The following is a 57,671-nucleotide window of genomic DNA, read 5'->3' as shown; positions in this document are numbered from 1 at the left end:
TGGCCGACGCCGCGAACCCGGTGAAGTCACGGATGACGTTGTCAATCATCCGGGTGCATGGGGCAATGGTCGCAATGCCCAGGGCGCCAAAGGTATTCACACCGATGATCTCGAAGCCGCGAACCTCGACCTTGCGGGCTTGAATCAAGAAGCCAATCGTCGAGCTCGTCAGGTTCATGTCGACGGTTACTGCGCCCTTGGCCCGCAGCGTGAGTTGCTCTGTGTTCACAACCACCCCGCCGGCATAGGTTCCCTCACAGACCAGGACCTTGTCCCCCGGCAAGGCAAGGTTCACGCCATCCTGGATGGTCTGGGCATCGGGGTTCTTGCAGTCCATCCCGTCATCGTCGACGACAATGGTCCTGCCTTCTTGACTGTGTGCGCTGGCAGGAGATGCACCCCACGGGGTCCCGAGAGCCAGAATCAGCCCCATGGGTACGAATCGCAACTTCATGTGTTCCCCCTCTTGGCGTGAAGCCATTCACCATCTGTGGCACGGATGTGGCTGTTGATTACAGCGGCCGAAGAATGGGACGGCCCTCCAGTCCGTGCCATCGCCCGTCGAGCCCGGCCGGTGTCGCCAGATTGGCGCGCCCCTGCCACAAAGGCTCACCTCGGTGGGCCGCCAAGGGCGCGCGTCGTTCGACTTCGGCGTGTTCGCCTGCGTGAGGTCTCGAGCCCCCCTCAATGCCGAGGCCAGCGCACGAAGGGGAACACCGCCGGCCCAGGAGTGGCACCAGCGAGACATGCCTGCCCAAATGATGTGGAACCCGCCCAGCCCGCGCTTACGGCTCAGCCATACAGCTCGCTCAGCGGTCCCGGCGCGATGCGCGTGCTGCCCTCCTGCCCGAAGGTGTTGAAGTCCGCGTCTCCGAACGCGTGGCCGAGCGTGTTGAAGAGGTTCGAGACCTGCCGGTTCCGGGCCGCGTCGTACTTTGGGTACACGACCGTGCGTCCGTCGGTCTTCAGGCCCAGCGCGTTGCCGCCCACCACGAGCTTCGGCCACTCACGCGAGGTCGAGTGGTGCTGCTCGCCGTTGTCGGACATGAAGACGATCGCGGTGTGATCCAACATCGAGCCGCTCGCGCCGACCTCGGGCGTGGCGGCCAGCGTCCTCGCCAGGTTCGCCACCAGTTGCACGTGACGGCGGGTGATCTCGGCGACGCGATCCCAGTTCTGCCCTGCATCCAGGCCGTGCTGCAGGCTGTGTCGCGGGATGTCGGTCACGTCCGGGCCGTAGGCCACGTCGAAGCCCGAGGTACCCGTCGCCAGCACCACCGTGTTCGTCAGCCCGCCCAGGAGGGACGCCGTGGCGATCTGGAACTGCGCCTCGAACCACTTCAGCGAGTCGGGCGGTGAGCCCGCGCCGGTGATGAGCGGGTTGTCCTTCGGCGCCAGTGGCAGGTAGGGCCGCACGCGGTCCGCCATGCCTTCGAGCTGATCCTCCCGCGAGCGCAGCGACTCGAGGGAGGAGACGTAGCGCTCCAGTTTCAGCCGCTCGTTGGAGTTGCCGCTGAACTCCGCCAGTGCCTTCCGCGAGTCGGCCAGCGCGAAGTCGAAGAGCATCTTGCGATCGCGCCCGTTCGTCGAGCCGCCGAGCAGCGAGCCGAAGGTGCTGTCGAACGCGAGGGACGGGTTGACGATGATGCCCGCGGGCTTGCGGGGTCCGAGCGCGCAGGTCTCGTACACGATCGACACGCGCGCGGAGCTGGTGCCCAGGCGCAGCACGTCGAACGGTGCACCCCGGCGCAGGCGAGGTGCGATCACCGCGTCGAAGGTCGCGCCCGCGCCGTTCACCGCGCAACTCAGCCCGCCCGTCCCGCTGGAGTGCCCGCCGCCCGCGATGAGGTTCGAGAGCCCCAGCAGCACGGCGGAGCGGTTCACCAGGTCGATGTTGCCGGAAGACGCCGCCAGCGGCCCGAGACTGATCGCGCTGGCGAGATTGTCGCCCTCGCGCACCATCGGCGTGTCCTTGTACGCGTCCCAGAAGATGCGGTCGGAGGTGTTGGCGCGCCCCCCCAGCGCCGCGCGGGTGCCCGTGCTCAGGAGCGCGCGGGGGTAGACGCCATTGCACTCGAGGACCAGCACCAGGCGCGCCGGCAACGCTGACGACTGGGCGTAGACGTCGTGGAAGTAGGGCGCGAAGAGGCCGGCGGCCATGCCCTTCAGGACGGTTCGTCGCGAGAACATGGCAGTCACTCTCCAGCCTGCGGCACACGCCGCGTCTTCCAGGTGTCGCTGGTCATCAGCGTGGTCAGCATCTTGGAGAACGAGCCGTTGTTCTGATCATAGGCCTGCTCCATCTGCGTCAGCGTACAGGCGTCGCTCGGGTTCTCCGGGCGGCCCATGAAGTAGCGGAAGGCCTGTCGCAGGAAGCAGCGTTTCACGTGCCGCGAGGTCGCCAGGCGCTCGCTCAACTCCACCGCGTCGCGCACCGGGCCGTCCAGCGCGGGGTCCGGCATCGACGTGAGCGTCGAGCTTCCGTCCGGCGTGGTCCAGCCTCCGCTGGTCGAGTGATCCCGCGCGCGCAGGAAGCCCGCGTGGTTGTAGATCTCGAAGGGCAGGCCGAGCGGCTCCATCAGGCGGTGACAGCCCTGACACTGCGCTCCGGCGGTCGCCTCCTGCAGGCGGCGGCGCGCGTTCTTGTCGGGAGCGTGAGCGCCGACCTGGGCCGCCACCTGCACGCTGCTGAGCGGCGGGACGAAGCCGCACAGGAGGTTCTCGCGCACCCACTTGCCGCGGTGGACGATGGACGGATCGTCCTCGAAGTTGCCGCCGTGCGCGGCCAGCCACACCGGGTGGGTCAGCACGCCCGCGCGCTCGGTGGCAGGCAGCGTCTTCCAGCGGCCCGCGACGGTCGCCGGGAGGATCTCGCTGACGTTGTAGGGGTGGGAGAGTCCCTTGTGCGAGTCGTACGCCGCGTGCTGCATGGAGGGCACGTAGAAGGTGCGCGTGGTGAGCAGGTTCGCCAGCACGTCTTTATCCTCGACGACCACCCGCGCGATCAGATCGTCGAACTGCTGGATGAAGGTCGGCTCCAGCGGATGGAAGTTGGTGAGCAGGTTCTCGTACGAGATCGCGCTGATGTCGCCGAGCCCCTCGAGCTCGAAGCGCGAGGTCGCCGCCGGGGACTCCTTGAACACCGCGGCCACGTGCCCGTAGCCGAGCCACTCGCGGAAGAAGCCCGCGACGCCGTCACCCAGCCAGTACTGCCCGCGCTTGGAGCGCTGCTCCTCGTTGTAGTCCTGCACCAGATCGAAGCGCGGTGTCCCGTTCTGGTGGGCGTCGACGCCGCCCAGGTACTTCTCGATCAGGGCGGTGGTCGTCGCATCCTGCTTGAGCCAGCCATCCTTCGCGGCGGTCGCCACGTCCGCCAGATGCCCCTCGAGGGGCGCGGAGTAGTACGGCCACACGAAGCTCGGCGTCGCCGAGGGTGCGCGTCCCGCCAGCGCGTAGGCCAGCTGTGAGCCCAGCTCGAGGCTGGTCAGCTCCACGCGACCGTCGGCCGGCTCGCCGCCCATCTCGCGGCGGAACATGGCGCCGGTCATCATCCACGCGGCGTTGGAGATCCGCGTGATGGAGTCCGCGCGGTTTCGCGGGGAGTAGCTCGGCTCCTGCGCAATGACCTCGGTCGCGAAGGTGGTGAGGCGGGTGAGCTCATCCTCGGTGGGCGGGCGGAAGAAGACGCCGAACTCGAGCATCTGGCCGAGGTGGAAGCGCTTGCAGGAGTCGCTCGGGTTCGCGTCGTCGAACATGCACCTGAAGCGGCTGTTGGTGTAAACACGCTCCATCCGGTTGCCGTCCGGGTAGTTCATCGTCCACGGCGAGGCGGCCGCGCCGACCACCGGCAGGAAGAGCTCCACCGTGGCCTCGTCCAGCGTCTCGTCCGTGGCCCAGGAGCTGTACTGCTCGATGGCGCTGGGATCGAGCGGGTTGTCGTAGAAGCTGAACCCGGTCCAGCTGCGCTCGACCGAGCCACCGACGTTGCGGGTGAACTCGCGCCGGTTCATGCGGCGGATGCGCGTCGGCGCATCCGAGCGCACGCCTTCGGTGCAGCTGAAGAGCGCAGACTGATCGAGCAGGTTGGGCTCGGGCACCACGGTCACGGGCGGGCCGCCCGTGCCACCGCAGAGGGGCATTCCCTCCCCGATCCAGGTCTCGAGCGCGGCGAGGTCGGCTGCGCTCGCGCGCTCATGCGGGGCCGGCGGCATCGGAGACGCGTCGTCGCGCATGCGGATGAGCGCGCGCTGGGCGTTGTTGAGCCTCCCATCCATTGCCGAGCTCACCCGCATGTCGTGCAGGGTGCGCAGCGGCATCGTCGCCCCCTGGGTCGGCATCGCGCCGTGGCAGCTGGCGCAGCGCTCCGTGAGCACCGACTGCACCACGCACGCGGCGCCCCGGTTCTCCCCGGGCTCCCCGGGCCCCCCGGGTTCCCCTGGGTTGTTAGGGCCTCCGGGGTCGGTGTTGGGCTCGACAGAGCCCTTACACGCAACGAGGCTCAACAGTCCGGCCAGCAGAAGGACGCGGTTCATCCGGTCAGATTGGCACGGACGGCAGGGGGGATAGCAAGCAGTCCCTGCAAAACGGGCTTGGACCTGCCTGGGCACCCTGTGGTGCCGCCGGTGGTGGCTCGCAGGTGAAGGTGCCCGGGTTCAGTGGACAGGTGGATCAAGCTGCCAGGCGCGTCACGCCCAACGAGAGGAAGCTCGGCGCCCCCCTCCTCACCCATGCCCAGGCGCGCAAGGCCAGCATCACCACCGCTAGCAAGGTGAGACCAGGGGGCTACCGGGGCGTCAGTGCCCGCCTGTGGCTCACGGAACGGTGACCGTCACAGCGTTGCTGCGTTGGCTGTTGCCCGCGCGGTCATACGCGATGGCGACAATGACGTGCGTGCCGGACTTGCCCGTCGTGTCCCACGTCCGGGTGAAGGGCGCGGTGGTCGAATAGGGTGTCTGGATGACACCGTCGATCTCGAAGGCGACGTAGTAGAGCGATTGGCTGTCACTCGCATTGGCAGACAACGTGACGACGCCACTGACGACGTCTCCGTTGGCCGGTGCGGTCAGGACGGACGTGGGCGGCGCGTTGTCGACGATCAGCGAACGGGTGTGCATCGCGACATTGCCTGCCCTGTCAGTCGCGCGCAGGGTCAGGCTGTAGGGGCGATTGGCCAGCACCCGCGTGTCCCACGCGAAGGTGTACCCAAAGCTGGTGGGGCTCGTTAGCGAGCCCTTGAGGTACCCCTCCTGGAAGAACTCGGCCAGGACCACGCCTGAGAGGGACTGGTCCGTCACGGTCCAGCCCACGGTGATGTTGCCGCGCACATAGTTCAGGGTCTGCGGGTTGTACTGGGGCGTGCCCGAAAGAATGATGGGAGCGAAGTTGTCCACCATGACGCTCACCGGGTCGGAGATGCCCATGTTGCCGTCCGCGTCGAAGGCCTGGGCTGTCAGCGCCCGGGTGCCGGAGGGGGACGTCGTCGTGTCCCAGTCCACGATGAAAGGGGGCTGGGTGTCGGAGGCGATGAGGGTGGACCCTGAGAAGAAGTCCACGCGCGTGACGCCGACGTCATCGTAGGCGCTCGCCGTCAGGGTGATGGTGCCGCGCACGGCACTGCCCGGGCTCGGCGAGAGGAGCGTCACGGTAGGGGCTGCGCTATCGGTGCACAGCAAGTTTCCGAAGTCCTTCGCGAGGCGCCGCGCGTCGGTGGATTTCGAGCGCGCTGAGTCGAGGACCGATTCCGTCGTGCGCACCTGGAGCCGGCCTGGGGCGGCGGTGAATCGGTCGGTGACGGCCTGGAGGGTGGTGTTGAATCCCTCCGTACCCGGCGTCTGCGTGGCGAGTGCATGCCATTGCCGGGCCCAGTGGAGCGCGTCCGAGGGCTTGGAGGCCGGCAGGTCGTACACGAGGGTGGCGGTGAGGGGCAGCGGCTTGCCGTCCGCATCGATTGCGTCGAAGACCAGGTGGCCCTCGCCAGCGCTGTGCCGGTCCGAATTGTGGGTGTCCACGTGGTTGACGATGGCCTTCAGCCGCAGCGGCGCCTTCGTCATGTCCAGGGTGCCATCCGCGAGTCTTGGCCACGCTTCGAGGAGCTGGGGCACGAGCGCGCGGGCGACCGCGTCCTGTTCCGCACACCGCTGGAGCACGTCGCGGACGAACTCGGAGGGAGCGACGTCGCCGCTCATCTCCGCCAGTCGTCGGCCGAAGCTCCACGCGCCGTCCGCGGCCCCGCGCACCTTGGGCATCGCTCCGGACCAGGCCGTCCGCACCGGGTCATTCAGCACGGTCGCATCCTGGATGAGCAGCTCCCGCTCCGGTTTGATGGAGGAGAGGCAATCCAGAGGCGCGCTTGTCTGGAGGAGCTCGGCCTGGGAGCTCTCCGACGCGTCCGGGACATCACCACAACCGATGGATGCCAGGGCCGCCGTGCCAATCAGTGCGGAAAGGCCACGGGCCCCTTTCGAAACGATGCGCATGTGGATTCTCCCTTGAGGAGGCTGTGCTCGCATGGAATTGAGAGCGGCAGCGCGCAACGATATATCAAACAATCGGCTGGGGCGCGCCAGGGGAGGGGAGTGGATGTCGCGATCGGGCCCTGGTGAGGGTCCGTCCTATTGGTGCCTGTCATTGTAGGGTGTATTTCTTCAGGGGAAGCCGGCCGCGAGGACTGTCTCTGGCGTGACACGCCGCGGGGCGTGATAGAGAACGGGCATGGATGCGACGGTCGCGCTGTGCCCCCTTCATCCCGAGCAGCCCGCGGAGGGGACGTGCAGTCGCTGCGGCACCTTCTTGTGTGAAGGCTGCCGCAGGTGGCAGGTGGGGCGCATGCTCTGCCTTCACTGCCACACCGTCGCTCTGGGAGAGAAGCCCTCCAAACGCGCCACGCTGGCGCTCATCTTCGCCACGGTGGGGTTCATCGGGTTCGTTCCGGGGCTCGTGGGACTCGTGCTGGGCTACCAGGAGCTGGCGGCCATCCGGCGCGGCACCGCCCCCGGCGCAGGGGAAGGCTGGGCCGTCCTCGCGCGCAACGTCGGCTGGTTCCACATGGCCATGCTGGTCATCATCGGCTTCGGGGTGGCCTTGAGGAACTGAGCGGGCAGCCTGGCTTCGTCACGGCGCTGCCCAATGTCGCTCGTGGCTTTGCAATGGTGTCCACCGGACAGCTAGTTTCGCGCCCCTGACCCGGTCCGGGTCGAATGAGGGGTTCACGTGGGGTCGAAGAAGCTGGCGCTGGAGGCGGGGGGGCCGCCTCGCTTGGAGTTGTCATGGGGATGGGGATGGAAGCGGTTCACCGTCACCCTGGATGGAAAGGTCGTGGGAACGCTGGACGGCGGGGCGTCCGAGCTCAGGCGAGGGGGGTTCTTCAAACTCCCCGACGGAAGCACGCTGAACGTCCTGCTCCAGAGTGGCTTTTTCCGCACGGGCCTGGCGGTGGTGCGCGACGGGGAGGCTGTTCCCGGGTCGGACACGGACCCGGCGCAGCAGGTCAAGCGCGCGGCGAACCTGCTCTATTTCCTGGCGGGCCTGAACACCTTGATCGGTGTCGTCGCCATGGTGGGCCAGAGTGACATCCTGGAGGCGGCGGGGATGGGGCTGGGCTCCATCCTCTTCAGCTTGCCAATCGCGGTTTTGGGCTTCTTCACTCATCGCGGCACGCGCGTGGCACCCATTCTCGCAGGCATCCTGTTCACCGCCGACGGACTCTTCTCGGTCGTGAACTCGCTTACGGAGGGAGGGCGCTTCCCCATCTTCGCTCTCATCGTCCGAGCCTACATCGTCACCGCGCTCTTCACCGCGGCGAAGGCCGCGGGCGAATTGCGACGTCGCGAACAAGAGAACGCGGACGTGTCGCTCCAGCCCTGATTCCAGGAACGACGACGCCCCTCGGCGCTTCGCCAAGGAGCGTCGGGTGTACCGCGAAAGCGACGACTCCCGGCCTACCGCTCGGCCGCCTCCGCCGCGCTCCGCTCTTCCTTGCAGAACGCCAGTCGCTGCTTGATGACGTCGAGCGGCACCGCCATCTCCAGCTTGAAGGACGTGCCATCCGGCTGGACACGTGCGAAGTCGAGCAACTGTGCCAGGTCCTTCTCGCCTTCGGCCTGTGCCTTGATGCGCGCCATGCTCAGCGCGGCGCCCAGCGTCTTGCCCAGGTCCGTGACTTCGTCGCCATTCGCGCCGCGGACCTCGGCGACCATCGCCACATCGCCGCTCGCGTCCACGTGGAGCTCCACGTTTTGGGCCACCCTTCGGATGCGGTCCGCCAGCTCCGCCTGCTCCTTGGGCAACAGCCGCGCGAGCTGGTCCACGGACAGCACGCCGTACATCTCCCCGTAGGTGCTGCCCTCGGAGATGGCGGGGGGCTCGTCCGGGCCGCGGCCCTCCACCCGGTCCACCACCGCCTTCACCTCGTCCGGCGACTTGCCAATCACCAGCAGCTCGTTGTTCCACGTCGCCACCGCGGCCTCGCTCCGGCCACGCGCCGTGGTCCCATCCGGCCGCGTCACCGTCATGTCGCCCGGCTCGTACACCCGGGCGCCTTCGCCGTAGTCCATGGACACGCGCTCACCCAGCAGCTCCTTGAACTTCGCGTTGCCGAAGTTGCCTGACAGCATCATCCCTTCATCGGTGATGACCAGGCGGTCCAGGTCCTGGAGCGGATCCACGCCACTGAGGTTCCGCAGCTCCTGCAGCCGCTTGCCACCGTCCCGCATCAGGCAGTCCAGCAGCAGCTCACCAATGGGCGAGTGCCGCAGCGCATTCGCCTCGATGACCACCGCTGTCTTTCCCTCGCCGCGGGGCAGGGCGGCCAGCACGGGGTCCCTGGGGCGCGCGCGCTCCGGCGTGCCCGCGTCCACCTGCACGGGCAGGACATGCGTCCGGCGCCGTTCCGCGCGCTCCCGCTCGGGGGCCCGCATCCGCCGGGGAATTCCACCTTCGGCGTCTCCATGGCGGGCTCTTCACCCTGCCCGGTGAGCATCAACACCGCGGCCACCACGAACAGCATCGCCGCCACGACGAGCCACACCCGGCGGCGTCCACGGTTGTCCATGTCAGTAATCCTTTCCCTCGAAGCGCCAGAACCCCACCGCCAAGGCTCCGAATCCAAACACCAGCACACCGAGCAACAGCAAGCCCAGCGAGCGCACCTCCAGCGGCGTGGACGCGGCGATGTCGCCCGCGGCCACGGCCAGCGCGGACAGCCGCGGCAACACCAGCGTCACCGCCCGGAAGGCTTCGCGTCCAAATCCTTCCTCGAAGAAGGGCGTCATCTGCTGCCGGTAGCCCGCGATGATTCCTCCCACCAGGAAGACGAAGCCGGAGGCCGCGCACAGCGCCGCGCTGCGCACCAGCGTCGCCGCCGTCAGCATCACCGCGTACACCGCCGCGAAGCCCACGCACGCCAGCAATCCCGCGATGAGCGGCCCCGCCGTCCAGTACCCCGCCTTCACGCCGAAGATGAGCACCAGCCCCGTCGTCCCATACAGCGTCCCGCCCAGCGCCAGCACCATCACGCCCAGGAACGTCCCCGCCAGCAGGTGCCAGCGCTGGATGGGCAGCGCCAGGAGGTGCTCGATGCGCCCCGGTGACATCAGCGACGGCGCGAAGTCCGAGCACGCGACGATGCCGAACAGGATGCCGCCGTAGAACACCAGGAACGCCGCGGCCTGGTACACGGGCCGCAGGGCCACGTCGACGGAGCGGATGCTCGAGCGAAGCTCCTCGCCGAACAGCCGAGACGCCGCGAGCGCTCCGTCCACCACTTCGATGCGCAAGCTCAGCGCCACCGTGGTCAGCACCAGGGTGATGCCCACCATGAACGCCAGGATGAACTTGCGCGACATCGCCTCACGGAGCACGTAGCCCGCGATTCCCAGGACGGGCTTCACGCCGCGGCCTCCACTGTTCCCATCAGCACCGACTCCAGGTCCGTTCCGTCACGCCGCAGCTCCACCATCAATGCCCCCGCCGCGCGCGCCCGGTCCAATGCCCGGTTGAGCGCCGCCGGGTCCTCCGCCTCGACGACGTAGTGTCCCTCCGCGGCGCCTCGGACGAAGCCTGCTGTCACCAGGGCCTCCGTGTTGGCGCCCGGGGCGAAGCGCACCAGCCACCGCACGCCGCCGCGCGCCAGTCCTCCAGCCGGCCCTCGCGCACCACGCGGCCTCCCGCGAGGATGGCGACGCGGTCACAGACCCGCTCGGTCTCCGCCAGCAGGTGGGAGTTGAGGAACAGCGTCGTGCCTCGCTGCACCTCGTCCTGGAGGATGCGCCGCACCTCCATCCGCCCCATGGGGTCGATTCCGTCCGTGGGCTCGTCCAGCACCAGCAGGGAAGGGGTGCCCACCAGCGCCGCGGCCGGCCCAGCCGCTGACGCATGCCCTTGGAGTACCCGCCAATGCGCCGGCCCACCGCGTCCGACAGGCCCACGCGCTCCAGGAGGCGCAGGTTCACCGCCGGGTCCACGGGGAGGCCCTTCAGCCGCGTCACCGTCGCCAGGAAGGCGGGCGCCGTCCAGGTGCCGGGAAGGTGCAGGCGCTCGGGCAGGTAGCCGATGCGGGTGCGGATGCGCGGATCCTCGGGCGAGCCCCCCAGCACCCGGATGGACCCCTCCGTGGGCTGGACGATGCCGAGGATGCTCTTGATGAAGGTCGTCTTGCCCGCACCGTTGGGGCCGATGAGGCCGAAGGCGCTTCCTACCGGCACCGTCAGGTCCATGCCTCGGAGGGCCTCGTTGCCTCCCTTCCGGAAGGCCCGGTGGTACGTCTTCCTCAATCCCCTCACTTCGATGGCGGGTTCCTGGCTCGTCACGGTCGGGACTGTAGACGACTGGGCGGTCCATCCATTGCGTCAGGTTGCCGGACGGTCGTCCGGACGGGCGGAACGGTCTCCTGGCCGCGCCCTGCGGCGCTCCGTTCGCGCCTGTGGGAAGGCCACTTCGCACGCCTGCGGTGCCTGCCGCGCCGCGGTAGCTCGTTGTTCCGGGGACTTGGCGGCTTGCAGATTCTTTGGAGCTCCACGGTCCGGCCCATGCATCGCCCGGCGGCACACTCAAGCCACGAGGAGCATCGGACATGACGTACGAGGACCGCATCGAACAGCAGCTGCTGGATGCCCGCCGCGAGCTGGAGCAGGCCGACAAGGACCGGCGACCGGGACGGAGGCGGCACGCGTGCGCTACGCCCGCGCCCTGCACGAAGCGGACATCGCCGAGCGCCGCGCCCTGCGGCACGCACGGGAGGCTCGGAACCATCAGAAGAGCTGGAGGCTCGTCGCAGGCTGAGCAGGCGGGCTGGGGGCCCAAAACGATGAAGGCGCGGCGCCGCCGGTTTATACCGGCGACCGCCATGGCCTACCCCATCCACCGACCCCGCCGCCTGCGCCGCAACGCCGTCCTGCGTGACATGGTGCGCGAGACGCGCCTCGACCCGGGCGACTTCATCTACCCCCTCTTCGTCGTGGAAGGCCGGGACGTGCGCCGTCCCATCGTCTCCATGCCGGGGATCTTCAACCTGTCGCTGGAGCACGTCGTCGCCGAGGCCAGGCATGCCCGGAAGCTGGGCGTGCCGGCCGTCCTCCTGTTCGGCATCCCCAACCACAAGGACGCCCGCGGCACCCAGGCCTACGCCGACGACGGCATCGTCCAGCGCGCCATCCAGGAGATCAAGGCGGCGGAGCCGGACCTCCAGGTCATCGTCGACGTCTGCCTGTGCGAGTTCACCGACCACGGCCACTGCGGTGTGCTGGAAGGCGGCCACGTCGTCAATGACGCCACGCTGCCGCTGCTGGCGAAGATGTCCGTGAGCTGCGCCAAGGCGGGCGCGGACATCATCGCTCCGTCGGACATGATGGATGGCCGCGTGGCCGCCATCCGCGCCGCCCTGGACGAGACGGGCTTCGGCGAGCTGCCCATCATGGCGTACTCGGCCAAGTTCGCGTCCGGCTACTACGGGCCGTTCCGCGAGGCCGCCCAGAACACGCCCACCTCCGGTGACCGCCGGGGCTACCAGATGGACCCCGGCAACTTCCGCGAGGCCCTCAAGGAAGTGGCCCTGGACGTGGAGGAGGGCGCGGACATGATCATGGTCAAGCCCGCGCTGGCCTACCTGGACGTCATCCGCGCCGTGCGCGAGCGCTGGGAGCTGCCCGTCGTCTCCTACAACGTCTCCGGCGAGTACTCGATGCTCAAGGCCGCCGGGCAGAACGGGTGGATCGACTACGAGCGGGTGATGCTGGAGACGCTCACGTCCATGAAGCGCGCCGGCTCCGACCTCATCATCACCTACCACGCCCTGGAGGCGGCGAAGCTCCTGTAGGCAACAGCCGGGCGGACCCGCGGCGGGTTGAGTCTTGATCCGCCGCGCGCGTTGCGTCCAAATGTGCGTCGCACGATGCCAACCAAAAAGCGGCCTGGACGAAAGTCCCAGAAGCCCCCGCCCCAACGCCGGCCCACCGCGAAGAAGCGGTCCGGCGCCGGTCGCGCGGCCCGTGTCACCCCCTCAGCACCCTTGCAGTACAAAGTGGTCGAGCTGTCCACGGTGGACGAGGGCTCCCTGGAGCGCACCCTCAACGAGTGGGCGGCCCAGGGCTGGAACCTCGACGGCATCCAGTTCGCGATGCGCGAGTCCTCCAAGCGCCCGGCCATGGCCTTCGTCCTCTTCACGCGCCAGGGCAGCCCCGCCAGGCATGATGAAGACGCGGCGCGCGGGCGGCTGATGCGGATGTCGGAGACGGGCAGCCCCACCGCGGCGCTCGCGGCTGAGTACACGCGCGAGCACGTCGAGTGGGCCGCGCCCATGATTTCTCCTTTGAGCGCCCACGAACGGCTGGCGCGTCTGGCGGGGCTGGATGAGCCCGAGCCGCGCGAGGAAGGACTCACGCTGGAGCCGGAGGAGTGAGCACCCCGCGAAGCCGCGTGTTCATGGCGGCAAGCCGGCAAGGCGGTGGCCGCGCCTTGCGGTTGGTGTCCGGAGACGCGCAACCCGATTCGCCCTATCCCAAGGCCTCGCTCTGGCTGCGCGGCGGCGCGCGGGCGGTGGACGTGTCGGTGGCGTGGGGCCTGTACGTCGTGGGAGGGGCGGCGGGCGCGGTGGTGGCGCTGCTGTTCCTGCTGCTGGCGGACGGGATGCTCCAGGGCCAGAGCGTGGGCAAGCGCATCTTCGGCGTGAAGGTGATGCATCTGCCCACGCGCTCGGCGGCGCGGCACCGCGACAGCACCCTGCGCAACGCGCCGCTGGCGCTCATCGTGCTGTTGGGAATGATGCCCGCGCCGCATGGGACGGTGGCCGCGGCCGCGGGGCTCATCGTCATCGGCAGCGTGGAAGCGTGGTTCGTGCTGAGGGATCCGCTGGGCTGGCGGCTGGGCGACACCTGGGCGCAGACGCAGGTGGTCGACGGGAAGGTCGTCGCGGGCGTAACCGTTGCAGCTCGCACGCCGGTCGCGCATGAGCGCGCCTCCGGCAGGCTCATGTCCGCGGCGAAGGTGCGCCGTGGACGCTCGTCGTTCAGGAAGCGAAGGGGGTACCCATGCGCATCGCGCTGACCCACAACCTCAGGCTGTCTGATTTGGAAGAAGAGGCGGAGTTCGACACGCAGGAGACGGTCAACGCGCTCGCGGCGGCCATCGAGCGCATCGGCCACCGGCTGGAGCGCTTCGAGGTGAGCGGCCCGGCCTCGCGCACCGTGGCGCGGCTGGAGGCCTACAGCCCGGACCTCATCTTCAACACCGCCGAGGGCCGCCGCGGCCGCTTCCGCGAGGCCTTCTATCCGGCCCTCTTCGACGAGCTGGGCTTCCCGTACACGGGCTCGGACGCGTACGCGCTGGCGGTGACGCTCGACAAGCAGCTCACCAAGCTGGTGCTGTCCAAGCAGGGCATCCGCACGCCCGGCTGGCAGTACGTGGAGAAGCTCAGCGAGCTGTCCGCGGAGAACCTGCGCTTCCCCGTCATCGTGAAGCCCAACTTCGAGGGCTCGTCCAAGGGCATCAGCCAGGACTCCATCGCGGAGACGCTGGACGAGGTCCGCGTCAAGGTGGCCGCCGCGCTGGAGAAGTACCCGTCCGGCGTGCTGGTGGAGGAGTACATCTCCGGCCGCGACCTCGCCGTGCCGTTCCTGGAGTCGGTGGACAATGACTACGACGGCGTGCTCTCCCCGGTGGAGTACGTCATCGACCCGGCCGTCACGCAGGGCCGCAAGTACGCCATCTACGACTACGCGCTGAAGACGTCGCGGGAGGGCACGGTCAGCGTGCGCGCCCCGGCGCAGATTCCGCCTCGCACGGCGGAGGACGTCCGGCGGATGGCGCAGAAGGTGTACCGGGCGCTCGACTGCCGTGACCTGGGCCGCATCGACGTGCGCCTCAGTGACGCGGGCGTGCCGTACTTCCTGGAGATCAACGCGCTCCCCAGCCTGGAGCCGGGCGCGGGCATCTACGCGGCGGCGGAGCTGGACGGCCTGCACCTGGATGGGGTCATCAACTCCATCATCACCAGCGCGGCGAAGCGGTACAAAATCAAGGACTCGTCGCGTCGCCAGGGCAAGCCGGCGCGCAAGAGCGGTCCGCTGCGCGTGGGCTTCAGCTTCAACGTGAAGCGCGTGAAGCCCACGGCCACGGCGGAGACGGTGGAGGACAGCGAGGCCGAGTACGACTCGCCGAACACGCTCCAGGCCATCCGCGAGGCGATTGCGTCGTGGGGCCACGAGGTCATCGACCTGGAGGCCACGGCCGAGCTTCCCTCGGTGCTGTCGAGCACGCCGCTGGACGTGGTGTTCAACATCGCGGAGGGCTTCAAGGGCCGCAACCGGGAGAGCCAGGTCCCGGCGCTGCTGGAGCTGCTGGACATCCCGTACACGGGCTCGGACCCGGCCACGCTGTCCATCGCCCTGGACAAGGGCCTGGCGAAGAAGATTGTCCGGCAGGCAGGCATCCTCACGCCCAACTTCCAGCTCATGGCGACGGGCAAGGAGCGCCTCAACAAGGAGTTCACCAGCTTCCCGCTCATCGTGAAGCCGGTGGCGGAGGGCAGCTCCAAGGGCGTCGTCACCAAGAGCGTCTGCCACAGCGAGGCGGAGCTGCGCGAGGTGGTGCGCGAGATTGCCGGCAAGTACCAGCAGCCCGCGCTCATCGAGGAGTACATCCGCGGCCGGGAGTTCACCGTGGGCCTGCTGGGCGAGCGGCGTCCCCGCGTCCTGCCGCCCATGGAGATCGTCTTCCTGGACCGGGAGGAGAAGAACCCCGTCTACAGCTTCCAGCACAAGCTGGATTGGACGGACCGCATCCGCTACGACGCGCCGGCGAAGCTGGAGCCCGCGCTGCTGGAGCGGCTGCGCACGGCGGCGCGCAACTCGTTCATGGCGCTGGGATGCCGCGACGTCGCGCGCATCGACTTCCGCATGGATGACAAGGGGCGCATCTACTTCATCGAGTGCAACCCGCTGCCGGGCCTGACGCCGGGCTGGAGCGACCTGGTGCTCATCGCCCAGGGCGCCGGCATGGACTACCGGGGGCTCATTGGCGAAATCATGGCCCCCGCCATCCGCCGCTACAAGGAGCGCGAGGCGCGCCGCGCCGCCAGCGAGCACCCTGCTTCGGTGTTGCGCAAGAGCGTGCCCCTGGAGGAGGGGACTCCCGCCGCCGCGCACCCCGTGGCCGCGACGGCCCCCGCACCGGCGAACCCAGCGCCGGAGCCGTCGCCGCGCGTGGACGCGAAGGCCTGAGTCCCACGCGACGTCCCGACCGCCCCGTCCCGTGCCTCCTCTTCGAGGGGGCGGGCGGGGCCGGCTGGAGTGGTTGACTGTGGGGAGTCGTCGGTTAGTGTCCCCCCTCTATGGTGCACATCCCCGAGGAGACTGGGCCACGCGTCCGGGCCCGTGAGCTGGGCCTGCCGCTGGGGCGCTTCAAGCCCGGCAAGTTCAACGCCATCACCGACGTGGAGGGGGTGCTCGTCGGGCACAGCACGTTGATACGTGGCGAGGGCCCGCTTCGTCCCGGGCACGGTCCGGTGCGCACGGGGGTCACCGCCATCCTCCCCAACGAGGGGAACATCTTCATGGAGCGCATGACGGGGGGCGGCTTCGTGCTCAACGGCGCGGGCGAGGTCGCCGGCATGACGCAGCTCATGGAGTGGGGCCTCATCGAGACGCCCATCCTCCTCACCAACACCATGGCGGTGGGCGCGGTGTCGGACGGCGTGGCGCGTTACCTGGTGGACCGCTACCCCGGCATCGGTGACGAGCACGATGTCATCATCCCCGTGGTGGGGGAGTGTGACGATTCCTGGCTCAACGACATTTCCGGGCGCCACGTGCGCGAGGAGCATGTCTTCGAGGCCATCAACAACGCGTCCACCGGCCCCGTGGCCGAGGGGAACGTGGGCGGCGGCACCGGCATGGTGACGTGCGACTTCAAGGGCGGCATCGGCACGTCGTCCCGCAAGCTGCCGGAGGTGCTGGGCGGCTACACGCTGGGTGTGCTGGTGATGTCCAACTTCGGGAAGATGCACAACCTGCGGGTGGGCGGCCTGCCCGTGGGCGAGGTGCTGGCGGAGAAGTTCAAGGGCACGCCCAAGCGCGGCCAGACGTACGGCTCCATCATCGCGGTGGTGGCCACGGACGCGCCGTTGCTGAGCCATCAAATCAACCGCCTCTGCAAGCGCGTGGCGCTGGGCATTGGCCGCGTGGGCAGCTACGCGGCGCACGGCTCAGGGGAGATTGTCGTCGGCTTCTCCACGGCGAACATCATCCCCCGGCGCACGCAGAAGATGGTCTACAAGCTGAAGCTCCTCCTGGATCAGCGCCTGGACCCCCTCTACGAGGCGGTCATGGAGGCCACCGAGGAGGCCATCCTCAACGCCATGTGCATGGCCACGTCCATGACGGGCGCCAACGGAAACCACTGCCCGGCGCTCCCCCTGGACGAGGTCCGGCGCTTCCTGGACGCGTACAAGCCGATTTTCGCGTCTGTGAAGAAGCGCCCCCAGCAGTCGAGCGCCCCGGCGGCCAAGGAGCGGCCCAGCAACGAGGACCGGGAGGGGGACGTGAAGGTGTCCACCGCCCGGCCGACCCAGGTCCGGAGCGCCGAGGGAATCCCGTTTCCCACCCGTCCGGCACCGGACGACACCGGCGAGCCGGGGGGGCCCGAGGGTTCCTCTTCCGGGAGCCCGCCGGGTTCTGATAGTTAAGCCCCTCTTTTCACGTCTCCGTACGGAGCACAGGAGTCAAAGATGGCCCGCAGCAAGAGCAAGCACCGTCGCGTGCAGATGAAGATCAAGCAGGCCTGGAAGAAGCGGGCCAAGAAGAACAAGGCCGAGGCCAAGGCCGCCGCCGAGTCGAAGAAGAAGTAATCGTTCCGACCGCGCTCGTGCGGCCCGTGGCTCAGTCCCGGGTCGCCGAGAACGGACTGCTGACGTTGCAGCGCTGTCCCCCCGTGTCGGACGCGCGCGCGTAGCTGCCCGTGAGGACGCCGTTGATGGACGCCGTCCCGCCATCCGCCAGCGGCGCCAGGTAGGTGCCGGTGAGCGTCAGGGTGTCTGTCCGGTTCGCCGAGGGCACTCCCGTTCCCGTCATCACGAAGGTCCCCTGGGAGGTGATGGTGCCCCGGACGGGGACGCCCGCCAGCCGGCTGGTGAGGTTTTCGCCCGAGCGGGCGATGTCCAGGACTTCACCCGTGGGAACCTCCACCCCCAGGAGCGCGCACTCCGGAGGCACGCCCCCGCTCGTGTCGAATTGCAGCCGGTAGCGGCCTTCGACCGCGGGGCATTCCGTGCAGCGGGGGGCTTCTCCGCCACAGCCCGCGGTGGTGAGCAGGAGCAACCCGGCGAAGAAGGGGGCGAAACGTCCAGAAGTCATGACTTGGTTCTCCTTGAGACGGAAGCCGGACTTCCCGGTGGGACGGCCGGTTCCTACGTTGGGCAAGGGCGGCGTTCGGTGGGCTCGCAGGGCGGGGTGGGGTGGGGCGGTGGCTGACTCGAGGCGGTGGTCCAATTTCGTATTCGCCGGGCTCTTTGCCCTGGCGCTGATTCTCTTCTCCAGGATTCTGCTGCCGTTCCTGATGCCGGTGTTGCTGGGCGGCTTCCTGGTGGTGCTGTTCATGCCGGTGCAGGACTCCCTGTGCCAGAAGCTGGGGGGCCGCAAGTCTCTCAGCGCCGGGGTGTCCACCGTCACTGTGTTCGTCCTCATCCTGGCGCCGCTGGCGCTGGTCGGGTGGATGGTGGCGCGCGAGGTGTTCCAGCTCGTGGGCCAGGTGCAGGTCCTGTTGGAGCAGCAACACCTGCGTCACCCGTTCCTCGCCAGCCTGCCGCTGGGCTTGGAGCGCTATCTCCGGCTGGACGTGGACAGCGCGGAGACGGAGCGGGCGCTCCTGGCCGCGATGACGGGCGGCGCGTCGTTGCTGCGCGACGTGGCGGCGGCGGGCACAGACCTGGTCATCAACCTGTTCCTGATGTCCGTGGCCATGTACTACTTCTTCCTCGACGGGCGCCGGCTGGTGGCCGAGGTCATGCGGCTCATCCCGCTGGACAGGCGCTACTTCGAGGCCTTCGCGCGCGAGTTCACCGACGTTGCCTACGCCATCATCTATGGCAACACCGTCACCGCGCTCATCCAGGGCGCCGTGGGCTTCGTCGGGCTGCTCATCGCGGGGGTGCCGCATGCCGGCGTGTGGGGCGCGGCCATGGTGCTGGTGGCGCTGGTGCCCGTGGGCGGCACGGCCCTGGTGTGGGGGCCCATTGGGGTGGTGCTCATCGCCGCCAACCAGGTGAGCGAGGGCGTGTTCCTCCTGGCCTGGGGCGCCTTCCTGGTGGGCAGCATCGACAACGTCATCCGGCCCCGGCTCTGTGGCTCGCGCATGGCGCTGCACCCGCTGCTCGTCTTCCTATCCATGTTCGGCGGGCTGGCCGTGTTCGGGATGATGGGCCTGCTGGTGGGGCCGCTCATCGCCTCCATCTTCATGGCCATGGTGCGCATCTACCGCCGGGACTTCCTGGGCATCGGCCGCGCCGAGCACCTGTCGGCCCATGACGAGAACACGTCGGCGCCTCCCATGTCCGAGCCCGCCTCCTCCCGCATGTCTCCCACGGCGTCGGCGATGGGACCCGCCGCGACGCTCAACGCCTGAGCGGCGAGAGAACCGCCGAGCCTGGACTTCCCCGACGGGGTGGGTGAACCTCCCTGGGGAATGACGACCGCCCGACACTCGATGGTTCGCTGGGGGCTGTGCTGTGCCCTGGTGGTGGCGCTGGCCTCGCCGCAGGCCCTGGCCGCCGAGGCGAAGCGGAAGGACTCGGGACCGGCGAAGCCGAGCGTCGTGGTGCTGGAGGCGGAGGGAGATGCGCGGCAGCGGCAGGCCCCTTTCCTGGAGGTGGCGCTGGATACGGGCTCTGGCGGCACGGTGGGAGACGCGCCGGCGCACCCGCCCCTGGCGCGGCTGACGTTGGGGGGCACGACGACGTGGCGCAACGCCTGCGCGCGGCCCGGCGTGAAGTCCTGTGGCGAATATGACCGGCTCCCGGCGAACGAGCGCCTGGGGGACACGGTGAGCTATGCGTCGTCGGTGCCGTACCTGGGCATCGCCGCCGAGCTGGAGCTGCTGCCGCTGGCGAACAGCGAATCCCTGCTGCGCGGCCTGGGCCTGTCGCTGGGTTACCGGCGTGGGTATTCCTCCACCAACGTGACGCTGGAGAGTGACGCCGGCCGGTCGACCACGCGCGAGGCGGTGGCCACCGACTCGGTGCTCACCGCGCAGGCGCTGTACCGCTACTTCTTCGGCATGGGGGAGGCGAACGCGCCGCTGGGCCATGCGGGGCTGCGCGCGGGCCTCCTCACCCGCGCCTTCGACGTGGACGCGTCCTCCAACAGCCCGCTCACCGGGACGCACCGCTTGTTCCCCGCCGTGGGGTTGGAGGTGTCGGTGCCGCTGCTGCGCTGGGTCCGGCTGGAGGGCGCGGGGCAGTTCTTCCTGAGCCCGAAGCCGGGCAAGGGCCTGGGCGCCGGCAGCGCGGCGCTGGACGCGGAGGTCAGCGACTACGGCACGTCGGTGTCCAGCTTCGGCTGGGAGGCGGAGCTGGGCGTCGGGGGCGACATCTGGGGGCCCTTCGGTTACTCGGTCCGCTTCCGCCTGTCCCGCTTCCAGGACACGTTCTCCGGCGCCGGCACGAAGCTGGGCTGGGATGAGGGCGGCGTGGCGGCTGAGACGTACTCCAGCCTCCACTGGGGCATCACCGCGTCCTACTGAGGCGCGTTGCCGGCTCCCACTCCGGCGCGGCGGAGGCGTAGGGTGCGGACATGTCCGAGCACGTGTCCCCCCAGGAGCTGCGCAGGAAGTGGAAGCTGGCGAACGCGGAGCCGCTGGAGGGCGGTCACCGGCTCGAGGCGTACCGCACGCTGGCGCAGAGCTGTCCCGCGTTCGTTCCCAATCTCCTGTCGTTGAGCCGCACGTTGCTGGCCGGCCGGCACGACGCGGCGGACCCGGAGGCCGCGGTGCCCGAGGCCGAGCAGGTGCTCCGCTCCGCGTCGGACGTCTCCGCGGGGGCCCCGGAGCCCCTGCTGGCGCTGGGACACTTCCTCGTCTCGGTGCGACAGGCGCCGGATGAGGCGGAGCGCGCCTTCTCCTCCGCGGCCAGCGCCGCGATGGCCTTGCTGGAGGAAGCGTGGGCGGGGTGGATTCACGCGCTGGGCGCGCAGGGACAACTGGAGGCGGCGCTGGAGGTGGAGGAACGGGCGCGGAGCCTCTTTCCCAGCTCCAAGGCGATTTCTCAGGCGGTGGCGTTCGCGCGAGCGCAGTCGGGTATGCGCTGACACGGGGCCCGCCACGTCAGGGCACGCGCTCCTGCGAACTCCGGCCGCCGGCCCGCACGGCTTGACGGTGCTGGGCAATCCGGTTGCGGGCCCACTCCGGGGCCAGCTCCAGCTCCTCCGGGAAGAAGAGGTCTTCGCCCAGCCCTTCGACGAGCACCTGGATGAGCGGGTCATCGGGGTACTGCGTGGCCGGGTCGTCGAACACCAGCCCCACGACGATTCCCGTCTGGCCCAGGAAGCGCTGGCTGATGGTGCCGTCCTCGGAGTGCGGCACGACCTTCACCTTCGCGCCAATGCGCACCGGTGCGCCGTCCACGTCATGACAGATGATGAGTGAGGGGTCCTGGATCATGGCGCGTAGGAACGGGGCTTGAGCGACTTCGAGATGACCACCAGCACGACGGTGATGACGACCCATGCGGGCAGGTGATGGGAGAGGACGTGCCGCCAGTCCTGCTCACAGGCGAGCTCTCCGAGCAGCGCGCCCGTCGAACCTACCGACAGGCCCGCCACCACGGCGCGCAGCGGCTGGAAGAAGGCCCCGCGCAGCGCGAACAGCGCCACCACCAGCGGCACCACGCCAATGGCCAGGTGACTGACGGTGCAGACCCAGCCCGGGAGTGATGGGTGACTGTGCGGCGTGCCCCGGGCGAGCACCAGGGCCGCCGCGCTGACCACCGCCAGCCCCACGCCCAGCCGGCGCATCCAGCGGCCCTTGGGAGACAGCGCGCCCCAGGCGCACACCGCGCTGGTTCCCACCAGCATGGCCAACAGGGGCGCGCGTGCCAGGAGCAGGGGGCCAGTGACCGCGCCCACCGCGAGCATCACCCCGGCCGCCAGCAGGCCCAGTCCCGCCGATGCCGCCATCAACCAGACGGCCTGCGTGCGCCAGCGCCGCACCGGACGGCGAAGCGCCAGTTCGCCTCGGGCCGCGGCGAGCACGCGCTCCAGCGCGGCGTTGTCCTTCGCGGGCGTCTGGGTGAGCAACTGGTCCAGGTCCATCGGTGGCTTCATCGCGCCACCTCCAGCTCCAGCTCGCCCAGCAGTTCGCGCAGCTTCTCGTAGCCCCGGTGCGCCCGCAGCCGCGCGGCGCCAGGGCTGATACCCCGCAGCGCGCCAATCTCCTCGAAGGACCAGCCCTCCACCTTGCTGAGCACCACGGCTTCACGGTGGTCCGGGTGGAGTTGTTGCAAGGCGTCCAGCAGGTGCCTGCGCAGCGACGGGTCGCTGTCATCCGGCGCCGGGGATGGGGGCGTCGCGGTGTCCTCCTGGGATGCATAGGCGTCTACGTGCCGCTGATGCCTCAGCGCGTCGCGCGCGGCGTTCGCGGCAATGGTCATCAGCCAGGGGGTGAAGCGGGTGCCGGGCTCGTAGCGGCCCCGCGAGCGGATGACGGACAAGAAGGTGGCCTGCAGCAAATCTTCCGCGAGCGCGCCATTGCGCACCATCCGGGCCAGGAAGCCTTGGACCCGCGGCGCGTGCCGCGCGAAGAGGTCCTCGAAGGCGTCCTGTGCTCCGTCGCGAAACCGTTCCATGAGTGCTTCGTCCGTTTGGCTCCGCATCACCCGACTCCTCTACGGGCCACCCGCGAAAGTGTTTCCGGCGGTCGCGATTCTCAAGGTTCGGTGGGGAAAGCTCTGGAAAGTCACGGGGTTGCGAACGCCAGCAACATCCCGTCCTGCCCTGGAGGGCGAGGCCGTTAGTGTTGGGCGCGGAGGCACCTCGGACGCGTGGACCATTGGAGCATCGAAGGCATGGGGGCGGGGTTGGTGGCAAGCCTGCTGGCGGGCACGGCGACGGGACTGGGCGCGCTGCCCGTGCTCGTCACCTCGGAGCTCAGCCGGAAGGCCCAGGACCGGATGTTGGGCTTCAGCGCGGGCGTGATGCTGGCGGCCACGTCCTTCTCGCTGGTCATCCCCTCGATGGAGTTGGTGAAAGGGCAGGGCCATGACGGGCCTTCGGCGGCACTGCGCGTGGCGGCGGGGGTGTTGCTGGGTGGGCTGTTCCTGCGCGTGTGGCACGACCTGATGCCGCACGAACACGCGCTCAAGGGCCACGAGGGCCATGGCGGCACGAAGTGGAACAGCGCGCTGCTGTTCGTGCTGGCCATGACGCTGCACAACTTCCCGGAAGGCCTGGCGGTGGGCGTGTCCTTCGCCGCGCCGCAGCCGGAGCTGGGTCTGTCGGTGGCGCTGGGAATCGGCGCGCAGAACATTCCCGAAGGCCTGGTGGTGGCGCTGGCGCTGCGGGCCACGGGGGCGTCCGCGTCGCGCGCCGCGTTCCTGGCGCTGCTCACCGGCCTGGTGGAGCCGGTCGGAGCGCTGTTCGGCCTCCTGGCCCTGTCACTCAGCTCCGCGCTGCTGCCGTGGGGGCTGGCCTTCGCGGGCGGGGCGATGCTCTATGTCATCAGCCACGAGATGATCCCGGAGAGCCACCGCGGCGGCTTCGAGCGCGAGGCCACCACCGGCCTCATGTGGGGCTTCGTGCTCGCGCTGGTGCTGGACATGTCGCTGGGCTGACGCGGCCCGAGGGGACTACGCGGGCAGCAGCACCAGTCGGGCAATCTCCGGGGGCGCGCCCACGCGCATGGGGGGACCCACGAAGCCACAACCCCGGCTGACGTAGATGAGCGAGTCGCCCGTGCGGCTCAGGCCCGCGTTGCGGTCTCCCCAGATGAGGTCGCCCATCAGGTTGCCCGGGAACATCTGTCCGCCGTGCGTGTGCCCTGAGACTTGGAGCCCCACGCCGCGCCGGGCCACCTCGTCGAAGTTGGATGGCTGGTGCGCCAGCAGCACGGAGGCGCGGTCGGGCCGCACGTCGCGCAGCGCCGCGTCCAGGTCATAGCCGCGCTCGCCCATGCGGTGCGCGCTCCAGTCGTCCACACCCGCCAGTTGGAAGGAGGCCGCGCCGTCGCCAATGGACACGGAGCGGTTGCGCAGCGTGTGGATGCCCAGCCCCTCCAGGAAGGCGACCCACGAATCGGCGCCCGAGTAATAGTCGTGGTTGCCGGTCACGAACCAGGTGCCGTACCGCGCGCTCAGCTTCCCCAGGCTGGCGGCGAAGCCCCCCAGCGCATTCACGGAGCCGTCCACCAGGTCCCCGGTGATGGCGATGACGTCCGGCTTGAGTGCGTTGGTGCGGGACACCAGCTCATCCATGAAGCGGCGCTGAATCACCCCGCCGATGTGGATGTCGGTGAGCTGCACCAGCGTGAGGCCTTCCAGCTCGCGCGGCAGGTGGGGCAGCCGCACGGGGATGTCTCGCACATCGGGTGGGTGGTACGCGCGCCAGCCGCCGTAGGAACTCATCGCCACGCCCGCGAGCCCCGCGCCCACCGCGAGCCCCTGACCCAGCAGCGCCCGGCGCTCCGGCGACGCGGGCGCGGTGGGGGCCGTCGTCTCCGTGCGTGCCTTGCGGCGCTCACCCCACGCGGCCAGGGCCCGTACCAGGTCCACCGCCAGGGTGAACATGAGCAGGTAGAGGACCAGGCCAATCCACAGGAGGAAGACGATGCCCAGGCGCCGGGCGCCCTCGGAGGGCAGCACGGAGCCAATGGCCCGCGCGCTCAGGGCTCCGACGAAGCCCACGGCGAACAGACCCTGGGCGGTGCGCCGCAGCCACTTGCGCTTCGTCACGTCACGGACGAGCCGGCGGTAGAGATAGACATGGCCCACCGTCAGGACGGCGAGCACGGGAACGAAGAAGAGGAGCAGGCTGACCCAGCGTGGCATCGGGAATCCTGCATAACGAATGCGTTCTCGCCGCGCTCCAGGATTCCAGGGGGGCAGGCGGGAAGGCGGCATGGGCACACCCCTGGCCCCTTTCCCACGCCGCCGCGCCGGGGCAGGCTTCGCCATCCCGCGAGGCCGATACCCGGTTCACGCACCCCTTCGAGGTCGTCATGCTCCGCTCCCTGCTGGTTCCCATGCTCCTGGCTGTCTCGCTGCTCGGCTGTGGCGACGACGAAAGCGTCAACCCCGACTCGGGAGACCCGACCAAGGTGACGTACGCGGAGTCGCTCAATGTGGACCTGGCCGAGATGACCCGCCTGGAAAGCGGGCTCTACATCCAGGACACCTTCGTCGTGGAGGATGGCGCGCAGGCCCAGGCGGGCAATCGCGTGCAGGTGCGCTACACGGGCTACCTGCCGGACGGCCGCAGCTTCGACGCCACCGGCAATGGGCCCGCCATCGGCTTCACCCTGGGCACGGGTCAGGTCATCGCGGGCTGGGATGAAGGCATCGCCGGCATGCGCGTGGGGGGCCGTCGCCGCCTCATCATCCCGTCGTCCCTGGGTTATGGCGCCACCGGCTCGGGCAGCCGGATTCCGCCGTACACGGTCCTCATCTTCGACACCGAGCTCGTGTCCGTCCGCTGACGGAGGCGAGGAACTCCGCTCGTCGACGTGCTATAGGATTTCCTTGTCTTCCGGGAAGTCCGGGTCGGTGTGGACCGGCCTGGAGGTTCGTGGTGACCCGGAATGGGGGAGGCGAGCGATGTCGCGGTCCGAGGCGGAGATGAGTTTGGAGGGCCCCCGAGCAGCAGTCCCGGGGGAGGGAGCGTTCCACGGGCTGCTCACGCAGCCGTCGTCCGAGGTGGCGGCGCAGCTCTACGAGGAACTGGGGAGCTCCCAACGCGAGCGGCTCCAGAAGGAGGCCGCGCAGGCCGCGGTGGCGGAGCGCCAGCGTCTGGCGGAAGTCCTGCGCCAGGCCCGCGACTTCTCGGGCGCGGCGCGCCTGCTGGATGGCTGCGGCGCCGCGGCCCTGGTGGCGGAGCTGTACGTCCAGGGCGGGCGTTACGTGGACGCGGCGGAGGCGTACCTGCGCGCGGGTGAGGTGGAGCGCGCCGCGGCCGCTTTCGAGCGGGGCGGCGCCATGGAGCGCGCGCTGGAGGCCTACCGCGGCCTGGGCGCGCGTGAGGCCATGGCGCACTGCCTGGTGCGTCTGGGGCGTCCGTACGAGGCGGCGCAGCTCTACCGCGAGCTGGGCCAGCCGCACGCGGAGGTGGAAGCGCTCGCGAGCGTTCCCTCCGGTGACCCGCGTCACCTGGAGTCCGTGCTGCGCATGTGCAAGCTGCTGGATGGCGAGGGCTTCACTCGGCGTGCGCTGGCGCTCCTGGCCGACACGGTGCGCGGCACGGAGTCGGCGCGGGGAGACCCGGCGCTGGCGGCGGAGAAGGCCCGGCTGCTGCGCCGCCTGGGCATGGACGCGGAGGCCGAGGCCGTCATCGCGCGTCTGCCCTCGAACGCGGCGGCGCCGGAGTCCAATGGCTACCACTACCTGAAGGCCATCCCCATCTTCGGAGAGCTGTCGCTCGAGGACATGAAGGACCTGTACCGCGTGGCGCGGCAGGTGCTCATCCCGGCGGGCGCGGTGCTGCTGGAGAAGGGCTCGCCGGGCAGCGGCCTCTTCGTGCTCCTGGAGGGCGAGGTGGACGTGTTCAGCGGGCCGGAGACGGACGCGCGCCGGCTCAACACGCTGGGGCCTGGCGCCTACCTGGGAGAAATCTCCCTGGTGCAGGATGCCCCGGTGTCCGCCCAGGTCCGCGCGCGCACGGCGGTCCGCGCCCTGCGCGTCACCCGCGCGGGTTTCCAGCACTACCTGGACACGCATGACGCGGCGGCGCTGCGCATCTTCCGCCTCTTCACGCACAACCTCGCGGCGCGCGTGCGGGCGCTCAGCACCTGACGGCACGCATGTCTGTCATTCCGGGCTCGCGTATTCGCACCCGCGCCCGGATTGACAACACGGCGTCTGTGCTTTAATTCAAACGCATCATGAGGCCCGTCTTCTTCAACGCCCTGCTGTGTGCGCGCACGTTCGCGCCGGCGGCGGACGTGTGCCTCGCCCCCCGTCACGAGGTTCTGCTCGACATTTGAGTTGGCGGACCGGTGTCTCCGGCGCGCGGGTTGGCTGGTTCCCGTGTGCCGTGAGCCCCGGCTCCGCCCTCTCTCTTGCCGCGTCCTCGTGTGCCCTCACGCGTCCCTGATCGGGCCTGACGTGCCCCTCCGGCGAGTCGCGCGTGCGTGCCGCTGAGGCGTTCGCGGCGTCATCCCTTCATCTCAACCAGCGCCTCAATTCAACCCGCGGGCCTCGCTGCTCGACGGGAACGGGAGTCCTTCATGTCTCGCCACACACGCATCGAGCGGTACCGCAACATCGGCATCATGGCGCACATCGACGCGGGGAAGACGACGCTCACCGAGCGCGTCCTCTTCTTCACCGGTCGCATCCACTCCGTGGGAGAGGTGCACGACGGAGCCACGGAGATGGACTGGCTGCCGCAGGAGCGGCAGCGCGGCATCACCATCACCTCCGCGGCCACCACCGCGTTCTGGCAACCCCGGCAGGGGATGGGCGCGGGTGTGCCCCACCGCATCAACGTCCTGGACACCCCAGGGCACGTGGACTTCACCATCGAAGTGGAGCGCTCGCTGCGCGTGCTGGACGGCGCGGTCGCCGTCTTCGACGCGAGCCAGGGCGTGGAGCCCCAGTCGGAGGCGGTGTGGCGGCAGGCGGACCGGTACAACGTGCCGCGCATCGCCTTCATCAACAAGATGGACAAGGTGGGCGCGGACTTCGCCATGAGCGTCGCGTCCATCCAGGCGCGGCTGGGCGCGCGGCCGGTGGCCGTGCAGTGGCCCCTGGGCGAGGGCTCGGCGTTCCGCGGGCTGGTGGACCTGGTGCGCATGCGGGCCGTGATGTTCGACGGGGAGGACGGAAGCTTCGTCGACGGACAGGCCGTGCCGGAGGCGGTGCGCGCGGAGGTGGAGGCGCAGCGACTGCGGCTCATCGAGGCATGCGCGGACGAGGACGCCACCGTGCTGGAGAAGTTCGTGGACGGGCGGTTGGAGGACATCACCGCGGAGGACCTGGAGCGCGCGCTGCGCTCGGGCACGCTCGCGCGGACGCTGGTGCCGGTGCTGTGCGGGTCGGCCTTCAAGAAGAAGGGAGTGCAGATGTTGCTGGACGCCATCGTCAACTACCTTCCCGCGCCGTCGGACATGCCCGCCGTGCAGGGCTTTGTTCCGGGCAAGGAGGCGCGTGTGTCCCGGCCCGTATCCGATTCGGGGCCGCCTTGCGCCCTGGCCTTCAAGCTCATGAGCGACAAGGCCGTGGGCGGCATCGTGTTCCTCCGCGTCTATTCGGGCACGCTGCGCGCGGGCACCGTCCTGCTCAACCCCGCCACCGGGCGGCGTGAGCGGGTGGGGCGCTTGATGTTCATGCATGCCAACCGCCGCGAAGAAGTGGCGGAGGTCCATGCGGGAGACATCTGCGCGGCGCTGGGCCTGAAGGGCGTGCGCACGGGCGACACGTTGTGCGACCCGGCGGAGCCCGTGGTGCTGGAGTCGCTGGGCGTCATGGAGCCCGTGGTGCAGCTCGCCGTGGAGGCGCGCTCGCCCGCGGAGTTGACGAAGCTGGAGGACGGCCTTCACCGGCTGGCGGCGGAGGACCCGTCACTGCGTGTGGGCGTGGACCCGGAGAGCGGCCGGTGCTGCTGTCCGGCATGGGTGAGCTGCACCTGGAGGTGGTGGTGGACCGCTTGAGGACAGAGCACGGCGTGGAGGCCCGCGTGGGCCAGCCCAAGGTGGCCTGGCGCGACACGCTCCGGCGCCAGGTGCGTCAGGAGTACCGCCACGTCCGCCAGTCGGGCGGGCCCGGACAGTACGCGTACGTGGTGCTGGACGTGGGGCCGGCGCCGCGTGGCGCGGGGCTCGTCTTCACGGACGACACGCGCGGGGGCACCATTCCCAAGGAACTGGTGCCCGCCATCGAGAAGGGCGTGGCCGGGGCCATGGCCCGAGGCGTGCGGGACGGCGTGCCGCTGGTGGACGTGGAGGTGCGGCTCTTGGATGGGGACACGCACGTGCGTGACTCCACGCCCCAGGCCTTCGCCGTGGCCGGCTCCCTGGCGCTCCAGGCGGCGGCGCACAGGGCGGGCGTGCAGCAGTTGGAGCCGGTGATGGAGGTGGAGGTCACCACGCCCGAGGAGTACCTCGGCGAGGTGTTGGGGGACCGGCGGCGCGGCGGGGGCGGGTGCTGGGCATGGAGGCGCGCGGCGTGGTGCGGCTCATCTCCGCGCGGGTGCCCATGGCCAGCCTCTTCGGCTACGTCACCGGGCTGCGAGGCCGCACCCAGGGCCGGGCCCAGGCCAGCATGCGTCTGGGCGCGTACGAGCCGGTGCCAGAGGCACTCCAGGCCTCTTCCGCGGCGGAGGCCCGCGCCTGAGGTGAAGGGCGGCCCCGGGAGCCAGGAGTGGCTCCCGGGGCCTGTAGGGCATTCCGGGTCTTTCGACTTGGAAGGATCTGGACCCTGTACAAATGTCCATCAGGGGCCACAAAACCGGAAAGCAAGCCGTTGATTTCACGGGACTTCCGGGACGGGAAAGTGCAGGGTCCCGCGCCGATTCTCCGGAATGGGTAGGGGAGACCCCCTGTTCCCATCCGTTCCCAAAGCGGTTCGGCCGGCCGGGCCCGACCGCGCACCGCCAGCGCCCCGGACATGCGTCCGACTGGGCGCGCTGCGCGGGCTTCCTCCCCTGGGGAGGAGGCGGGCTCTCTTCAACGTCAGGAACCCATGACTTTCGACGAACTTCAGCTTCACGACACCCTCCTGCGCGCCGTCAAGGCGGAGGGTTACACCACCCCCACGCCCATCCAGCAGAAGGCCATCCCCCACGCGCTGGCGGGGCGGGATGTGCTCGGCGTGGCCCAGACGGGCACGGGCAAGACGGCGGCCTTCGCGCTGCCCATCCTCCAGCGGCTGTCCGCCAAGGCGCCCGCGGGCGGGGCGCGCCCGGTGCGCTGCCTGGTCCTGACGCCCACGCGCGAGCTGGCGGGGCAGGTGGGCGACAGCTTCGGGACCTACGGCAAGGGGCTTCCCCTGCGTCACGCCGTCATCTTCGGTGGCGTGGGCCAGAATCCGCAGGTCCAGACGCTGCGCAGTGGCGTGGATGTGCTGGTGGCCACGCCGGGCCGCCTGCTGGACCTGATGGAGCAGGGCTTCGTGTCGCTGCGCTCGCTCGAGGTGTTCGTGCTCGACGAGGCGGACCGCATGCTCGACATGGGCTTCATCCACGACGTGCGGCGCGTCATCAAGGCGCTGCCGCCCAAGCGGCAGACGCTGTTCTTCAGCGCCACGCTGCCCCCGGACATCGTGGACCTGGCGCGCAGCATCCTCACGGACCCCATCCGCGTGGAGGTGACGCCGGCGTCCAGCACCGCGGAGACGGTGAGCCAGCAGGTGTACTTCGTGGAGCGCGAGCAGAAGCGCGGGCTGCTGACACACCTGCTGAAGGAAGGCGACATCCGCCGCGCGCTCGTCTTCACCCGCACCAAGCACGGCGCGAACCGGGTGGCGAAGCAGCTGGAGGGCGCGGGCGTCAGCTCGGCGGCCATCCACGGCAACAAGAGCCAGAACGCCCGTGAGCGCGCGCTCGACGAGTTCCGCTCCGGGACGCTCCGCGTGCTCGTGGCGACGGACATCGCCGCGCGCGGCATCGACATCGACGGGCTGAGCTACGTCGTCAACTACGACCTGCCCAACGTGCCGGAGCAGTACGTGCACCGCATTGGCCGCACCGGCCGCGCGGGGGCCAGTGGCACCGCTGTGTCGTTCTGCGACGCCGAGGAGCGCGCGTACCTGCGCGACATCGAGCGCACCATCCGCCGCAACGTGCCCGTGGTGGAGGACCATCCGTACCGCTCGGGCCAGCCCGCGCCGCGTCCCGTGAGTCATGCGTCCGGCGCCGCGCCGGAGGCTCGTCCTTCGGGCAACGGTGGGCGGCCTCAGGGCACGCCGCGTCCCGCGGGCAACGGTGGGGGCGGCGGGCACTCCGCGGGGCTTCGCGCCGCCGCCGGGGGGCCGTGGTGGCGCTGGCGGCGGAGGCCGTGGGCAGGGCCGTCCCGAAGGTGGCCGCTCGGCGCAGGGCTCCGGTGGCAACTCCAGCCGGGGTGGCCAGGGCGGTTCCAGGGGTTCGGGTGGCGGCCGTCCCGCGGTGGCGCAGGCTCCGGCGAAGGCCCCCGAGGCCTCCCCGCTTCCTCCGCGTCGCCCGTCGCCCAAGTGGTTCTGAGCGGCTGAGGCCAGGCGGCGGCTCCGGCCCGCCGTGAAGTCCAGGAAGGGAGCTCGCGCCAACGGGGCGGGCTCCCTTTCGCGTGTCAGTGGAGGACCATCAGCGCCATGGAGCCAAAGGCGAGCGCCATGGCCAGGATGCCCCAGCGGAACCACTTCTGCGTGAGCTGCAGGTAGTCGTCGAACGAGGCCCCGGTGTCGCCGAGCGCCTCGGCCATGGCCAGCTGCCGCGCCTGGATGGGGCGCAGCGTCTGGCTCCAGACGATGCCGCACAGCATGAAGCAGACCTGTCCCGCGGCGAGCGCCGGGTTTGTCCACAGGGGGATGTCCTGGAGGTGCGCGCGCAGCATGCCGGTGGCGGCGAGCGCGAAGACGCTGGGCACCAGCAGGTACTTGTCGGTGAACTGCACCAGTCGCAGGGCATAGACAATCACCCGGGGCTCGCGCGTCCTGTCCGCGAGCAACCGCCACACGGCCGTCACGACGATGTCGCCCAGGAACACCACGACGGCGATGAGGTGCAGGAGCTTCAGGACGTTGTGGACGTTCATGGGGCGGGTGTCGGACGTGGGATGAGCGCGAGCAGGTGCTGGGCGAGCACCGCCGCGTGCGGGTCGCGGAGCAGCGACAGGTGGGTGCCAGGGACGGGGTAGGCCGAGCAGGCCTGCTGCGTCAACTGGCGCCAGCCGAGCGTGCCGTCTTGCACGAGCGCGTCGAGCGCCGCCGTGCTGGGGCCACTGCGGTCCTCCGCGCGGAACACCGCCAGGGGCACCGGTTGTCCACGGCGGGGCCGGTAGTTCAGGGCGTCGTGGGCCCGCGCCACGTTGAGGATGCCCTGCACGTGGACGGGCTGCGCGCCTTCGGGGAGGACCGCCGCGGCCTGGAGCCGTGCGACGAAGAACTGGAGCCGCTCGGCTTCACCCATGGCGCGCACTTCGGGCAGGGCGAGGTCGATCTTCACGTTGAAGAACGCCTCCATGATGCCGGCGAGGTGGAGCATCCACTGCGCCGTGTCCCAGCCCTCGCCCTGCGGCCGGGTGACGTCGGGGAAGGGCGCCAGGGTATCCAGCATGGCGACGACGCCCACCTCGCGTCCGCGGGCCTTGAGCTCCTGGGCCAGCTCGTAGGCGATGTGTCCGCCCATGGAGTGTCCACCGACCGAGTAGGGACCTTCGGGCTGCAGGGCCAGGATGGCGTCCGCGTACCACGTGGCAATGGCCTCCACCGTCTCGTGTGGTGGCACGTCGCCATCCAGGCCCTGGGGCTGGAGGCCGAACACGGCGACGCCTTCCAGATGCCTGGCGAGGGACAACAGGTAGAACGGCGTCGAGCCTCCACCGGGCACCAGGTAGAGCACCGGCGTCCGGTTCGCGTTCGTCGCGCCGGCCATGAGTGCGTGGGCCTCGGGGGTGAGCGGCACCAGCGGAGAGACGGCCGCGTTCTCGGTCCGGAGGACCGCCGTGAGCTGCGCGGGCGTCGGGTTCCTGAACAGGGACACCAGCGGAAGCGGGCGGCCCAGACGCTTCTCCACCGCGAGCTTCATCTTGAGCGCCAGCAGTGAGTGGCCGCCCAGGTCGAAGAAGCTGTCGTGGATGCCCACGGCGCGCACCCCGAGCACCTCCTCGAAGAGCCGGACCAGCTCCAGCTCCAGGGCATCACGCGGCAGGCCCTCCAGGGCGGTGACGCGCGCGTCGGCGAGCTCCATCGCGCTCAGCGCCCGCGTGTCCACCTTTCCGTTGGGTGCGAGCGGCAGCGCGTCCAGGAGGACGAACTGCCCAGGCACCATGTTCGCCGTGAGCTGCTGCTCGACGAAGCTCCGGAGCTCGGTGGGCTCGGGGCGCTGCGCGGACGCATGGGGCACCACGAAGGCCACCAGCCGGGAGTCTCCACCCGTGCCGCGCACCAGCGCGACGGCTTCACGCACCGCCGGGTGCCGGGCAATCGCGGCTTCGACCTCGCCCAGCTCGATGCGATGCCCGCGCAGCTTCACCTGCCGGTCGGCGCGGCCCACGAACAGGAACGTGCCATCCGCCAGCCGGCGGACCACGTCACCCGTCTTGTACATGCGCAGCGTCGGGCCTCCGGGGAAGGCGTGTTCGATGAAGCGCGACTGCGTCAGCTCCGGGCGGTTGAGGTAGCCGCGCGCCAGGCCGGGCCCCGCGAGATAGAGCTCTCCGGGGACACCCTCCGGGACAGGGCGAAGCCTGCCATCCAGGATGAGCGCTTCCATTCGATGGATGGGCAGGCCAATGGGCTCGGTCGGGCCGTGCGCGCCCACCTGTCCGGGCAGGCACCGGTGCGCCAGCGAATCGATGGTCGCCTCGGTCGGTCCGTAGAGGTTCCACACCTCCGCCTTCGAACGGCTGAAGAGCGTGGCGACGGTCGCGGAGGGCAGGGGCTCTCCACCCACGCACACGCGCCGGAGCGCCGGGAGGTTCGCGAAGCCGGGCTCCTCCACCAGCGCCGTCAGCAGCGAGGGCACCAGTTGGAGCACGGAGACGTCGCGCTCGCGCAGCACACGGGCCAGGTGCTCCGTATCGGCGCCAAGGCCGTGCGGCGCCAGCACCAGCCGGGCACCCACCATCAGCGGGGCGAACAGCTCCCAGACCGAGGCGTCGAAGCTGAGCGACGTGCGCTGGAGCACCCGGTCTTCGAGACCCAGCGGCATGGCGTCGGCCATCCACGCCATGTGATTGGCCAGGGCGGAATGCTCAATCAGCACGCCCTTGGGCTGCCCCGTCGAGCCGGAGGTGAACAGGCAGTACGCCAGCGCGCCGCTCCGCGGCTCGAACGACTCCAGGGTGTCATCCCCGAGCACCACCACGTCGGCCCCCGGGAACCGCGAGGTGAGGTGCGCTTGCGTGATGACCACCCGCGCGCCGCTGTCCTCGAGCATGAACGTCAGCCGCTCGCGGGGGTAGGCCGGGTCGAGCGGGACGTAGGCCGCGCCCGTCTTGAGGATGCCGAGCAGCCCCGCCATCATCCCCACGGAGCGTTCCACGGCGAGGGCCACCAGCGCTCCCGGTGTGACGCCGCGCTGGACCAGCGCCTGGGCAACGGCCTTCGCGCGAGCCTCCAGGGCCGCGTAGGTGAGGGTGCCGTCCTCGGCCTCGACGGCGATGGCCGTCGGCGTCTTCGCCGCCTGGGCCGCGATGACCTCATGCACGGCGGGAAGGGACGGTGTCGCCTCCGGTGCGCGAGGCGTGAGCCGGGCACGCTCCTCGGCGCCCATCAGGTCGACATCCACGACCTTCGACCGCGGTTCGGCGGCCAGCCGAGTGATGAAGCCCGTCAACTGGCGCACCATCGCCTGGATGCGCCATGCATCGAAGAGGTCGCGGTCGTATTCCAGCACGCCTTCGAACCCCTGGGCCGTCTCGGACAGCGTCAGGGTGAGGTCGAACTTGGCGGCGCCACTGGGGATGGCCACCGGGGTGACCTCCAGGCCCGGCAGCGCCATCTTCGCGGTGTGCGTCTGCTGGTACGCGAGCATCACCTGGAAGAGCGGACTGGTTCCGAGCACGCGCTCCGGCTTGAGCACCTCGACCAGCTTCTCGAAAGGGACGTCCTGGTGCTCATGGGCGTCGAGCACCTGGCGGCGGACGCGCTGGAGGAGCTCGAGGAACGTGGGCTCGCCGCCCAGGTCGATGCGCAGGGGCAGCGAGTTCACGAAGAACCCGATGAGCGGCTCCGTCTCCGCGATGCGGCGGCCCGCGAACGGTGAACCGATGACCACGTCGTCCTGCCCGCTCACCCGGCCCAGGTAGGCGCCAAAGGCGGCGAGCAATGCCATGTAGGCCGTCACCCCTTGTTCACGGCAGAGCGAGGTGAGGGCCTGGGCCACGTCGGGCGCCAACGACAGCGGCTCGGTGGCACCCCGGTGACTCCGGACCGCGGGCCGGGGCCTGTCAGTCGGCAGGTCCAGCACGGCGGGCGCACCCGCGAGCGCCTTGCGCCAATGGCCGAGTTGATGCTCCCGGGCCTGGCCGTCGAGCCAGCTCCGCTGCCACGCCGCGTAGTCCGTGTACTGGATCGGAAGGGCCGGAAGCGCCAGGGGCTCGCCCTGGACCTCCGCGGCGTAGAACGCGGAGAACTCACGCATCATCACGCCGAAGGACCAGCCGTCGGACACGATGTGGTGCATGGCCACGAGGAGCACGTGTTCGTCGTCCGCGCGCTTGAACAGGTGCACGCGCACCACGGGGCCCACGTCCAGTGCGAAGGGTCGGGCGGACTCCTCGGCCAGCCGCTGGTCGAGGCTCGCCGCGCCAGCGTGGCGGAGGTCCTCTGTGGTCAGCGTGAGCACCGCGTCGGCCACCCGGGCCACCGGCAGACCGTCGACGAGCGGGAAGTTCGTCCGGAGGACCTCATGGCGCTCCAGCACGCGCTGGAGGCTCCGTCGCAACGCGGCCTCGTCCAGCGAGCCGCGCAACGTGAACGCGATGGGGATGTTGTAGGCCGCGCTCTCTCCTTCGAGCTCGGCGAGGAATCGCAGCCGCTCCTGCGCGAACGAAAGGGGTCGGTCTCCGGGGCTCGTCAGCCGGACCAGCGGCGGAAGCTGGGGTGCGGCCTCCTTGGCGGCAATCACCGCCGCCAGTGCCGTCAGCGTCGGCTGCTCGAAGATGGCGGAGAGGGGCACGTCGACACCGAACGTCCTCCGCACGCGGCTCATGACCTGCGCGGCCAGAAGCGAGTGCCCGCCCAAGTCGAAGAAGTTGTCCTCCGCGCCAATCGGACGGCGCTCCAGGAGCGACTCCCACAGGGAGGCCAGCGTCTGCTCGGTGGGCGTACGCGGGGGCACGAAGCGCGTCTCGCTCGCGGACGCCTCGAAGCGCGGCGGCGGTAGACGTCGCTTGTCCACCTTGCCGCTGGACGACAACGGCAGCTCCTCCAGGTGGATGAACTGCGCGGGCACCATGAACTCCGGGAGCTTCTTCCGGGCGTACTCGCGGAGCGCGTGCACCTCCACGGGCTGGGCCGAGACGACGTAGGCAATCAGGGCCTTCACGCCCCCCTGCGCGCCCGCGGAATGAACGTTGGCCACGGCCTTCGCCACACCGGGGTAGGAGGCGAGCACCGCTTCGATTTCACCCAGTTCGATGCGATAGCCACGGAGCTTGACCTGATGGTCGATGCGCCCGAGGTACTCGAGGTTGCCATCCTTGCGCCAGCGGACCAGGTCTCCGCTCCGGTACAGCCGTGCGTCGGGCTTGAACGGATGCGGGATGAACTTCTCGCGCGTGAGCTCCTCGCGGTTCAGGTAACCGCGGGCGACACCGACGCCTCCGATGTGCAGCTCGCCCGGGACGCCAATGGGCAGCAGTGCGCCGTGGCGGTCCAGGACGTACCCCTCCAGGTTGAGGGCGGGGCGCCCGATGGGCGGAGCACCCGGGTCGTCCTGCCGGCAGTGGCCGAGCGTGCTGATGATGGACACCTCGGTGGGGCCATAGGCGTTGACGAACTGGACGCCGGGCCGCGCCCATGTGTGGACGACCTCTGGCGGAAGGGCCTCTCCCGCGGACGTCAGCATGCGAAGCGAGGGGTACTCGCGGTCGGTGGGGAGGGCCGCATACGACGTCGGAGGCAGCACCATGTGCGTGACGCCGTGAGCCAGCAGCACCTTGGCCAGTTCGTCGCCCGCGAGCAGCGTGTCCGCGGGGGCCACCACGAGCCGGCCCCCGTTGGTCAGGGCCATGACGATTTCCCAGACCGAGACGTCGAAGGAGATGGAGGAGAACTGGAGCATGACGCAGCTCGCGTCAGCGCCCAGCTCGTGCCGCTGCATCTCGATGACGTTCGCGAGCCCCCGGTGCTCCAGAATCACGCCCTTGGGTCTGCCCGTGGAGCCCGAGGTGTAGATGACGTAGGCGGCGTTCTCCATGCGAACGCCACTGTCGGGATTGCCGGTGGGCGCGGCATCCGCGGGCTCGTCCAGCCAGAGCGTCCGTACCTGCGGCGCGCGCCACTTCTGCTCCGCCGCATGGGTGCTCACCATGAGCGCGGCGCCCGAGTCCTCCAGGATGCCGTTGAGCCGATCCTTCGGGTACGAGAGGTCGAGCGGGACGTAGGCCGCCCCCGCCTTCCAGATGGCGAGCAGGCCGATGAGCATCTCGAACGACCGAGGCACGGCCAGGGCCACCAGCTTCTCCGGGCCGGCGCCCATCGCGATGAGCTGGTGCGCGGCGCGGTTGGCCCGGCGGTTCAGCTCGCCATACGTGAGCCGCTCCTGCCCCAGTTCGAGCGCGATGGCATCCGGCGTTCGCTCCGCGTGTTCCTCCACGAACCGGTGGGCCGGGACGTGGCGGGTGGGCGCCACCACGCGCCCCTGGGTGAACGCGGCGACGACGCCGCGCTCCTGCTCGGGGAGGAGCGCGAGCTCAGACAGCCGCTTCTCCGGATGCGCCACCGCGTCGGCGAAGAGCACCTGGAGGTGGGCGACCATCCGCCCGATGCGGTCCGCGTCGAAGAGGTCCGTGCTGTACTCGATGACACCGGACAGCCCTTCGCGCGTGGGCTCGAAGCTCAGGGTGAGGTCGAACTTCGCGCTCTCGATCTCCAGGTCGATGGGCTCCAGCGCCAGCTCCGGAAGGCTCAGGTGGCCCTCCGGGGTGTTCTGCAGCATCAACATCACCTGGAACAGCGGGGCGTGGCTCAGGTTCCGCTCGACCCCGAGCGCCTCGACAATCTTCTCCAGGGGAACGTCCTGGTACGCGTAGGCCTCCAGCGCGGAGGCACGGACGCGCGCGACGAGCTCCTCGAAGGTCGGATTGGCGGACAGGTCGATGCGCAGTGGCAGGGTCCCGACGAAGAAGCCAATCAGGGACTCGAGCTCCGCGCGGTCGCGGTTGGCCACGGGCGTGCCGATGACGATGTCATCCTGCCCGGTGATGCGCGCCAGGTAGGCCGCGAAGCCGCCCATGAGGACCATGAAGCTGGTTCCACCCGTGCGCAGGCTCAGGGCCTCGATGGCCTCGCTCAGCGCCTTGCCCAGGGCGATGCGCTCGGTGGCACCGCGCATGCTCGTCCGGGGAGGACGAGGCCGGTCCATGGGCAGGTCCAGGGCCGACGGCGCGCCATGAAGCTTCTTTCGCCAGTGGCCGAGCCGCTGCTCCAGCACCTCGCCCTGGAGGTGCCGCCGCTGCTGGTACGCGAAGTCCCGGTAGTCGACGGGGAGCTCGGGCAGCGTCACCGGCTGGCCGGAGACACGTCCGGCATAGAGCTGGGAGAGCTCACGCACGAGCACGCTGATGGACCAGCCGTCACCGACGGTGTGATGCATCGTCGCGACGACGACGTGTGCCGCCTCGTCGAGCCGGAACAGCTTCGCGCGGAACAGCGGGCCGTTCGTCAGGTCGAACGGTCGCGTGGCCTCCTCCGCGATGAGCAGGCGAAGCGCCTCAGGGGATGTCTCTCCCAGGGTGACCTGCTCGAACGGAACGCCCTGGTTCGCCCGCGGCTCTTGCCACACGCGGCCATCTCGCTCGACGAAGCGCATCCCGAGCACGGGGTGCCGCCGGACGATGTCGGACAGGCTTTCCTGGAAGGCGCTGACATCCAATGTGCCCGTCAGCCGCAGCGCCATGGGCAGGTTGTAGGCCGCGGTGCCGGGGTAGAGCTGATCCAGGAACCAGAGCCGCTCCTGGGAGAATGACAGCGGAATGGCGGCGCCCTTGGGCGCCGGTTCAATCCGGGCAAGCGTCAGCGTCTGGCTTCCCCGGCGGGCATCGAGCACCTGGCTCAAGGAGGCGATGGTCGGATTCTCGAAGAGGTCGGAGACGCGGAACGCACCGTCCACGTCGCCGCGAATCCGCGCGACGACCTGCATCGCGAGCAGCGAGTGCCCACCCAGTTGGAAGAAGTCCTGGTCCCGTCCGACAACGCCGCGTCCCAGGACCTGCTCAAAGGCCCGTGCCACGGTCGCCTCCGTGGGCGTGCGAGGCGGCTCCGATGGGCGCTCGGCTTGCACTGGCGCTACAGGGGCGGGGAGCGCACGGCGCGCGACCTTGCCACTGGGCGTCCGGGGCAGCTCGGGCAACGGCACGAACAGCGCGGGAACCATGTACTCGGGCAGGTCCTTGGCGAGGAAGTCGGGCAGCTCGGCCAACGGCACCGTCTCCGGGACGACGTAGGCCACCAGCCGCTTCTCGCGCGTGGCATCACCGTCGACGATGACCGCCGCATCGCGGACATCGGGGTGGGCACACAGGGCGCGCTCAATCTCGCCGGGCTCCACACGGAAGCCGCGAATCTTGACCTGGTCGTCCGCGCGGCCGAGGAACTCGATGCTCCCCCCCACCGTCAACTGGCCAAGGTCCCCGGTCCGGTACGCCCGCACGGGGGGAGACAGGGGCAGGTCGACGAAGCGCTCGGCGGTGAGGTCCGGCCGTGACAGGTAGCCGTCGGCGAGGCACGTGCCCGCCAAATAGAGCTCTCCGGGCACACCCACCGGGACGGGACGCTGGTTCGCGTCGAGCACGTGGACCGCCGCGTTGGCGATGGGCCGCCCGATGGACGGCAGCCCAGGCCAGTGCCGCGGGTCACCCTCCAGTTCGTGCGCCGTCACCACATGCGACTCAGTGGGGCCGTAGTGGTTGTGAAGGCGCTTGCCACCTTCCTGGAACCAGCGGCGGATGGGGTCGGTGATGCGGAGTTGGTCTCCCGCGGTGATGACTTCCGCGAGCCCCGGCACGCGATGCTCAGTGCGCAGCGCGGCTTGTGCCAGATGGTGGAGCGCCACGGCCGGCAGGAAGAGGCGTTGGACGCGCGCCGCATCGAGGAAGTCGGCCAACGCGTCTGGGTCGCGTCGCGTGCCTTCATCGATGAGGACCAACGTGCCACCCGAGCACCAGGTGGAGAAGGTCTCCTGGAACGACACATCGAAGTTGAGCGGCGCGAACTGGAGCGTGCGCAGGGGGCGGGCGTGTTCGGTCTGCCACTCGATGAGGTTGACCAGTGCCCGGTGCGGCATGGCCACGCCCTTGGGCTTGCCCGTCGAGCCCGACGTGTAGAGGACGTAGGCCAGATGATGCGGCTCCACCCGGGGCCGCGGTGTCTTCGTGGCACGCGCCTCCGCGTCATCCAGCAGGACCTGCGTCAGCCCCTGTGACGGGAGCAGCTCGCTGTACTTCTTCTCCGTGAGCAGGACGCGCGGCTTGGCGTCCTCCAGCATGTAGCGCAGGCGCTCAGGCGGGTACGTCGGATCGAGCGGCACATAGGCGCCACCGGCCTTGAGGACCGCGAGGAGGGCGACTTGCGCATGGATGGAGCGGTCCAGACAGATGGAAACCCGGACCCCGGGGCCCACGCCCAATGCGCCCAGCCGGTCGGCCAGGGCTTCCGCCGCCTCATGGAGCTGGCGGTAGGTCCGCATCTCGCCCTGGTGCTCCAGCGCGACCACGTCGGGCGTCTTCTGGGCCTGACGCTCGAACAGCTCGGGGAGGGTGCGGCCGGTGTACCTGCGCTCGGTGCGGTTGAGGTCGGCGTACAGACGCCGCTCCTCGTTGGACAAGAGCGGGAGCTCTGAGGTGTGGAGCTCGGGCTCCTCGGCGATGGCCTGGATCAGCCGGCCGAGGTGCGCGGCCATCCGGTCAATCCGGTCCGCGTCGAAGAGGTCCGTGTCGTACTCGATGCTGCAGGCGAGCGCGCCCTCATGCGGCTCCACGAAGAAGGTGAGGTCGAACTTCGACGTCGAGCTCGCCGGCGCTTGAATCTCGGCGCGAACATCGGGGAGCTGGAGCTCGCCACCGCTCTGGCCCTGGAGGACGAACATCACCTGGAACAGCGGGTTGTGCGCAAGTCCACGCGGCAGCTCGAGTGCGGCCACCAGCTTCTCGAAGGGCACATCCTGATGCGCGTAGGCATCGAGCGCCATCTTGCGGACGCGCAGCAACAGCTCGGAGAACGTCGGGTCTCCAGACAGGTCGACGCGGAGCGCGAGCGTGTTGAGGAAGTACCCGACCACTCCCTCCGTTTCGTGCCGGTCGCGGTTGGCGACAGGCGAGCCAATCACCACGTCCTCCTGGCCGCTGATGCGCCCGAGGTACGCGGCGAAGGCGCCGAGCAGGGTCATGAACAGCGAGGCGCCCGAGCTCCGGGAGAGCGCTTCGAGCCGCTGGCCCAGCGGCGCTTCCAGCACGAAGCCATGGGTCTTTCCATGGAACCGCTGCCGTTCCGGTCGTGGACGGTCGGTGGGAAGCGGAAGGACGGGCGGGGCGTCCTTCAAGGCTTCACGCCAGAAGGCAACGCTCTCGTCCAGGCGTCCTGATTCCAGCCGCTGCCGCTGCCATGCGGCCCAGTCCGCGTAGCGAATGGGCAACGCGGGCAGGGCCGGCTCCGTGCCGCTCACCAGCGACGCGTACACGATGCAAAACTCGCGCAGCAGGACCCCGACGGACCAGGCGTCCGCGATGATGTGGTGCTGGTTGAGGACCAGGACGTGACTGTCGGGTGCGAGCCTGAAGTGCCGCGCGCGGAAGAGCGGGCCGTCCGTCAGCGAGAACGGCGCGGCGACCTCCTCGGCGATGCGTGCGTCGAGGAGGGCAGGGGAGACGTCCTCGCTCACGAGCACGGAGGCGGCAGGTGCCTGGACTCGCAGGACGGGTGTGCCTCCACGGTCGTGGAAGGTGCTCCGGAGCGCCTCATGGCGTTCAACCAGGAACTGGAGCGTCCTTGCGAGCGCGCTGCCATCGAGCGTCCCCTGGAGCCGGAGCACCAACGGGACGTTGTACGCCGCGCTGTCCCCTCCGAGCGCGTCGATGAACCACAGGCTCTCCTGGCCCGGAGCGACAGGCGTGTCTCCCGCCAGCTCCACATGCGGGATGGGCTCGACCGCCGTGCCCTGTCCAGAGAGCGTCTCCGCGAGCTGCGCGATGGTCCGGCGCTCGAAGATGGCTCGGACGGGAATGTCGACGCCGAAGGCCTCGCGGGTGCGCGCGATGACCTGCGTCGCCTTCAGTGAATGCCCACCGAGGTCGAAGAAGTCATCGTGGATGCCCACGCGCTCCTGGCCGAGCACCGCGCTCCAGATGCCGGCGAGGATCTCCTCATGGGGTGTCCGCGGCGCGGCCGAAGCCACCTGGGGCTGGGCCTCCAGGGCACGTGCTTCGAGCGCCGCGGTGTCGACCTTCCCGTTGGGCGTCAGCGGAAGCCGGTCGATGACGATGACCCGGCTGGGAAGGATGGCCGTGGGGAGCTTCGTCGCCAGATACTGCGTGAGCACGGCCGCGTCGGGCTGAGGCACCACGTCGCTGGCCGCGAACGCAATCAGCCGAACGTCACCGTTCTGCCGCTGCGCCTCGCTCACCACGGCCGCTGCGGTCACGTCGGGATGGGCCGCCAGCGCGGCCTCGATTTCGCCAAGCTCCACCCGCACGCCGCGAATCTGGACCTGACGGTCCGCGCGACCGTGGAACGCGATGGTTCCATCTGGGAGGAACCGGGCGAAGTCGCCGCTCGCGTACATGCGCGCTTCGGGCACGCCCACGAACGGGTCGGGAATGAAGCGCTCCGCGTTCAAGTCCGGCCGGTTCAGGTAGCCCCGGGTGACGCCTGCGCCGCCGATGTACAGCTCTCCGATGACACCCGGAAGGACGGGCCGCCGCTGGCGGTCGAGGATGTAGATGCGGGCATTGGCGACCGGCCGGCCGATGGAGGGCAGCCCTTGTTTGCCATCCGGAGCGACGGTTCCGGATGTCGCCACCACCGTCGTCTCGGTGGGGCCGTAGTTGTTGACGAGCTGGAACGGGAGTCCCGCGGGCGGTGTGGCGTGGAGCCGGTCGCCGCCCGTGAGCACGAAGCGCAGCGCGCACGGCGAAGGCCACGGCAAGGCCAGCACGGCCTCTGCGATGACCGTCGGCAGGAAGCTGATGGAGATCTGCTGCGCCACCAGCCAGTTCGCCAGGTCGGCGGGCGCGCTGGACAGCTCGGGTGCGACGAGGTGCAGCGTGGCGCCCGCAGCGAGCGTCGGCCAGATTTCCCAGACGGCGGCGTCAAACGCGATGCTGGCGAGCTGGGTCATCCGGTCCTTCGCCGTGAGGCTGAAGGTCTCCGTGTGCCAGGACACCAGGTTCATCAGGTTCCGGTGTGTGACCAGGACGCCCTTGGGCGCGCCGGTCGAACCCGAGGTGTAGATGACGTAGGCCAGGTCATCCAGCCGCACCGGCTCCTTCGTGGGGACGTCGGGCGTGTCCGTCTCATTCAGGACTCGGGAGATGTCGAGCCGGGGAACGCGCGTGTCCGCGATGGGGTCCGCCCCCGTGTTGAGGATTGCGACCGGCGCCGCATCGCCCACGATGTAGGCGAGCCGCTCAGCGGGATAGTTGGGGTCCAGGGGCAGGTAGGCCGCTCCCGCCTTGAGCACGCCCAGGAGGGACACCACCATCTCCACGGACCTGCCAATGCACACGCCGACGATGCGCTCCCGCCCGGCGCCCAACTGACGGAGGTGCCGCGCCACGCGCTCGGCGCGGCGGTCGAGTTCGCGGTAGCTGATGGATTGGCCGTCGGGGCCCACCACGGCGGTCGCGTCGGGCGCGGCCCCGTTCAGCAGGGCCGTCACAGGCCGGGTGACGTCGTAGGCACGGGGATGCTGGCCCCACTCCGCCAGCACGCGCTGAGCGGTCTCCTCCATCAGGTCGATATCGCCGACCGTCTTCGCGCCCGGCAGCGACTCGAGCGCGGCTACCAGCAACCGCGCGATGCGCTCGGCCATCGGACGGGAGAACGCGTCCGCGGCGTACATGACACGCAGCTCCAGCGACTCGCCCGGGATGGCAATCAGCGCCAGTGGGTAGCTGATGCGGTCGTGCGTGTTGACCGAGCTGATGGTGAGGCCACTGCGAGGCAGGAGCGTCGAGGCGTCGAGCGGATAGTTCTCGAACACCAGGATGCTCTCGAAGAGCGGCCGGTCCTTCGGCGCGTCCGACCAGTGCTGGATGTCCGCCAGCGAGGCGTAGCTGTACGGCTCGACGGCGCCTTGCTCAGCCTGAAGCCCCGACAGGAACGTGGCGACCGGCGCCGTGCCGTCCAGCCGCGCTCGCAGAGGTAGGGTGTTGATGAAGAGTCCGACGATGGACTCGGAACCAGCAAGGTCGGCGGGACGGCCAGAGACCGTCACACCGAAGATGACGTCGTCCGTGCCTGTCGCTCTCGCCAGGACCAGCGCCCATGCACCCTGGACCAGCGTGTTGAGCGTCAGCCGGTGCGCCTTCGCGAAGCCCGTGAGCCGCGCGGTCAGCTCGGGCGACAGCCGCTTGGTGACCTCCGGCTGCGTATCGCCCGCCGGTCCGCTGGTGTCCTGCCGCTCGATGAAGGGCAGTGGCGTGGGTTGCTTGAAGCCCTGGAGCCGCTCGCGCCAGAAGGACTCAGCGCGGGAGGGGTCCTGCTCCTGGAGCCAGGCGATGTAGTCGCGGTAGGGGCGTGCGGCTGGCGGCAGCGCTGCGACGCCCTCCTCGAAGGCACCGAGCACCTCGCGGAGGACGATGGAGAAGCACCACCCGTCCAGCAGCAGGTGGTGGTAGGTCCACACGAACAGGTGGCGCGCGTCGTCGAGCCGGATCAGCGCGCAGCGAATCAGAGGCGGCGTGCCCATGTCGAAGCCCTGGAGCCGGTCCTCGCGCAGGAAGTCGTCAATCCATCGCTGCTGCGCGTTCGCCGGCACGTGCCGGATGTCCTCGATGCGCCAGGGGACTTCGGCCTCCACCGCGACGACCTGGAGCGGCTTCTCCAGGCCTTCCCAGAGGAAGCCCGAGCGCAGGATGGGGTGCCGAGCGAGGACGTGCTGCCAGGCCTCCTTCCAACGGTCAATGGGCAGGTCCCCCCGGACCTCGCAGCTCAGTTGCTCCACGTACATGCCCGCGCCGGGCTCCATCAGCGCGTGGAAGAGCATGCCGTGCTGCATGGGGGCGAGCTCGTAGATGTCCTCGATCGACTCTTCTGACGTCATGGCGCTGTCCTGCCCCTCACCTTCCACCTGGCTCATCGCGGCTTCTTGGTCAGCGTGAGCACGCGCTTCAAATCCTTGGCACTCAGACGCGCCGCCGGGAAGTCAGACGCCACCCGGACCGCCGCGGCGGGCTCCGCGCGCTCGCGAATCATCGCTCGCACGTTGGCGTGGAACTCCGCGTTCAGCCGCTCGATGGTCTCCTTGTGGAAGACCTTGGCGCCGAAGGTCCAGTCGAGGCGGAGGCGCTGACCCGCTTCGACCACGGCGTTGAGCTCGATGCGGTGGGGCCGGGTGGCGCCAGGCGCGTGCAGCAGGCCCAGGCCCTCCTTGGCGCGGCCTCGCACCACGCCCTGCGTTGGCACGGCGCCCATCTGTCCCAGGTAGTTGAAGACGATGCCCGCGTTCGGAATCGCGCCGAGCCGCGAACGAATCGACGCATCCGGCGACAGCGCACGGAGCACGCCGTAGCCGATGCCGCCACGGGGCGTCCGGCGCAGCGCGTCCTTCGCGCGGGCCAGCGTCTCACGCACGCTTTCCCGGGCACCCACGTGCAGGCGGAGCGGGAAGAGCGCGGTGAACCAGCCCACCGTGCGGCTCAGGTCCACGTCCTCGAACAGGAACTCGCGTCCATGGCCTTCCAGGTCGATTCGGACGGTGCTGTTGCCGGACCAGCCCGTGAGCGTCCGGGCGAGCGCGGCAATCAGGGCCTCGTTGACCTTGACGTCGTACGCCGTCGGAACCTCGTTCAGCAGCAGCTGGGTCTCCTCCGCCTCCAGCCACGTCACGAGCGTGCCCGCGTCGCTCACCGTGTCCGGGGCGTGTGGGTCGTTCAGCGGCAGGTCCTGCGAGTCGTCTCGCTGCGCCGTCGCGAGCCAGGCGTCGAGCTCGGCCCGGGCGTTGGGCGTTGCCGCATACGCTTCGAGCCGCTTCGCCCAGTGCTGGAAGGACGTCGTCTTCGGCGGGAGACCGACCTCCTGGCCATTCGACAGCTGGCTGTACGCCGTCAGCAGGTCCTCGATGATGATGCCCCACGACACGGCGTCCACGACCAGGTGGTGGGCCACCAGCGCGAGCCGCGCGGAGTCCCCACCCAGCCGCAGCAGGGCGGCGCGCATGAGCGGGCCCTGCTCCAGGTCCAGGGACTCGTGGAGGTCGGAGAGCGCCTCTTCCACGTGCTCGCTCCCGTCCACGTCCAGCGTGTCCAGGGGAATGCCTGTCAGCGCCGCCTCTTCCGCGTGGAACTGGGTCCAGCCGTCACCGTCCTTGCGGTAGCGGAAGCGGAGCGCGTCGTGGTGGCGCTCCACCGCTTCGAGCGCGCCGCGAAGCGCGGCCAGGTCGATTCCTGGCTCCACGTCGAGCATCACCGCCATGTTGAAGTGCTGCGGCCCGGCGCGGTTCTGGTCGAAGAACCAATGCTGGATGGGGGTGAGGGGCGCGCTGCCCGTCACGAGCCCCTGCTCGGCGTTGATGACCTGGGTGCTGGAGGCCACGCGCGCCAGGTCGGCGATGGTCTGGTGTTCGAACAACTGGCGCGGACGCAGCCGCAGGCCCTGCTGGGTGGCGCGGGAGATGATCTGCAGCCCGAGGATGGAGTCACCGCCGAGCGCGAAGAAGTTGTCGTGGATGCCCACGGACTCCTTCTTCAAGACGGTGGCCCAGATGCTGGACAGGATCTGCTCCTCCCGCGTCCGCGCATCGGCGAAGGCGGCGGGCGCCTGGGCCTGCACGGGGTCCGGCAGCTTCTTGCGGTCCACCTTTCCGCTGGGCGTCAGCGGGAAGGTTTCCAGCACGACGAAGTGCGCCGGCACCATGTAGTTCGGAAGCAGGCCCATGGCATGGTCGCGCAGGGACTGAATCGTCAGCGACGTGCCCGGACGGCCCACGGCATAGGCCGCGAGCTGCCCCTGGTGGACCGTGATGACCGACCGCTGGACCGCGGGGTGGCTGTCGACGACGGTTTCCACCTCACCCAGTTCGATGCGGTAGCCGCGCAGCTTCACCTGGTCGTCGATGCGGCCCAGGAAGTCGATGCTGCCGTCGGCGCTCCAGCGCGTGAGATCGCCGGTCCGGTAGAGCCGGGCGTTCGGGGCGTCGGAGTAGGGGTCCGGGATGAAGCGCGTCCGGGTGAGCTCGTCGAGTCCGTGGTACCCGCGCGCGAGCGCCACACCGCCCACGTACAGCTCGCCGGGAACTCCGATGGGGACCTGCCGCTGGTCGGCGTCGAGGATGCGCGCCACCAGCCCCGGCAGGGGCCGGCCGATGGACGGAACGCCCGTGTCGCCCTGCTTGAGCTCGGCGACCGTCGCGATGACCGTCGTCTCCGTCGGACCATAGGCGTTGATGAAGCGACGGGTGTCCGTCACCCACTTCTTCACGAGCTCCCCGGGGAGCGCTTCTCCGGCCGTGATGAGCACGCGGAGCGCGGGATAGGCCCCCTCCGGCAGCGTCGCGAGCGCGGAGGGTGACAGCACCACCTGGGTGATGTGCTTCTCCGTGAGCACCGTGGCCAGGGCCTCGCCCACGCGCGCGGTCTCATCCGTGGGCAGCACCAGCCGGGCGCCGCTGGCGAACGCCATCACGATGTCCCAGACGGATACGTCGAAGGACAGCGACGCCGCCTGGAGGATGCGACTGTCCGGTCCGAGCCCGAAGAGCGGGACCGAGGCCACGGCGAGGTTCGCCACGCCCCGGTGCTCCAGCACCGCGCCCTTCGGCTTCCCGGTGGAACCCGAGGTGTAGATGACGTAGGCGGCGGAGCCCGCGTCGGGGAGCGGGAGGGTGGACGGCTCGGCGTGCTCCGGCAGGGGCTCATCCATCCACAACGTCTGGCCCTGGAAGCCCGGCCGCTCGCCCAGGGCGCGCTCCGTGAGCAGCACCTCCGCGCCCGAGTCGTCCAGCATATTGCCCAGGCGCGCCTGGGGGTACTCCGGGTCGAGCGGGACATACGCGCCGCCGGCCTTCCAGACGCCCAGGATGCAGGTGATGAAGTCCACCGACTTCGGCAGGCAGATGGCGGCCCGCTTCTCCCGTCCGAAGCCCAACGAAACCAGGTGCCGGGCAAGGCGCGTCGCCCGCCGGTCGAGCTCGCCGTAGCTCAGGCGGACGTTGCGATGCTCCAGGGCAATGGCCTCAGGTGCGCGCGCGACCTGCGCCTGGAACAGCTCCACCACCGAGTCGGGCGCGGGCGGGGCACTGGGGCCTTGCTCCCACTTCGCCACCAGGCTGGCTTCGCTCGTACCCAGGAGCGCGAACTCGGGCACGCGGCGCTCTGGCGCCTGCACCGCTTCGCGGAGCATGACGACGAGGTGCTCGGCCATCCGCTCGATGCGCTCGCGGTCGAACAGGTCCGCGCTGAACTCGAGCAGGCCGGAGAGGCCATCCGCGGATTCCTGCATGGACAGCGTCAGGTCGAACTTGGCGGTGACGCTGTCCAGGTCGAGCAGCTGCACGTCGAGCCCATCCAGCGCGGGCGGTGAGAACGGCGCGTTCTGGAGCGCGAACATCACCTGGACCAGGGGCTGGCGGCTGAGGCTCCGCTCGGGCGCGACCACCTCCACCAGCTTCTCGAAGGGCACGTCCTGGTCCGCGTAGGCGTCCAGGGCCGTGCGCCGGACGCGCGACAGCAGTTCCAGGAAGCTGGGGTCGCCGGACAGGTCCATCCGGAGCGCGAGCGTGTTGACGAAGAAGCCAATCAGCGGCTCTGCCGCCGCGCGATTCCGGTTCGCCACCGGCGAGCCGATGATGAGGTCCTTCTGGCCGCTCAGCCGTGACAGGTAGGCGGTGAAGGCCGCCAGCAGCGTCATGTACAGCGTGGCGCCTTCCCGGCGGCTCAGCTCCTTCAGGCGCGCCGTGAGGGAACGGTCCACGTCGAAGCGGACCACGCCACCCCGGTACGTCGGCGTCTCCGGCCGGGGCCGGTCGCTGGGGAGGTTGAGGGACGTGGGCGCCCCCGCCAGGCGCTGCTTGTGCGCTTCGATGGACTCCGCGAGCGCACCGTCCCGCAAGAGCTGCCGCTGCCACAGCGCGAAGTCCGCGTACTGGACCTGGAGCGGCGGCAAGGCCAGCTCACGCTGCGAGCGCAGCGCGTTGTAACCGGCCGCGAGCTCACGCGCGAGGATGCCCACGGACCAGCCGTCAGAGACGACGTGGTGCATGGTCAGGACCAGCACATGGTCCGACTCCGAGATGCGGAAGAGGCGCATCCGCAGCAGCGGGCCCCGCTCGAGGTCGAACGGCCGGGAGACCTCCAAGCCCGCCTGGACCTGGATGAGCCCGAGCAGCTCCGCCTCCGAAGCGCCGGCCGGGTGGACCAGCTCCTCCGTGGGCGGAAGCTCGGCCGTGACGTTCGGGGAGATGACCTGGAAGGGCTGCGCGCCTTCCGCTGGGAAGCACGAGCGGAGCACTTCGTGCCGCTGGACGATGGCGTCCAGGCTCTGCCGCAGGGCCTCGTGATGGAGAGGGCCTCGGAGCCGGAGCACCAGCGGGATGACGTAGATGGGGGCCCGCGTCTCCTCGATGCGGTCCACGATCCACAGCCGCTCCTGGGAGGACGACAGCGGAATGCGCTCCGGGCGCTCCATGGGCCCGGTGAAGTCGACCGCGGCCGCTCCGGGGCGCTGGCGCTGCTGTTGGACGGCCGTCACGAGCCCCGCGACGGTGGGGCTCGCGAAGAACGTGCGCAGCGGAATCTCCGCGCCCAGCACGGCGCGAATCCTGGACACGACCTGCGTGGCCAGCAGCGAGTGGCCGCCCAGGTCGAAGAAGCTGTCGTGCACGCCCACGCGCTCCGCGCCGAGCAGCTCGGCGAAGATGCTGGCCAGGATCTCCTCCTCGCCGTTGCGCGGCTCGACGTAGGCCGTCTCCAGGCCCTGTGAGACGGATGGAACGGGCAGGGCGCGCCGGTCGACCTTGCCGTTCTCGGTCAGGGGAATCCGGTCGACGACCATGATGCTCGCGGGCACCATGTACTCGGGAAGGCTCGCCTGCGTCCGCTTGCGCAGCTCGCTCTCCAGGCGGCGATCCACCCGGCTCCGGAGCGGGTCATTGGCGCGGCGTGCCCCCACGACGATTTCCGGTGCACTTCCGAAGAGAGCCACGGGCCCGTGCGCTGACTTCGCGGCCGGGGTGAAGACCGCGTCGAAGGAACCATCCACGCCGCCGCGCGACCAGTCGAGGGCGACGTTGAGGGACAGGGCCTCCGCGAGCTGGTGGAGAGACTCGGGGTCGATGCCAGGCTCCGGCTCGCTCGCGGGCGTCGTGGCATCGCGGTCCAGCACACGCCGACGGAGCTTCTCGAAGGAACCAGGCCGCGAGGACGCTCCATCCGTCACGCTCGCCAGGGCGTCCAAGGATGCCTCGACTCTCGCGTTCCGGATGCCGCGCAGGCCGACACGCCGGGTGCCGTCCTGGCTCAGCCGGGCGCGAAGCTCGGGCAGGCTCACGTTGCCCGGGCCCCAGGCCACGTCGGGGGCGGGGCTGGGCGGGGTGTCCAGGTGGATGAGCACGTCGTAGCGGAAGCGCGTCAGCTCGTTCAGGCACGCGCCCCGCTTCGGGCGAATCTCCACGTGGGTGAGGCGGGGGATGCGCTGCTTGAGGGCCCAGAAGAAGTCCGGGGCGAGCACCAGCTCCTCTTCCGCCGCCATGCGCTGCGCCACGCGGGCCTTGAGCACCTGTGGATCGAGCGTGCCGGACGCCTGCGCCAGGACGATGGACGCGTGGAAGGCCTCCAGCAGGCGGAAGTTCCGCACGTCACCCACGAAGATGACGCCGCCCGTGTCCAGCCGCTGTGACGCCTTCTCCAGGGCCTGGGCGAGGTACTCCGCGCTCGGGAAGTACTGGACCACCGAGTTCAGCATCACCGCGTCGAAGCGCATGTCGCCGAAGTCGATGCCGTCCAGCTGGTCCGCCGCGCAGTGGAAGAGCTTCGCATGCTCGAGCCCGGCCGACTTCGCCGTGTTGCTCCGGAGCATGTTGACGACGACACCCGAGACGTCCGTGGCCCAGTAGGCCTCCGTGGACGGCGCAATCCGCGTGAGGAGCAGACCGGTGCCACAGCCGATCTCGAACACGCGGCGGGGCTTCCGCACGAGAATCTGGTGGACCGTGTGGTCGACCCACTCCTTCATCGCCTCCGCGCTGAGCGGTGCGCCGGTGTAGCTGCTGTCCCAGCCCGCGATGTTGAAGCTGGGGTCCAGCTGCGGCTCGCTGGCGGAGCGTGCATAGAGGTCGTCGTAGAGCGCCTTCCACTCGCCCACGTGCGTGTCGCCGACGCCGCCGTCCGCATCCGAGGACAGGAGCATCTCCGCGGCGTTGTCCCTGGGCACGACGTAGGCGGCGATGCGGCGGTCGTCCGCGCTCCGCTCATGCGTGGTGACGTAGGCATCAACGACCGCCGGATGCGTGGCGAGCACCGACTGGATTTCACCCAGCTCAATGCGGAACCCGCGAATCTTCACCTGGTCGTCGATGCGCCCCAGGTACGTGATGCCGCCATCCGGAAGGCGGATGGCAAGGTCGCCCGAGCGGTAGAGCCGCTTGCCCGGCGAAGACGGGTCCTCGACGAAGCGCTGTGCGGTGAGCTCGGGGCGCTTCAGGTAGCCGCGCGCAACACCCGCGCCGCCGACGTACATCTCCCCCGGAACGCCGGCCGGTACGGGCTGGCCGTGCTCGTCGAGCAGGTGCAGCTCGAGGTCCGGGAGCGGGCGTCCGATGGGGCTCGCGGCGGAGGTGAGGTCGGCCTCGGTCACCCGGTAGTACGTGACGTGCACCGTGGTCTCGGTGATGCCGTACATGTTGATGAGCTGCGTGCCGGCGTCCCCATACCGCTCGAACCAGGGGCGCACGGTCGCCGCGTCCAGCGCCTCGCCACCGAAGATGATCCACTTGAGGCCGCGCCCGCCCTTGCCATCCGCGATGGACGGCGCGCGGGTCAGCGCTCGGAACGCGGACGGCGTCTGGTTGAGGACCGTCACACCCTCCCGTGCAATCAGCTCACCGAAAGCCTCGGGCGCGCGCGTCATCCAGTGGGGCACGACGACCAGGCGCCCGCCGTACAGCAGCGGCCCCCAGAGCTCCCAGACGGAGAAGTCGAACGCCGCGGAGTGGAACAGCGTCCAGACATCATCCGGCCCGAAGCCATAAAGCGGCTCCGACGTGGTGAACAGCCGGGTGGCGTTGGCATGAGTGACGATGACGCCCTTGGGGCGCCCCGTCGAACCAGAGGTGTAGATGACGTAGGCGGCGTTGTCCGGCGTGATGGCCGGCTCGGGATTCGGCGCACGTCGGCCGCCCTGCCAGTCGAGCGCGTCCACGAAGACGGTGGGCACACGCTGGGTGGGAAGCTCGCCGGTGCGGCTGGACTCGGTCACCAGCGCGGTGACCTCCGCGTCCTCCAGAATCAACGCGAGCCGGTCCTTCGGGCTTGCGGGGTCCAGAGGCACATAGGCGCCGCCGGCCTTGAGCACGCCGAGGATGGAGACGACCAGCTCCACGCTGCGGTCGACGCAGATGCCCACCAGTGACTCGGGGCCCACGCCGTGGTCGCGCAGCGCATGCGCCAGGACATTCGCCCGGGCGTTGAGCTCGGCGTAGCTGAGGTGCGCCTCGCCAAACGTCAGCGCGGTGGCGTTCGGGCTGCGCTCGGCCTGGGCCTCGAACCAGCCGGTGAGGGTCTGGGCGGTGGTGACGGCCGGGGCGCTTTCAACGCGCGCCTCGTGCACGGGGGACGGGGCCTTGACCGCCAGGGACAGTCGGGCCACCGGCTCATCCGGTGCGCGGACCATCTCCTCGACGAGCTTCTCGAAGTAGCCGCGCCACAGGGCGACGGTGTCGTCGTTGAAGAGGGCGCGGTTGAAGCGGAGCACGCCGGAGAAGGCGCCCCGCGTCTCCCACATCTCCAACGTGAGGTCGAACTGCGACTCCTGGTCGCTGATGGGGAAGGGCTCGAGCTGCAGGTTGCCCCAATGGACGCGGGCGTCCTCGTCGGGCGAGGCCCACAGCGCCATGGCGCCGCCGCCCTCGCGCGAGGCGTGGAGCGAGATGGACGCCTGGAAGAGGGGAGACACGCCAGGACGGCGCTCGATGTTCAGGCGCTCCACGAGCGATGCGAACGGGAAGTCCTGGTGCGCGAGCGCCTCGTGGACGACGGTGCGCATCCGGCCCAGCAGGGTCCGGGTGGAGGGCGCACCGGAGAGGTCCGCGCGCAGCGCCACCGCGTTGGCGAAGTAGCCCACCACGTCATGGAAGGCGGAGCCGGGCCGGCCCGCCGTGGGCGAGCCAATCAGGATGTCCTCCTGCCGCGCCAGACGCCCCAGCAGGGCGGCATAGGCGGACACGAGCACGACGAAGGGCGTGGACTCTGCGCTCTGCGCGAGCGCCTTGATGCGGGCCGTCAGCTCCGCGGAGAGGCGGAACGGGCTCGCGCCACTCCGGTTCGCGGCGACCGCCGACCGGCTGCGGTCGGCGGGCAGCGCCAGGATGGGAAGCTCACCATCGAGCTTCTTCTGCCAGTAGTCCCAGTGGGCCCGCCCCGCGGCACCCGACATCGTCTCCGCCTGCTGCGCGACGAAGGCGGCGTAGCTGCCCGTGACGGGCGGCAGGGACGGCTGCTCGCCTCGCGCGATGGCCTGATAGAGCTGATTGAACTCCTGCTGGAGGATGCCCGCGGACCACCCGTCGTAGACGATGTGGTGGACGGTCATCAGGAGGACGTGGTCCTCGGCCCCCAGGGAGAAGAGGTTCCCCCGGAGCAGCGGGCCCCGCTCCAGCGAGAACGGCTGACGGTAGGCGCGGGCTACCTCGGACTGGAGCTGCTCGGCGCTCCAGCCCTGCGCGTCCACGTGGGTGAAGCTCGGCTCGAGGGTCGGGTGGCACGTCTGGACGAGCTGCCCTTCCGCGGTGGACGAGAACGTGGTGCGCAGGGACGCGTGGCGCTCGGCCAGCATTCCGAACGCGCGCTTGAGCGACGCCACATCCATTTGCGAGCGGATGCGCAGCGCGAAGGGCGTGTTGTACGCCGCGCTCTCCGGGTCCTGCTGGTGCAGGAGCCACAGCGCCTTCTGGCCGGACGCGAGCGGAGAGAGGCGGGGGGCCGCCTTCCCAGACTTCGCCATGAGCTCCGCGAGCAGCTTGCGCTTCGCCTCGAGTGAGAGGCCCTTCATGTTGTCAGCCGGGGTGCTCATGCCGTCTCCCTCTCCTGCGCCGTCTGCGCGGCGAGCATGGCCTGGAGGATCGTGTCCAGCTCACCCTCCGACATGCTGTTCACCTGCTGCTCGATTTCGGCTTCCTCCGTCACCGGTTCCGGTGCGGGCGCAGCGGCGGCGGCAGCGGGCCCGTCGAACTTCGATGACAGGTTGGTGGCGACCTCCACCAGGCTCCCGGCGCGCAGCAGCTCCAGCGCGGGAATCTCGATGCCGAGCGCCTCGCGGATGGTCCGCTGGACCTGCATCGACAGCAGCGAGTCCACGCCCAGCAGGGACAGGGGCTTCTGCGGTTCCACCCGCTCCATGGGAATCTGGAGAATGGTGGCGAGCCGTTCGACGAGGAACTTTTCCAGCTCCGGCTGCCGGGCCTCGGGGGCCAGCCCCGACAGATGTCCGCGCAGCTGCTCCGCTTCGCTCTGTGCGCCACCCTGGGCACTGCCCAGCAGGTGTGATGTCCTGGCGGACTTGCCCAGGTGCGGGGCGGCGCGGCCCAGCTTGGACCACTGCACGTCGAAGAGGCCCAACTGCGGCGTGCGCAGGCGCAGCACCCGCTTGAGCGCGGTCAACACGGTGGCGGGCGCCATCGGGTTGAGGCCGAGCGATTCGAGGTAGGTTCGCACCGCTTCGTCCTGGGCCATGCCGAACTCACCCAGCACGCCCCAGTGGATGCTGATGGCCGCCAGCCCTCGCGCGGTCCGGTGCTCCGCGAGCGCGTCGAGGAAGCTGTTCGCCGCGACGTAGTTGCCCTGACGCGGGTTGCCAATCAGCGCGGCGACGGACGAGAACAGGACGAAGAGGTCCAGCGGCCGGTCCTGCGTCAGCTCGTGAAGAATCCACGCGCCGCCCGCCTTGGGAGACATGACGCGCTGGATGCGCTCGAGGTTCAGGTCGGGCATCGGCGCGTCGTCCAGCACGGCCGCCGTGTGCAGCACGCCCTTGAGCGGCGGGTGCGTGGCGTCGATGCGCGCGAACAGCGCCCGCATGTCGTCCATGCTGCTGACGTCCGCGGCAGCCGCGGTGACGCGAGCGCCGGCCGCCTCCAGGTCCTGGACCAACTGCACGGCTTCCGGCGTGGAGGCGCCCTTGCGGCCGGTGAGCACGAGGTTCCGCGCACCCTCCGCGACCATCCAACGGGCGAGCGCGAGGCCGAACCCGCCGAAGCCGCCGGTGACGAGGTACGTGGCGTTCGCATCGAAGAGCGGCTCGTCCGCCGCCGGTGCGAGCGCGAGCGGCTCACCATCGGTGAACGTCAGCGTGAGCCGGGCCAGCCCCTGGTCCCGCGAATGTTCCGCCAGCCACGCCGGTGCCTCCTCGGCGCGGGTGACGGGCCAGGACTCGGACGGCAGCGCCGGCAGGGTCCGGAACCGGCTGAGGACGGACTGGAGCCGCGTGGCGACCTCCTGGGGACGCTGGCGCAGCATGGCCGCGACGTCCACGCGAGCGCAGGCCGCGCCACGGGGCCATGCGGTGGCGAACAGGCCCTCCGCCGGAGCGAGCGGGCCCGCATCGACGAAGCGGCCGAAGGCCCCGAGCACACTGGTGAGGGTGGGCTCCGCGTCGCAGGACGCGTTCACCAGCAGGTCCACGCCCGCGCCGTCCGCCCACTCCAGGATGTCTTCCGGGAGGGAAGGCGAGCGCCGGTCGAAGACGCGAACGCCCTCTGGCACCTGCCGCGTGTCGCCGTCCAGGATGATGGCCGTCCGGGCTCCGCGGCGCGGCCGAGCTCGACCACAGCGGTCCCCACGCCACCGGCGTCCCCGATGACGAGGAGCCGCTCGGAGCTCTGGAGGTGGCCATGCACATGGAGCGCGTACTCCGCGCCGAGGAAGGGCAGCAGCCGTCCCTGGGACGTGCCGGCGGTGACGAAGTCCCGGTCCAGGCGCAGCACCACGTGCGAGCCCACCACGGGCGCTTCTTGCGCGACCAGCGCCTGCACCACCTGGCCGGACGTGAAGCCCGGGGTGGCCTCGCCCACCGCGACGACCACGCCGCCCACCTCCAGCGGCCAGTGCGTGTCGGACGCACGCCGGCCTTGCACGGCCGCGGCGCGGGTCAGCGTCACGTGGGTGACCTTGATTTCGACCTCTCCGCGCGCGGGCTGCTTGCGCGTGGCGCGACGCGGTCGGCGCTCGGCGCCGTCGAGGGCGACTTCGAACACCTGCTCCACACCGGCCGGCGCGGGCGTGCCCTTCGTCTGGGCCTCCCACTCCGGAAGAGGCTTCGCGCTGAGGCGGCGGACGAAGCGGCGGGTGTCGCGCAGCGCGACCTCCTCCTCCTGCGTCTCCGCCAGCAGCTCACGCGCAAGGCGCTCGATCAGCTCCGGCTGCGACGCCGAGGCGTCCTTCGGCAGGTCGATGGAGCGGGTCCGCAGGTGTGGGAACTCCGCGGGGATGACGCGCGCGAAGCCAATCAGCGGCGTGGCGGACAGCGCGCCCAGGCCGTCACCCGGGGCCGCGCGCTGTGCGTCGCGGGTGACGATGCGCAGCGACGCGCCATCGCCCGGCGCCAGGGCCAGCACCACGTCGAGCAGCGCCTGCACGTCGTTCGACTCGACTCCCGGACGCGCGTCCAGGCCGGCGAGGTAGGCAACGTGCTGGATGCGGACACGGCCCACGGCCTCCACGAGGGAACGGACGTCCTCCGCGTTTCCGGGACGAACCTGGAAGCGGTGGTTCGACTCGCGGACGAACGTCTCGCCCCGCGTCACCAGGACCAGGTCCTGGATGCCGGTCCGCTGGAGTTCACGCGTGAGCTCGGTGCCGATTCCGCCCTGGTCGGCGAAGACGAGCCACGTGCCCTGGCTCTTCGTGGGCAGCTCCTCGGCGGTGGCCTCGAAGGCGTGCGTGTACGTCCAGTCGTAGAACGCGGGCCTGGGCACGGACTCCTCACGGTCCGCGAGCGCGGCGCACTCGACGCCCGTCAGCTTCGCGGACACCCGTCCCTCGCCGTCCAGCAGCGTGATGTCGCATTCGAGCTTGTGGGCCGTGCGCGCGCGAATCCGGGCATGGCACCACAGCGGCGCGTGGGCCGCGGGAGGGGCGGAGAGCTGGATGCTCCGGCAGCCCATGGGCAGGTAGAGCCGCGCGTCGTCCTCGGGAAGCCAGGACACCATGGCTTGGAGGCACGGGTCCAACCACACGGGGTCGAGCAGCATCTGCGAATCCGCGGTGATGCGCGCCACTTCCGCTTCGGGAAGGACAATCTCGGCCAGCAGTTCCTTCTCGTTGCGGCGCAGCGTGCGGATGCCGCGCAGGCTGGGGCCATACTCGAGCCCGCGCGTCGCCAGCATCCGGTACAGCGCCTCGGTGTCGAGCGGCGCCTCGGCGTGGATGCCGAGCTCGCTCACCCGGGCCTGTGTCTCCGGTGGCGTGTGGACGTTCCGGCGGATGCGCGCGGTGGCGTGACGGGTCCACGCCGTGCGGTTGTCGCGCGGCCGGCTGTAGATGGTCACCGTCTGCGCCGCCTCGTCGTACGTGGTCCGGACGACGGGCTCGTCATGGCCGGTGACGACGAGCGCGTTCTCGAACCGCACCTCTTCCAGTGCATGCGGCTCGGAGAGGCCCATGGCGCGGCGAACGGCGAGCGCCAGCTCGACGTAGGTGGCGCCAGGGACGACGAGCGAGCCCCGGACGCGGTGGTCCTGGAGGCACGGCAGGAAGCGCGCGTTCAGCCC

General features: G+C 70.0%; 31 protein-coding genes and 2 pseudogenes (2 of these 33 running past the window's edge). 16 read left to right on the top strand and 17 right to left on the bottom strand.

The annotated features are described in order from the left end of the window. The 4 genes from QEG98_RS21695 to QEG98_RS21680 all read right to left on the bottom strand — a co-directional run. Positions 1-454 carry the beginning of a nitrous oxide reductase family maturation protein NosD gene (locus QEG98_RS21695; protein ID WP_316562661.1) on the bottom strand. It extends 491 nt beyond the left edge of the window, so 454 of the gene's 945 nt are visible here — the first part of the coding sequence; its start codon is at positions 452-454; the stop codon falls past the left edge of the window. Between the two features lie 338 nt (positions 455-792). Next, the gene (locus QEG98_RS21690) at positions 793-2,190 is read right to left on the bottom strand and encodes a DUF1552 domain-containing protein (protein ID WP_316562660.1); all 1,398 of its coding nucleotides are present in this window, start codon (positions 2,188-2,190) and stop codon (positions 793-795) included. A 5-nt stretch (positions 2,191-2,195) separates the two neighbouring features. Further along, positions 2,196-4,532 (bottom strand): DUF1588 domain-containing protein, encoded by a 2,337-nt coding sequence (locus tag QEG98_RS21685; protein ID WP_316562659.1) that lies wholly within the window; start codon positions 4,530-4,532, stop codon positions 2,196-2,198. A 279-nt stretch (positions 4,533-4,811) separates the two neighbouring features. Next, entirely contained in the window at positions 4,812-6,476 is a 1,665-nt protein-coding gene (locus tag QEG98_RS21680; RefSeq protein WP_316562658.1) for an Ig-like domain-containing protein, read from the bottom strand. Between the two features lie 235 nt (positions 6,477-6,711). On the opposite strand from QEG98_RS21680, the gene QEG98_RS21675 reads away from it, so the two are divergent. Both QEG98_RS21675 and QEG98_RS21670 read left to right on the top strand, forming a co-directional pair. Then, on the top strand, positions 6,712-7,092 hold the full coding sequence (locus QEG98_RS21675) for a hypothetical protein (protein WP_316562657.1): 381 nt from the start codon (positions 6,712-6,714) through the stop codon (positions 7,090-7,092). A 117-nt stretch (positions 7,093-7,209) separates the two neighbouring features. Then, a complete protein-coding gene (locus tag QEG98_RS21670; protein WP_316562656.1) occupies positions 7,210-7,863 on the top strand; it encodes a hypothetical protein in 654 nt (217 codons plus the stop codon). Between the two features lie 74 nt (positions 7,864-7,937). On the opposite strand, the gene QEG98_RS21665 is transcribed toward QEG98_RS21670, so the two are convergent. From QEG98_RS21665 to QEG98_RS21655, 3 genes and pseudogenes are all read right to left on the bottom strand, one after another. Further along, positions 7,938-8,915 carry a hypothetical protein gene (locus tag QEG98_RS21665; protein WP_316562655.1) on the bottom strand — a complete coding sequence of 326 codons (978 nt, stop codon included), beginning with the start codon at positions 8,913-8,915 and terminating at the stop codon, positions 7,938-7,940. A gap of 135 nt (positions 8,916-9,050) precedes the next feature. Next, complete coding sequence (locus QEG98_RS21660) at positions 9,051-9,887, bottom strand: ABC transporter permease subunit (protein WP_316562654.1); 837 nt, start codon at positions 9,885-9,887, stop codon at positions 9,051-9,053. Further along, positions 9,884-10,769: pseudogene (locus QEG98_RS21655) on the bottom strand (ABC transporter ATP-binding protein). Before QEG98_RS21655 ends, QEG98_RS21660 begins: the two are co-directional and overlap by 4 nt. 533 nt (positions 10,770-11,302) lie before the next feature. On the opposite strand from QEG98_RS21655, the gene hemB reads away from it, so the two are divergent. From hemB to QEG98_RS21625, 6 genes are all read left to right on the top strand, one after another. Beyond that, on the top strand, positions 11,303-12,310 hold the full coding sequence (gene hemB / locus QEG98_RS21650; protein ID WP_090490551.1) for a porphobilinogen synthase: 1,008 nt from the start codon (positions 11,303-11,305) through the stop codon (positions 12,308-12,310). Between the two features lie 192 nt (positions 12,311-12,502). Then, positions 12,503-12,892 (top strand): hypothetical protein, encoded by a 390-nt coding sequence (locus QEG98_RS21645; protein ID WP_228558335.1) that lies wholly within the window; start codon positions 12,503-12,505, stop codon positions 12,890-12,892. After that, positions 12,889-13,536, top strand: a complete 648-nt coding sequence (locus tag QEG98_RS21640; RefSeq protein ID WP_316562653.1) for an RDD family protein — start codon at positions 12,889-12,891, stop codon at positions 13,534-13,536. The genes QEG98_RS21645 and QEG98_RS21640 overlap by 4 nt, the downstream gene beginning before the upstream one ends. After that, positions 13,521-15,710, top strand: coding sequence for an ATP-grasp domain-containing protein (locus tag QEG98_RS21635; protein WP_316562652.1), 2,190 nt, complete (start codon positions 13,521-13,523; stop codon positions 15,708-15,710). Before QEG98_RS21640 ends, QEG98_RS21635 begins: the two co-directional genes overlap by 16 nt. A 110-nt stretch (positions 15,711-15,820) precedes the next feature. Then, the gene (locus QEG98_RS21630; protein WP_090490548.1) at positions 15,821-17,173 is read left to right on the top strand and encodes a P1 family peptidase; all 1,353 of its coding nucleotides are present in this window, start codon (positions 15,821-15,823) and stop codon (positions 17,171-17,173) included. A gap of 42 nt (positions 17,174-17,215) precedes the next feature. Continuing rightward, positions 17,216-17,335, top strand: coding sequence for a hypothetical protein (locus tag QEG98_RS21625; RefSeq protein WP_002636551.1), 120 nt, complete (start codon positions 17,216-17,218; stop codon positions 17,333-17,335). A 31-nt stretch (positions 17,336-17,366) separates the two neighbouring features. Here QEG98_RS21625 and QEG98_RS21620 read toward each other — a convergent pair whose 3' ends face one another. Further along, positions 17,367-17,840 (bottom strand): hypothetical protein, encoded by a 474-nt coding sequence (locus QEG98_RS21620; protein WP_090490547.1) that lies wholly within the window; start codon positions 17,838-17,840, stop codon positions 17,367-17,369. Between the two features lie 109 nt (positions 17,841-17,949). Between QEG98_RS21620 and QEG98_RS21615 the strand changes: the two genes are divergently transcribed. From QEG98_RS21615 to QEG98_RS21605, 3 genes are read left to right on the top strand one after another with little or no spacing between them, the layout of a single operon-like run. Further along, positions 17,950-19,107, top strand: a complete 1,158-nt coding sequence (locus tag QEG98_RS21615) for an AI-2E family transporter (protein ID WP_316567936.1) — start codon at positions 17,950-17,952, stop codon at positions 19,105-19,107. A 60-nt stretch (positions 19,108-19,167) separates the two neighbouring features. Beyond that, on the top strand, positions 19,168-20,223 hold the full coding sequence (locus tag QEG98_RS21610) for a hypothetical protein (RefSeq protein ID WP_316562651.1): 1,056 nt from the start codon (positions 19,168-19,170) through the stop codon (positions 20,221-20,223). A gap of 50 nt (positions 20,224-20,273) precedes the next feature. Next, entirely contained in the window at positions 20,274-20,786 is a 513-nt protein-coding gene (locus tag QEG98_RS21605; RefSeq protein ID WP_316562650.1) for a hypothetical protein, read from the top strand. A gap of 16 nt (positions 20,787-20,802) precedes the next feature. Here the strand turns inward: QEG98_RS21605 and QEG98_RS21600 are convergent, their stop codons facing one another. Genes QEG98_RS21600 through QEG98_RS21590 form a run of 3 tightly spaced genes read right to left on the bottom strand, consistent with a single transcriptional unit; the run spans position 20,803 to position 22,348 of the window. After that, a complete protein-coding gene (locus QEG98_RS21600; RefSeq protein WP_090490543.1) occupies positions 20,803-21,138 on the bottom strand; it encodes a Carotenogenesis protein CarS in 336 nt (111 codons plus the stop codon). Next, complete coding sequence (locus QEG98_RS21595; protein WP_316562649.1) at positions 21,135-21,800, bottom strand: DUF1109 domain-containing protein; 666 nt, start codon at positions 21,798-21,800, stop codon at positions 21,135-21,137. The genes QEG98_RS21600 and QEG98_RS21595 overlap by 4 nt, the downstream gene beginning before the upstream one ends. Further along, positions 21,797-22,348, bottom strand: coding sequence for an RNA polymerase sigma factor (locus tag QEG98_RS21590; RefSeq protein WP_316562648.1), 552 nt, complete (start codon positions 22,346-22,348; stop codon positions 21,797-21,799). The genes QEG98_RS21595 and QEG98_RS21590 overlap by 4 nt, the downstream gene beginning before the upstream one ends. Before the next feature lie 192 nt (positions 22,349-22,540). Between QEG98_RS21590 and QEG98_RS21585 the strand changes: the two genes are divergently transcribed. Beyond that, complete coding sequence (locus QEG98_RS21585; RefSeq protein WP_316567935.1) at positions 22,541-23,305, top strand: ZIP family metal transporter; 765 nt, start codon at positions 22,541-22,543, stop codon at positions 23,303-23,305. 15 nt (positions 23,306-23,320) lie between these two features. Here the strand turns inward: QEG98_RS21585 and QEG98_RS21580 are convergent, their stop codons facing one another. Continuing rightward, positions 23,321-24,517, bottom strand: a complete 1,197-nt coding sequence (locus QEG98_RS21580) for a metallophosphoesterase (RefSeq protein ID WP_316562647.1) — start codon at positions 24,515-24,517, stop codon at positions 23,321-23,323. A gap of 170 nt (positions 24,518-24,687) precedes the next feature. Between QEG98_RS21580 and QEG98_RS21575 the strand changes: the two genes are divergently transcribed. The 4 genes and pseudogenes from QEG98_RS21575 (at position 24,688) to QEG98_RS21560 (ending at position 30,865) form a co-directional block, all read left to right on the top strand. Beyond that, positions 24,688-25,164 (top strand): FKBP-type peptidyl-prolyl cis-trans isomerase, encoded by a 477-nt coding sequence (locus tag QEG98_RS21575; protein WP_316562646.1) that lies wholly within the window; start codon positions 24,688-24,690, stop codon positions 25,162-25,164. A gap of 118 nt (positions 25,165-25,282) precedes the next feature. Further along, positions 25,283-26,473, top strand: coding sequence for a cyclic nucleotide-binding domain-containing protein (locus QEG98_RS21570; RefSeq protein WP_090490538.1), 1,191 nt, complete (start codon positions 25,283-25,285; stop codon positions 26,471-26,473). A 434-nt stretch (positions 26,474-26,907) separates the two neighbouring features. Next, positions 26,908-29,014: pseudogene (gene fusA, locus QEG98_RS21565) on the top strand (elongation factor G). Between the two features lie 348 nt (positions 29,015-29,362). Beyond that, positions 29,363-30,865, top strand: coding sequence for a DEAD/DEAH box helicase (locus QEG98_RS21560; protein ID WP_316562645.1), 1,503 nt, complete (start codon positions 29,363-29,365; stop codon positions 30,863-30,865). 77 nt (positions 30,866-30,942) lie between these two features. Here the strand turns inward: QEG98_RS21560 and QEG98_RS21555 are convergent, their stop codons facing one another. The 5 genes in view from QEG98_RS21555 to QEG98_RS21535 are tightly spaced (each overlapping or abutting the next) and all read right to left on the bottom strand, a layout consistent with a single transcriptional unit that may run on beyond the window. Beyond that, entirely contained in the window at positions 30,943-31,407 is a 465-nt protein-coding gene (locus QEG98_RS21555) for a DUF2269 domain-containing protein (protein WP_316562644.1), read from the bottom strand. Then, positions 31,404-44,834 carry a non-ribosomal peptide synthetase gene (locus tag QEG98_RS21550; RefSeq protein WP_316562643.1) on the bottom strand — a complete coding sequence of 4,477 codons (13,431 nt, stop codon included), beginning with the start codon at positions 44,832-44,834 and terminating at the stop codon, positions 31,404-31,406. Before QEG98_RS21550 ends, QEG98_RS21555 begins: the two co-directional genes overlap by 4 nt. Next, complete coding sequence (locus QEG98_RS21545; protein ID WP_316562642.1) at positions 44,831-53,977, bottom strand: non-ribosomal peptide synthetase; 9,147 nt, start codon at positions 53,975-53,977, stop codon at positions 44,831-44,833. The genes QEG98_RS21550 and QEG98_RS21545 overlap by 4 nt, the downstream gene beginning before the upstream one ends. Beyond that, on the bottom strand, positions 53,974-55,665 hold the full coding sequence (locus QEG98_RS21540) for an SDR family NAD(P)-dependent oxidoreductase (RefSeq protein WP_316562641.1): 1,692 nt from the start codon (positions 55,663-55,665) through the stop codon (positions 53,974-53,976). The genes QEG98_RS21545 and QEG98_RS21540 overlap by 4 nt, the downstream gene beginning before the upstream one ends. After that, positions 55,569-57,671: the 3' portion of an acyltransferase domain-containing protein gene (locus tag QEG98_RS21535; protein ID WP_316562640.1), read on the bottom strand. Its footprint extends 1,338 nt past the window's final position; only the last 2,103 of its 3,441 coding nucleotides appear in the window; its start codon lies beyond the right edge, outside the window — the gene reads right to left on this strand; the stop codon is at positions 55,569-55,571. The genes QEG98_RS21540 and QEG98_RS21535 overlap by 97 nt, the downstream gene beginning before the upstream one ends.

This window comes from Myxococcus sp. MxC21-1, from assembly GCF_032612255.1.
Lineage (GTDB): Bacteria > Myxococcota > Myxococcia > Myxococcales > Myxococcaceae > Myxococcus > Myxococcus virescens.
This window is presented reverse-complemented; position numbering and strand designations above follow the sequence as displayed.

Bases quoted from the DNA above. Each gene is read 5' to 3' on its own strand.
- QEG98_RS21690 (WP_316562660.1), bottom strand. From the start codon at position 2,190: ATGTTCTCGCGACGAACCGTCCTGAAGGGCATGGCCGCCGGCCTCTTC.
- QEG98_RS21685 (WP_316562659.1), bottom strand. From the start codon at position 4,532: ATGAACCGCGTCCTTCTGCTGGCCGGACTGTTGAGCCTCGTTGCGTGT.
- QEG98_RS21680 (WP_316562658.1), bottom strand. From the start codon at position 6,476: ATGCGCATCGTTTCGAAAGGGGCCCGTGGCCTTTCCGCACTGATTGGC.
- QEG98_RS21675 (WP_316562657.1), top strand. From the start codon at position 6,712: ATGGATGCGACGGTCGCGCTGTGCCCCCTTCATCCCGAGCAGCCCGCG.
- QEG98_RS21665 (WP_316562655.1), bottom strand. From the start codon at position 8,915: ATGCGGGCCCCCGAGCGGGAGCGCGCGGAACGGCGCCGGACGCATGTC.
- hemB (WP_090490551.1), top strand. From the start codon at position 11,303: ATGAAGGCGCGGCGCCGCCGGTTTATACCGGCGACCGCCATGGCCTAC.
- QEG98_RS21635 (WP_316562652.1), top strand. From the start codon at position 13,521: ATGCGCATCGCGCTGACCCACAACCTCAGGCTGTCTGATTTGGAAGAA.
- QEG98_RS21630 (WP_090490548.1), top strand. From the start codon at position 15,821: ATGGTGCACATCCCCGAGGAGACTGGGCCACGCGTCCGGGCCCGTGAG.
- QEG98_RS21625 (WP_002636551.1), top strand. From the start codon at position 17,216: ATGGCCCGCAGCAAGAGCAAGCACCGTCGCGTGCAGATGAAGATCAAG.
- QEG98_RS21620 (WP_090490547.1), bottom strand. From the start codon at position 17,840: ATGACTTCTGGACGTTTCGCCCCCTTCTTCGCCGGGTTGCTCCTGCTC.
- QEG98_RS21610 (WP_316562651.1), top strand. From the start codon at position 19,168: ATGACGACCGCCCGACACTCGATGGTTCGCTGGGGGCTGTGCTGTGCC.
- QEG98_RS21605 (WP_316562650.1), top strand. From the start codon at position 20,274: ATGTCCGAGCACGTGTCCCCCCAGGAGCTGCGCAGGAAGTGGAAGCTG.
- QEG98_RS21600 (WP_090490543.1), bottom strand. From the start codon at position 21,138: ATGATCCAGGACCCCTCACTCATCATCTGTCATGACGTGGACGGCGCA.
- QEG98_RS21595 (WP_316562649.1), bottom strand. From the start codon at position 21,800: ATGAAGCCACCGATGGACCTGGACCAGTTGCTCACCCAGACGCCCGCG.
- QEG98_RS21590 (WP_316562648.1), bottom strand. From the start codon at position 22,348: ATGCGGAGCCAAACGGACGAAGCACTCATGGAACGGTTTCGCGACGGA.
- QEG98_RS21585 (WP_316567935.1), top strand. From the start codon at position 22,541: ATGGGGGCGGGGTTGGTGGCAAGCCTGCTGGCGGGCACGGCGACGGGA.
- QEG98_RS21580 (WP_316562647.1), bottom strand. From the start codon at position 24,517: ATGCCACGCTGGGTCAGCCTGCTCCTCTTCTTCGTTCCCGTGCTCGCC.
- QEG98_RS21575 (WP_316562646.1), top strand. From the start codon at position 24,688: ATGCTCCGCTCCCTGCTGGTTCCCATGCTCCTGGCTGTCTCGCTGCTC.
- QEG98_RS21570 (WP_090490538.1), top strand. From the start codon at position 25,283: ATGTCGCGGTCCGAGGCGGAGATGAGTTTGGAGGGCCCCCGAGCAGCA.
- QEG98_RS21560 (WP_316562645.1), top strand. From the start codon at position 29,363: ATGACTTTCGACGAACTTCAGCTTCACGACACCCTCCTGCGCGCCGTC.
- QEG98_RS21555 (WP_316562644.1), bottom strand. From the start codon at position 31,407: ATGAACGTCCACAACGTCCTGAAGCTCCTGCACCTCATCGCCGTCGTG.
- QEG98_RS21550 (WP_316562643.1), bottom strand. From the start codon at position 44,834: ATGAGCCAGGTGGAAGGTGAGGGGCAGGACAGCGCCATGACGTCAGAA.
- QEG98_RS21545 (WP_316562642.1), bottom strand. From the start codon at position 53,977: ATGAGCACCCCGGCTGACAACATGAAGGGCCTCTCACTCGAGGCGAAG.